Origin of the sequence: Streptomyces sp. NPDC056883, from assembly GCF_042788835.1 — a bacterium.
GTDB lineage: Bacteria > Actinomycetota > Actinomycetes > Streptomycetales > Streptomycetaceae > Streptomyces > Streptomyces stoeckheimensis.
The window spans coordinates 130986-171979 of record NZ_JBHUBS010000001.1 but is presented as its reverse complement, the minus strand read 5'-3'; the positions used below and the strand labels follow the sequence as shown (position 1 = coordinate 171979).

Genomic DNA, 40994 nt, shown 5'->3' with positions numbered 1-40994 from the left:
GATTGGCTGGAGCTCGAAGAGAACCCCCCCACCACCCCTCTCCTTCTCTTTACACCCTCCCTCCTCCCCCGGCCCCTCCCCCAGACCGTCCCCGCCCACGGGCGTGCGTCAGATGCGGTCAGATGCGGTCAGATACGGTCGGCCGCGATCAGGACGTACTGGAAGGAACCGTCCTTGTAGGACTCGATGAACGCCTCCTCGATGCCGGTGACCAGCGAGGACGTGGCCCGCAGCTCCCAGTAGGGCAGGGTCGCGGGAGTCAGGTCGATGACGGCCTGCGGTACGAGGCGGTTGTCCGCCATGGCCTTCAGGTACTCCCGGCGGGAGTGGATGTTGCACTCGAAGTGCGCGTTGATCTGGGAGACCCACTTCGAGGGCTGGCCGTACCGCGGGTTCCAGCAGCCGGTGATGGTCACGTACCGGCCGCCGACCTTCAGCACGCGGGAGTGCTCGGCGAAGAGGTCGTCCAGGTCGACGTACATGCTCGACTCGTTGTTCCAGGAGGCCGTGGCCTGCCCGGTCTCGAAGGGCGTGCCGAGCATGTTGCAGACGCGGGCCCGGACGTGGTCGTCGATGCCGAGCTCGCGGGCGCGCTGGTTGGCGAAGTCGGCCTGCTTCGCGGAGAGGGTGACGCCCTCGACCTTGGCTCCGAAGCGCTGGTGGGCCATCACCATCGAACCGCCGCGGCCGCAGCCGGCGTCCACGAGCGTGTCCTCGCGGGTGATGGGACCGAGGTGGTCCAGGAGGACTTCGGCCTGCGCCGACTCCAGCCGGTGGAGCTCGGCGACCAGCTTCTTCTCGTACTCGCTGTCGTCGGCGTCACCGAGGGCGGCGTGGTCGACGTCGCCGATGCCGTAGTGGTGGTGGTACAGGCCGTCCACGTCGCCGAGGCGCAGGTTCACGGGCCTGGCTTCGTTGTTCCAGTAGCGGGCGATGTCGCCCTGGTAGGGGGTCGCCGGACCGGGGATGATCACGGGGGCCTGGGTGGTGCCGTTGGAGCCGGTGGTCAGATCAATGCTGGTCACGAATAGGTCCGTCCTTTACCAGAAGTCGGGCAGGCTGTAGCGATAGGTATTGGTTTGGTGCCAGTAGTGGTTGCCGTCGACCCAGACGGCGACTCCCCGCAGGAAGCGCAGCACGCTCGGGACGGGGCAGGCCGCTGCCAGGGCGGCGGCCTCCGCTTCGAAGGCGTGCATGAGGTCGTTGTGGACCTCGACCGCCTTCAGGTAGCCCTCCTTGTCGGAGGTCCCCTCCCGGTCGGCGATCACCACGGGAAGGTTCATGTGCCGTACGGGGGCGGCGAGTTCCTTGGTGTAGGAGTAGAGGTCGTTGACGATCGTGGTGGCGTTCCCGGCGAGCGCGATGACCCGTTGCATGGCCGTCTGGGCGTGCAGATCGGCCGGGAGCTCGTACCCGCCGACGGTGTCGGTGATGGTCGGACAGGGGCGGAAGTTGTTGAACTGCCGCATGGCCAGGTACTCCCACACCTCGGGGACGTACTCCGTCTGGCTCCAGGCCGCCTCGGCGAGGTACCCCAGGTGCAGCCGGGCCATGTCGTGCCGGTAGCGGTCCGTCTGCGAGGGGCTGGCCTGCCGGACGAAGTACTCCATGGCGGAGGCGTAGGCGCGCCGGGGCGCGTCCGACTGGAGCGACGCCGCCCACTGCGGTTCGTACTCCTTCGTCGTGTGGAGGGGGTCGATGGCGGTGTGCGCCAGCAGGAGGCGTCCGCCGAGGCCGATGGGCGAGCCGCCGTGGTCCTCGCAGTAGCAGTCGTCGACCGCGTTCTCGGCGACCATCAGCCGGGTGGCGACCATCAGGTGCTCGATGGTGGGAGCGTCCGGGTGGCAGGCCACCATGTAGCGCCCGACGTGGAAGCCGTCGAACTGGTTCTCCCAGGCATCGGGGAACAGGTCGACCTCGTCCACCGCCCAGGCCTTGATCCGCCGGCTGACCTCCTCCACCCGCACCGGGTCGGGCTCCGGCACCGGGTGGTGGTAGAGGCCCGGGATCGGGTTTCCGGCCGCCGGAGCCCCGGGCTCGGCAGCCGCCACGGGTGCGGGGGGCGCCTCCCCCCGGCGTGCCGGGTGCAGACCCGCCGTGCCCAGGCCGCTGGGTCCGCCCAGGATCCGTTGCAGGGCGGGGCTGGGGGCGGGCGGGGCGGGCGCGGCAGCGGATGCCGACGGGGCTGACAGGGCTGACAGGGTTGGCGGGCCCGGCAGGCCGGCCGGGCCGGGTACTGCGGGTCCGCTCGGCACGGCGGGACCGCTCGGCACGGCGGGACCGCTCGGCACGGCGGGACGGCCGGGTACTGCGGGCCCGCTCGGCAGGCCGCCGGTCGCGTGGGTCTGGGCGCTGCCGAGGACGTGGGCCCCGAACTGGGCAGCGGCGCCGGGCAGGCTCGACTGCAGAGGGAAAGGCCCGGGCTCGGGCATCCGTGACTCCTTGGTGAGGTGGGTGGTCTGTCCCGGATCCCGGGCGCGCTCGGCCGGCCCGGGAGGGTCCGGGCTGTCGTCGTACGGGGGCCTCTGGCCGGGCCGGTCAGTCGCTCCGGCGGGCGATCTGGACGTTCTCCAGGACGCCGAGGGCGTCGGGCACCAGGATCGCGGCGGAGTAGTAGGTGGTGACCAGGTAGGAGATGATCGACTTCTCGTCGATGCCCATGAAGCGGACCGACAGGCCCGGCTCGTACTCCTCCGGCAGGCCGGTCTGGCGCAGTCCGATGACGCCCTGGTTGTCCTCGCCGGTGCGCATGGCGAGGATCGAGCTGGTGTTCTCCTTGGTGATGGGGATCTTGTTGCACGGCAGGATCGGGACCCCGCGCCAGGCCGGGACCTGCTGTCCGCCCACGTCCACGTGGTCCGGGTAGAGCCCGCGGGCGTTCATCTCGCGGCCGATCGCCGCGATCGTGCGGGGGTGGGCGAGGAAGAGCTTGGTGCCGCGGCGGCGGCAGAGCAGTTCGTCCATGTCGTCCGGGGTGGGCGGGCCGGAGTGGGTCTGGATCCGCTGCTTGAAGGCGGCGTTGTGGAGCAGGCCGAACTCCCGGTTGTTCACCAGCTCGTGTTCCTGGCGTTCGCGCAACGCCTCGATGGTGAGGCGGAGTTGCTCCTCGGTCTGGTTCATCGGGCCGTTGTAGAGGTCGGCGACCCTCGTGTGGACCCGCAGGACGGTCTGGGCGATGGAGAGTTCGTACTCGCGCGGCTTCGATTCGTAGTCCACGAAGGTGCCGGGCAGTTCGGCCTCGCCGGTGTGGCCGGCCGACATCGCGATCTCGGCCTCGCCGTGCTTGTTCTGCCGCTGCAGGGGCAGCGAGCTGAACCGCTGGATGTGCTCCTGGAGGTGCGGTGCCGAGTTCACGATGCCGGCGAAGTCGGCGCGGGAGAGCGTGAGGAGGGTGCCGGGGGTCTCGGCGGTGGCGGTGTAGTCCCACCGGGCGTCGGCGTCCAGCAGGGCGTTCTCGCCGAACCGGTCGCCGTCGGCGAGCACCGCGACGGAGATCTCGTCGCCGTACTTGCCCGCGGAGGTCTGGCTGATCCGGCCGTGGGCGATCAAGTGGATCTGCTCGGCGGGAGCACCCCGCTCGACCAGCACCTCACCGGCACGGAAATCGCGCTGGACGCAACGGCCGGCGATCGCCACCAGCACTTCTTCGTCGTCGAAGCCGCGCAGCAGGGCCAGTTCGCCGAGTTCCCGCGGGATCACCTGGACGCGGGCACCGTCCTGGACGAACTCGATGCTCCCGTCACCGACGGTGTAGCTCAGCCGGCGGTTCACCCGGTAGGCGCCGCCCTTGGTCTCCACCCACGGCAGCATCCTCAGCAGCCAGCGGGAGGTGATCTCCTGCATCTGCGGGGCGGACTTGGTCGTGGTGGCAAGGTTGCGGGCGGCCGACGTGCCCAGGCTGGATTGCTTGGGCGGATCCAGCTGTGCTTCCGGGCTGGTGTCAACAGTCATCGGTCGAGCTCTCCTTCATCAGCGTGGAAAGGAAGGCGAACGTCTGGGCGTCCGTCCAGATCCCGGGGAACCGTAACGGCGGAGATCCCCGGCCGACCGTGAAAAAACGTTGCCGTTGCTTCGTTCTGGTGATCCTGTCCCACACGGGGTTTGATCGACGGATCAACGATTTCCAGCCGGGACCGTACGGCCCCGGCGCGTTCGCCGCACCGTTGTGCCGGAGCCCTCGGCGGAGCCGACGTGCCGACCTGGCACTTACAAGGCGACCAGGGCATGCACGTGTGCAGGTGCTGGCCCGACTGGCCGATTTGCCTCTTGGATGATTCACTGGCTGCGGACATCCGCTCCCTGGGCTGCTTGCGGCTCTCGCTGCCACAGGGAGGGGTGAAGGAAGCCCCCTGCTCGGCGATCGCGGTGTTCGCCGGGCAGGGGGCTCCGTCGTAAAGGCGCCCATCGGGCCGACCGCGCCGGTCGAGTCGGTCGAGTCGGTCGAGTCGGTCGAGTCGGTCGAGTCGGTCAGGCGTACATGTCCTTCTCGTCGTACGAGGGCCCGTAGTAGCGCTCCAGCGCCTCCAGGGACTCGTGCGTGCGCTCCAGGGCCTTGGAGATCCTCGCCCGGGAAGGGGCGGCTTCGGGGTTCCAGGTCTCCGGCTTCCACAGCGCGGAGCGCACGAAGGACCTGGAGCAGTGGAAGTAGACCTGTTCGACCTCGACGAGGAGGGCGAGGGCGGGGCGGTGCCCCTTGACGGTCAGGGTGTCGAAGAAGGGCGCGTCGCGCAGCAGCCGGGCCCGGCCGTTGATGCGCAGGGAGTCCCCGCGGCCCGGGATCAAGAAGAGCAGACCGACGTGGGGGTTGGTGAGGATGTTCCGGAAGCCGTCCGCACGGCGGTTTCCGGGACGGTCCGGGATCACGAGGGTGGTGTCGTCCAGGACCTTCGCGAAGCCGGCCGGGTCGCCCTTGGGCGAGACGTCGCAGGTGCCGTCGGCGGCGGAGGTGGAGATCAGGCAGAGCGGGGAGTGTGCGAGCCACTGCACGTGGTGCTCGTGGAGGGTCCGGCGTTCCTTGCCCAGGGCCACCGCGCTCGGCTCGCCGAGGAGCTCGCGCAGTTCCCCCTCGGTGGTGATCTCCTCGAACGCCCCTGTGTCCACAGTCACTTGCCGCCCCCGCATGGTCGTCGGCGGCCGCCTGTCGCCGCCCTGCCTGCGACTATGCCACTGGTTGCGCGTACGAAGGAGCACCCCGCGCGAGCGGCCGCCTTCATGGAAACATCCCAAATGGTGCTTGACCGATCAACCTTCGGCACGTAACTTCGACCGCACCAACTCGAGAGCCACTGGAAGGGAGGCGAAGCCGGATGTCCACCATCTCCGTATCGCTTCGCCTCGCACACCAGACCGCCTGGGCTCCGGGTCGCGTAGCACACGGCTGCTGAACAGCCACCCCTCCGGCGTGCCCGATCGCGGCCCCGGAACTTTTCCCTCACCCTGTCACCACTTACGGCGCCTCCTTGCGTGCCGATTCGCCGCGCTCCGGGACACGGAGCTGCGGCCACTGAACGAGAAAGCTCCTGCCATGGCGACTAGGACAGTCCGATCGACCGCGCCCCGAAACGAGGACGCACCGTGGTAGCGGCGCGGATCACGGTCAACGGGAAAGAAACACCGATCGCCCCGGCCGCAGCCCACACCACGGTGCTGGACTTCCTGCGCGACCGCGGCCTCACCGGCACCAAGGAGGGCTGCGCCGAGGGCGAATGCGGCGCCTGTTCGGTGCTCGTGGCCCGGCCGGGCGTGCACAAGCCCACCGACTGGGTGGCGGTCAACGCCTGCCTGGTTCCGGCCCTGGCGCTCGACGGTCAGGAGGTCGTCACCTCCGAAGGCCTCGCCACCGTCGACGAAGCCGGCGCGGCCACCGCGCTGCACCCCGTGCAGGAGGAGATGGCCGTCCGCGGCGGCTCCCAATGCGGTTACTGCACACCGGGGTTCATCTGCAGCATGGCCTCCGAGTACTACCGGCCCGACCGCTGCGCACACGCCGAACCGGCCGTGGATTCCGTCGGCGGCACCGACTCCGAGCACGGTCCGAACGGTTTCGATCTGCACGCGCTGAGCGGAAACCTGTGCCGCTGCACCGGCTACCGCCCCATCCGCGATGCCGCGTTCGCCGTCGGTTCGCCCGCCGAGGACGACGTACTCGCGCAGCGTCGCGAGCAGTCGCCGCCCGAAGCCGTCGCCACCGAATACACCCGGGACGACAGCGCGTTCATCCGCCCCGGCACCCTCGCGGAGACGGTGCGACTGCTGGGCGAGCGGCCCGATGCGGTGGTCGTCGCCGGCAGCACCGACTGGGGCGTGGAGGTGAACATCCGCTCCCGTCGCGCGAGTTGCGTGGTCGCGGTCGACCGGCTGCCCGAACTGCGGGAGCTGCGCGTCGAGTCCGACCACATCGAGATCGGAGCGGCTCAGACGCTCACCGAGATCGAACGCCGTCTCGACGGCAGCGTCCCGCTCCTGGCCGAGCTGTTCCCCCAGTTCGCGTCCCGGCTCATCCGCAACAGTGCGACCCTCGGCGGGAACCTGGGTACCGGCTCCCCCATCGGTGACAGCCCGCCGGTGCTGCTCGCGCTGGAGGCCTCGCTGCTGCTGGCGGGCGCCGACGGCGAGCGCGAGGTCCCCCTGGCGGACTACTTCACCGGCTACCGGCAGAGCGTGCGCCGTCCCGGCGAGCTGATCCGGGCGGTGCGCATCCCGCTGCCGCTGTCGCCCGTCACGGCCTTCCACAAGATCGCCAAGCGGCGCTTCGACGACATCTCCAGCGTGGCGGTCGCCTTCGCGCTCGACATCGAGGACGGGATCGTCCGCAAGGCGCGCATCGGCCTGGGCGGCGTGGCCGCCACCCCGATCCGCGCCCTCTCCACCGAGGCGGCCCTGGAGGGCAGGGCCTGGACTGCGGAGACCGCCGAGGCCGCGGCCCGGGTCCTGCGGGCCGAGGGCACCCCGATGGACGACCACCGCGCCAGCGCCCTCTACCGCTCCGCGATGCTCGGCCAGAGCCTGAACAAGCTGTACGCGCAAACCACCGAGGCGGTGTCGTCATGAGCCAGTTGTCCGAGCGTCCCGAAAAGCCCGTCGTCGGTCTGTCGATGCCGCACGAGAGCGCGAACCTGCACGTCACCGGTGCGGCGCTCTACACCGACGACCTGGTCCACCGCACCAAGGACGTCCTGCACGCCTACCCCGTCCAGGTCATGAAGGCCCACGGCACGATCACGGCGCTGCGCACCGAGCCGGCGCTCGCCGTGCCCGGGGTGGTCCGCGTACTGACCGCGGCCGACGTGCCCGGCGTCAACGACGCGGGGATGAAGCACGACGAGCCGCTGTTCCCCGACACGGTCATGTTCCACGGCCACGCGGTGGCCTGGGTCCTGGGCGAGACCGTGGAGGCGGCCCGGCTCGGTGCGGCGGCCGTCGAGGTGGAGCTCGACGAGAAGCCCTCCGTGATCACCTTGCGGGAGGCGATCGAGACCGAGAGCTTCCACGGCGCCCGGCCCCTGATGGTGACCGGCGACGTGGACGCCGGCTTCGAGGACTCCGCGCACGTGTTCACCGGCGAGTTCCAGTTCTCCGACCAGGAACACTTCTATCTGGAAACGCACGCGGCGCTCGCTCTCCTCGACGAGAACGGGCAGATGTTCATCCAGAGCAGCACCCAGCACCCCTCGGAAACCCAGGAGATCGTCGCCCACGTACTCGGCCTGCACAGCCACGAGGTGACCGTGCAGTGCCTGCGGATGGGCGGCGGCTTCGGCGGCAAGGAGATGCAGCCGCACGGGTTCGCGGCCATCGCCGCGCTCGGCGCCAAGCTCACCGGCCGGCCGGTCCGGGTACGGCTGAACCGGACCCAGGACCTGACCATGTCCGGCAAGCGCCACGGGTTCCACGCCACGTGGAAGATCGGCTTCGACGCCGAGGGCCGCATCCAGGCCCTGGACGCCACCCTGACCGCCGACGGCGGCTGGAGCCTGGACCTTTCCGAGCCCGTGACCGCCCGCGCGCTGTGCCACATCGACAACACCTACTGGCTCCCCAACGCGCGGATCGCCGGGCGCATCGCCAAGACCAACAAGGTCTCCAACACGGCCTTCCGCGGCTTCGGCGGACCCCAGGGCATGCTGGTGATCGAGGACATCATGGGCCGGTGCGCGCCGCTGCTCGGCCTGGACCCGATGGAGCTGCGCGAGCGCAACTTCTACCGGCAGGGCCAGTCGACGCCGTACGGGCAGCCCGTCCCCCACCCCGAGCGGATCTCCGCCATCTGGCAGCAGGTCCGGGAGGACGCCGCCCTCGCCGAGCGGGGGCGCGAGATCGCGGCCTTCAACGCCGCGCACCCGCACACCAAGCGGGCGCTCGCGATGACCGGGATCAAGTTCGGCATCTCCTTCAACCTCACCGCCTTCAACCAGGCCGGTGCGCTGGTGCTGGTCTACAAGGACGGCTCCGTCCTGATCAACCACGGCGGCACCGAGATGGGGCAGGGCCTGCACACCAAGATGCTGCAGGTGGCCGCGACCACGCTGGGCATCCCGCTGCACAAGGTGCGCCTCGCCCCGACGCGCACCGACAAGGTGCCCAACACCTCGGCGACCGCCGCGAGTGCGGGGGCGGACCTCAACGGCGCGGCGGTGAAGAACGCCTGCGAGCAGATCCGCGAGCGGCTGCTCCAGGTGGCCGGCACGCAGCTGGGTACGAACGCCTCGGACGTGCGCATCGTCGAGGGCGTCGCACGCGCCCTGGGCGTCGACAAGGAGCTGGCTTGGGACGACCTGGTGCGCACCGCGTACTTCCAGCGGGTCCAGCTCTCGGCGGCCGGTTTCTACCGGACCGAGGGCCTGCACTGGGACGCGAAGGCGTTCCACGGCTCGCCGTTCAAGTACTTCTCCTACGGGGCCGCCGCGACCGAGGTGGAAGTGGACGGCTTCACCGGCGCGTACCGGATCCGGCGGGTGGACATCGTCCACGATGTCGGCGACAGCCTCTCCCCGATGATCGACATCGGTCAGGTCGAGGGCGGCTTCGTCCAGGGCGCGGGCTGGCTCACGCTGGAGGACATGCGCTGGGACTCCGGGGACGGCCCGAACCGCGGCCGCCTGCTGACCCAGGCCGCGAGCACCTACAAGCTGCCGAGCTTCTCGGAGATGCCCGAGGAGTTCAACGTCAGGCTGATGGAGAACGCCACCGAGGAGGGCGCCGTCTACGGGTCCAAGGCGGTCGGTGAGCCCCCGCTGATGCTGGCCTTCTCGGTGCGCGAGGCCTTGCGCCAGGCGGCCGCGGAGTTCGGGCCCGCCGGAATCAGCGTGGAGCTGGCCTCGCCGGCCACGCCCGAGGCGGTGTACTGGGCGATCGAGGGAGCCCGCCGGGGCGGTGCGACGCCGCTCGAGGGGCGGGCGTCCGACGACGGCGGGATCCTCGCCGGTGCCGATGCAAGCGCTTTGAGCAATGTCTGACATGAGCTGGGTCGCCGCGGTCGCGCGGTTGCGGGCACGCCGGGAAGCCGGCGTGCTCGTGACCGTGGCGACCGTGCGCGGCCACGCGCCGCGCCGGGCCGGTGCCAAGCTCGTCGTGGGACGGACCGAGACCTGGGGGTCGATCGGCGGGGGCAACATCGAGGCCGTCGCCATCGACCGGGCGCGCGAGCTGAGCGGCGCGGCCGATCCGGAGCCGGAGCTGATGGAGTTCGCGCTGAACGACAAGGTCACCAGCCGGCACGGCGTGCAGTGCTGCGGCGGAGCCGTCAGCGTGCTGCTCGAACCGCTGCCGGTGGTCCAGGCGGTGGCCGTCTTCGGCGTCGGGCACGTCGGGCTGGAACTGGCGCGCATCCTGGCCCGCCAGGACCTCGACCTGCACCTCGTCGACAGCCGCCCCGACATGCTGACGGAGGAGCGGCTCGGTGTGCTCTCGGACGCGGTGGCGCAGGTCCACGTGCACCACACCCCGCTGCTGCCGGAGACGGTGCTCGGGGAGCTGCCGCCCGGCACCCACGTCCTGATCATGACGCACGATCACGCCGAGGACGCCGCGCTGTGCGACGCCGCCCTGCGCACCCCCGGTCTCGGCTCGATCGGTCTGATCGGCTCGTCCGCGAAGTGGGCGCGGTTCCGGCAGCGCCTGGCCACCGAGGGCGGTCACGACGCCGGCACCATCGACCGGATCACGACTCCGATCGGACTGAGCGAGATCACGGGCAAGGAGCCCGCCACGATCGCGGTGAGCGTCGCGGCGGACCTGCTCCGCACCTTCGAACAGGACCGCCAGTGGGCGGTTCCGGTCCCGGTTTCGGATCCGGTTCCGGATCCAGTTCGGGTTCCGGTTCCGGACACCCTCGCCGAGGTGGCGTACCCCACGGCCGCCGGCAGCGCGTGAATCCTCGGCGGCCCGCGCGCCGCCGGGCGGCCGGGCGGTCCCGCGGACTCAGTTCGCGTCCGCCCGCGCCGGTCGCCTGAGCAGGTAGCCGGCCGCGCCCAGGACGAGCACCGCCATGCAGGCGATGAACACCAGTCCCGCGCCCTCCAGGCCGAGGGGGCCCTCCAGTACGCCCACTCCGATCACGGGCAGCGAGATGCCCGTGTACGCCACCAGGAACAGGGTGGAGATCACGGCTGCCCGCTGGTCCGCGGGAGACGCTCCGGCCACGGCGGACAGTGCCCCGCGGAAGGCGAGCCCCTGCCCGACTCCGCTGACCAGGGCGCTCAGCACCACCAGCGCCAGCAGGTCCCACCACAGTGCGCCGGCGAGCAGCGCCAGCCCGGCGAGGAGTACGGCGCACCCCAGCGGCAGCGAGCGCTCCACCCCGATGCGGCCGACGGCCAGCTGACCGGCGGTGGAGGCGAAGAAGGCCAGTGCGACCACCAGCCCGCTCACGGCCCGGTTGTGCACGTCCAGGGACTCCGCGAGGAAGGCCGGGCTGACGGAGGTGAACACCCCGAAGAGGGCGAAGCCCACGAACGCGGCGATCGCGGCCGGCCCGAACACCGCCCTCACCTGCGGGGGCAGGGCGGGCTTCTGCGGTCGTACGGTGCTCAGCGGCCGCCGCTCGCGCACCGTCTCCGGAAGCCGCAGCAGGACCACGGCCGCGGCCGCCACGAGCGCGAGGTGCACCACGAAGGGGAGGTACAGCGGCCAGGGGGCGTACTGCGCCAGGATTCCGGCGAGCAGCGGACCGCAGCCCAGTCCGCCCATGTTGGCGGCCGTCGCGACGAACGTGGCCCGCGAGGCGCCGCCGGGCGGTGCCAGCTCCATCACGTACGCCGTGGCGGCCCCGGTGAACAGGCCGGCGGACAGACCGGACAGCAGCCGTCCCGCGTACAGCCAGGGCATCCCGTCGGCGCACAGGAAGCAGACGGCGCTCGCCGCGGCGAAGCCCAGTCCCGCCAGCAGCACCGGCCGCCGGCCCACGGTGTCCGAGGCATTGCCCGCCAGCAGCAGTACGCCGATCACCCCGAAGGCGTACACGGCGTACACCACGGTCACCATCAGCGCGGAGAATCCGAACTTCTCCTGGTAGAGCCCGTAGAGAGGGGTGGGCAGCGTGGTGCCGGCCATGCAGACGACGAACACCGCGCCGCTCAGCAGGCACCGGCGCCACCCTTGTCGATCAAGGTCCATGGGGCCGACCGTATCCCGTGGGGAGCTGGGGGCTCGCGTCAGTACACCAGTTTGTAGGTCACGTCCTTGGGGACGGGGTCCGGTGCGGTGTCGGTGTAGAGGAGCCGGATCGTGGTGAAGCGGCGGAGGTCGGGGTGTTCGGGCCAGGCCTGCGGATGGCTCAGGGTGACCGTGACCGGGTAGGCGCGGAAGCGCCCGGCCGCGCAGTATGGGCGGCAGTCGTTCACCATGTCGGTGCCGGTGGCCGTGGCGCTGCCCGGCCCCCAGCTGTCCCAGCGGAGGTCGACGAGCCTGTTGTTCCCGTCGCCGCAGGCGAGGATGTACTCCGCGGGGCGCGTCTGCGCCTGCGAGAAGCAGTCGACGATCACGACGGGATCCTGTGGATCCGGTGTGCGGGCCGACGACGCGGCGGCGCCGGTGGTGTGTGCGGAGGAGGCCGAGGAGGCCGGGAGCACGGCGGCCGTCAGCGCCGCCACCGTGCACAGCAAGCTCGCCGTCCGCACCGTGCGCCGGGATGCGCGTGCGGGGCGGCCACCTGCGGAAACGTTCACGGCAGACCTTTCTTGCCACTCTGCGCACCGCCGGCACCACCGGCGTCTTCCCAGCTTCCCCCATGGAAGTGGGGCCCGCACCCGCGGGAACCGCGCGGGTGCGGGCGCCGGGTCACTTGCGCAGCAGGGCGCAGACGAAGTCCTCCTGGACCTCCCGGACCTGTTCGAGCAGGTCGGGGTTGCTGGTCAGGGAGGTCTGCGCGGTGATCGAGAAGGTCAGCGAGCGGCGGCCGTCCGCCGTGGCGGCCGCGAGCTGCGTGTAGCCGGCCGTGTTGCCGGTGTGGCCGTACACCGTTCCGCAGCGCGTGGTGTAGCGGAAGATCGCCAGGCCCGCTTCGGAGCGGCCGGGGCCGGGGGGCTGGGACAGGGCGCCGGGGATGAACTTGAACTGCTGGCGCCGGGTGCGCTCCGAGACGAGGGCGCCGCCCGCGTAGCCCCGGATGAAGGCGGTCAGGTCCTTCGGCGTCGAGACGATGCCTCCGGACGCCCAGGCCCCGGAGGCGCCCACGGCCTCGCTGACGTCGATGGGCCCCTCCTGCGGATCGATCTGGTAGCCGTGGAGGAAGGGGGTGGGCAGCCGGTATCCCTGGGGCAGGCTCGTGGCCCGCAGGCCCAGGGGTTCGTAGACGAGCTCGCGCAGCAGCGTCTCGTACCGGCGTCCGCTGGCGGCCTCGGCCATGAGGGCGACGGCGATGTTGTCGGAGTTGGAGTACGCGTAGCGGCTGCCCGGGGCGAAGGCGAGGTCCTCGTCGGCGACGAACTCCAGCAGGCGGCGGGAGTCGAAGCGGTGGCGGGGGTCCTCGGAGATGATGTCGATGAACCCCTGGGAGTTCGAGTAGTCGGGCAACCCACTGGTGTGATTGAGGAGTTGGCGGAGCGTCACCGCGTGCCACGCGGCCGGCTGCTCCGGCAGCACCTCACCGATCGTGTCGTCGAGATGCAGCCGGCCGCGGTCGACGAGCCCGAGGGCCACCGCTCCACTGAAGGCCTTGGCCACGCTGGCGATCCGCATGTGGTCCGTCGCCCGCGGCGGCCGGCCGCTCTCCACGTCGGCCACGCCGGCCCGGTAGACCTCCGTACGGTCGCCGTCGCGCAGGACGGCGATGACCCCGGGGGGACCGTCGGGCCGCTCCACCAGCTCCCGCAGTTCCTGGTGGAGGGCGGCCCCGGGGGGCGGGTTCCGGTCGGCTCCGGCCTGTGCGGGCTGCACGGAGACGGCGAGCAGGGCGCCGCACGCGGCGGTGGCGGCGGCCAGGCGCAGCGAGGGACGGAGCCGACCGGAGTGGCCGTGCGGGCGTCGGGACACGGAGGTACCTCCCGGGGAAGACGGACGCGGTGGCCCACGATGGCAGGGGCCGTCCCGGCTCCGGCGGCGACGCGGCCGCACGCCCGCGCTCCGTGGCCCGTCCGGCCCTGACGGGCCGGCGCGGCGCCGGGCGCGGCTACCAGACGGGGATGGGCGCGGGCGCCTCCGTGCCGAGGTCCGGTGCGTCGCGGAGTTCGACGGTGGCCCCGGGCCGGTGGAGCTCGAGGATCACCAGGGTGTTCCCGCCCGCACGCCAGAGGGGACCCGGTGCGTACAGGGTCTTCTGCGGTCCGCGCTCCCAGAACCTGCCCAGGGCGAAGCCGTTCAGCCAGACCATGCCCTTGGTCCACCCGGGGAGGGCGATGAACGCGTCGGCCGGGGCGTCCAGTTCGACGGTGACCCGGTGGAAGGAGGGGCCGTCCGGGAGCGCACCGGAGCCGAACTCGAGCCCTGACAGGTCGTCGAGGGGCAGCGGCCTGATCTCCCAGCCGAACTGGTACTGGTTGTCCAGCCTGACCCCGTCGCGGATGCCCTTGCGATCGGCCAGCAGGGGGCCGTAGTTGATGCGCCCCTGGTTCTCCACGAGGATGTCGAGCTCCGCTCCCCCGTCGGGTACGGCGACGGTCAGTGCTGCGAGCGGCTCGTCGCGTTCCAGCAGCCCGATCTCCCGTCCGTCCAGGAAGACCTGGGCGCGGTCGGCCAGCCCGTCGATGCGCAGCGCCGCCTCGGGCAGGGGTCCCCGTAGCCGGGTCCGGTAGTGGATCAGGCCCAGGGACTGGCCCGCTTCCTCCATGGTCAGCGGCTCGACGTGGTGCACGGGCTTGGAGAGTGCGTCCAGGGAGTCGGCCAGCGAGACGTGTTCGTCCACGGTGAGCAGCCTGGGAACCACCCGCGGGGGCAGGGCGGGGGGTTCGTGGGTGACGGGGGCGGTGTGACGGCCGATGACCTCGCGGAAGAGGTGGAACTTCCGGGTGAGTTCGCCGGCCTCGCCGACGGGGGCGTCGTAGTCGTAGCTCGTCACGTCGGGCTGGTAGGTGGCGCCGTCGTGGTTGGCGCCGTTCCACCAGCCGAAGTTGGTGCCGCCGTGCCCCATGTAGATGTTCACCGAGGCGCCCGCGGCGAGCAGGCTGTCCAGGGTGGCGGCGGCGTCCTGCGGGTCGCGCGTGTGGTGCGGCTCGCCCCAGTGGTCGAACCAGCCGTGCCAGTACTCCACACAGACCAGCGGGCCTTCCGGCTGGTACGTGCGCAGGGTCGCGAGCGAGCTCTCGGGGCGCGAGCCGAAGGTTCCGGTGGTCAGGACGCCGGGGATGCGGCCGCCGAGCTGGAACCCGTGGTCGGCCCCGTCGGTGGTGAACAGCAGGCAGTCCAGGCCCCGTCGGACCAGGCCGTCGCGGAGGTGTTCCAGGTAGCCGGTGTCGTTGCCGAAGCTGCCGTACTCGTTCTCGACGCCCACCGCCACCACCGGCCCGCCCCGGCTGCCGAGCAGGGGGACCAGTACGGGGGCCAGGATGTCGAACCACGCGTCGACCGCCGCCAGGTAGGCGGGGTCGCGGCGGCGGATCCGGATCGTGCGGTCGGCCAGCAGCCAGCCGGGCAGTCCGCCGAAGTCCCATTCGGCGCAGATGTAGGGGCCGGGCCGGACGATGACGTCGAGCCCCAGGTCGCCGGCGGTCCGGATGAAGGCCGCCACGTCGTTCGGCCCGTCGAAGGTGAACGTGCCGGGTCTGGGCTCGTGGACGTTCCAGGCCACGTAGGTCTCGATGGTGTTCACGCCCATCGCGCGCAGGCGCAGCAGGCGGTCGGCCCAGAGGTCGGGGTGCACCCGGAAGTAGTGGATGGCCGCGGAGACGATCCGGTGCGGGCGGCCGTTCCGCAGGAAGCCGGTCTCGTCCGTGGTCAGCGTCGTGATCGGCGTGGTGATCGGCGTCGCGACGGGCGGGTGGGGTGGCTGCACGTGTGCGCTCTCTTTCGGTGCTCCGGGTGCTGCTCGACTCGTCGACCGACAGGGCTCCGGCAGGAGGAGCCCCGTATAGAAAGCGCTTTCTACGGTCGCAGATCACGCTAGGCCGAACCAGCCCGGGGGGTCAAGGGAGATCGCACATGCGGGAGCGGCGGGGCTCACTCGTCGAGGAAGAAGGCGGTCTTGCGGACCACGAGGGAGCGGGTCATCGCGCGCAGGTCGTCGTCGGAAACCGTGGGGCCCCCTCCGGTGAGGACCACGATGGCGCCCTGGCGTCGTGCGATGTACCGGACGGAGTCGTACGTGGGCGAGCGCCAGGTGTCGGGGGCCACTTGTTCGCAGGGGCTCGTGTCGCGCTGCGTGCTCGCGGCCTTGACCTCGCACGCGTCCGGAGGCGCGAAGCCCGGCAGCTGCGGTCCGACGGTCACCCGGATGCCGCGCGCCTCGCGGTCGGCGGCGCCGGCGGAAACCGAGGACGGCAGGATCAGGTACCCGAAGGTGCCGCCGAACGTGTCGGCCTCCGCGAAGTGCACGCGGTAGCCGTCCAGGTCGGGAGCCAGCAACGGGACCTGGGAGGCGGCAAGTCGCTGCTCCTGGTACTGCGACATCTGCCGATCGCCGAGCACACCCGTCAACGGCCACAGCAGGACGAGGATCCCCGCAAGCACCCCCCAGCGCCTGAGGGAGCCGACACCGGGAAGGGCGACGGCGGCCGCAGCCGCGTACGCCGCGGCCAGCAGGAGCGGAGCGGTGAACAGGAACCACGGGCCCGAGGCGCCCGCCCGCGCGGACAGGACTGCTGCCAGCACGCCCAGCACCCCGCCCACTCCGGCAACCCGCCAGGCAGGACGGACGCCGGCCACCCGCAACACCACCCACCCGAGCAGGGTCGCGACGACGGGTGCGGCCGCCATCAGCACGAGGAAGTACCCCAGGCACCCCCAGCCCTCGCTCCGGCAGAAGTCATCGAAGTCCCAGGGCAGCAAGGCCACCAGGATGCACAGGCCGCCCAGCAGCGCGCCCACGCCGGCGGGCCGGACCAACGGCCGGAGCGCTTCGTGGCCGCCGGCACGCCCCACCCCGCCGCCGCCCCCGCCGCCCTGCTCCTCCACCGTCACGTCCATGCCCGCCGCCCCCTCGGTGAACGTCCAACCAGGCCACCCATCGTGGTGGCGCCGCCGTGCTCACACCATGAGTACGGATACTCATTCGCCGCCCACGGCCGGGCTCCGGGCGGTTCCTAGGCGGTGCGCAGGGCTTCGGTGGGCTGCATCCGGGCCGCGCGCCGTGCGGGGAGCAGCCCGGCGACCGCGCCGATCGCGACGGCCGCGCAGAGGCCGCCTCCCCAGGCAAGGACCGGGACGACGGTCGCCCAGCCCTTGACGTCGGCGTAGACGGCGGTGGCGAGGGCGCCCAGCGCCACTCCGGCCGTGCCGCCGAGTGCGGCGAGCAGGACCGCCTCGGACAGGAACTGCAGACGGATGTGGCCCTTGGTCGCGCCGAGGGCCCGCCGCAGGCCGATCTCGGAGCGGCGTTCGAGCACGGAGATGACCATGGTGTTCGCCACGCCGATGCCTCCGACGAGCAGGGCCACCGCCCCGAGCCCCAGGAAGAGATCCCCGGGACGAACGAGCACGCACCGCCCGCCCGGAGCAGACTTCCCTCGTCGGCCCGCTGACCGCGAACGGAGCTCGAAGGTGACCACCGAACGGAGCTCGGCGAACGCCGCGGCCGCGGCACCCCCCGGGCCGGTTACCGCGGCGCGGGCCCCGGCCCCCGGACCGGAACTCCTTGGGGCCGCCGGCGACCTTCTCCAGGATCGGCTGGCAGGTCTTGTCGGCCGCCTTGAAGACCGGGCCCTGCGGGTCGACACCGAGCGTGTCGCCGTTGAGGTCGAGCCCGCCCTCGGCATTGGGGTCGGGGAACTTGGGGACTCCGTTCTCCCGCATGCACGCGGAGTACGCCAGCGAAGCCTCCTGCACCCCGGCGGGCGGGGTGGCGTTGACCGCGGGCAGGAGCTCCTTGCACTTCTTGTCCGCGGCCTGGGCCTGCGGGGACTTCATGTCGACGGAACCGTCGATGTCGAGCAGGCCCCGGGCGTTGGGATCCGGGAAGGAGGCGACCCCGTTCTCGCGCATGCACTTCGCATACGCGAGCGTGCTCTTCTTGTCGCCGGCGGCCGGCTTCGAGGCGCCCGGAGCGGCGGAGCCGCCGTCATCACCGTCGGCTCCGCCGCACGCGCCGGCGAACAGCAAGACGGCCGCCACCCCGGCCGCGGAGGCCAGCGGCGCCCGGGGCCGCCTCGGCCGACGCGTGCTCGTGCTGTGCGGGCGACCGTGGCCAGGGGCACCGTGCATGTCAATCTCCGTCCCTCGTGGAGGTTCCTGTCGGCTCCGCCGGCGACGGGCGCAGACGAAGCCGGGACTCTTGATCCCACGCTAGGGATCAGCGGGTTTCAGGGAGGTATCGCCAACGCCGGGCCCGCAGCCCGGTCGGCGGAGCGAGGGCGTCCGCTCCCCCGCCGGGACGTGCCACCCATGGCAGTCGCAACGCCCCGCGCAACGACCGACCCCCGCCCCGCGGCCGATCTGCCGCCGGGCGCTTGGGGGTTGATGAACTGTCAGGGATGGGCGCACCTGCGGACTTTGGGTGGACGTCGGTGGAGCTCGGCCCGTACATGGTGGTTGATTCCGGGCCATGGACGGCTCTTGACGGTACTTGGGCGTTGTGCGAATCTCTCGACAGGTCTGGACCAATTGTCTTCATCGGGTGGGGGCCCGAGCTGTCAGACACCTCCGGCGATCCTCGGATTTCCGGCGGTCCCGACCACTCACGGCCATCGGCCGGTCCCCGGGGGAGGACCGGACGTCACACGGTGGCCGGAGCCGTCACCGAACCCGTTCGCCGCAGCCTGCCGTTGACCTCTGAAGCCCTGACGTGCGGTACTCCGCGCCCCGTGCCGCGTCCGCACGACGATGCGTGCTGCTCTTCCACCCTGCTCCGACGTCCTAAGTGAGCCGCCGATGTCCGAAGTACTCCCCCTGCCCGACACCAGACCGGCCTCGCCGGCCCAGCAGGGCGTCTGGCTGACCGACCGGCTGGGACTGGCCCGCGAGGCGTTCCACATGCCGGTGCGGATCTCCTTCGACCGGATCGACGCGGAGGCGCTGGCCCGCGCGGTGACCGCCGTGACCAGGCGCCACCCGGCCCTTGCCGCGCGGCTGGTGGAACGCGACGGCCGGGTCTGGCAGGAAGCCGCGGCGCAGCGGCCCGAACTGGTGCAGCTCGCAGCGCCCGCGGACGAGTCCGACGTGGAGAAGCGGCTGGAGGAGGAGGCCGCCCGCCCGTTCTCCCTGGAGACCGGCCCGCTCAGCCGCTTCACCCTGCACCGGCGCGCCGACGGCAGCGCCGAACTGCTGGTCACCGTCCACCACGCGGTCTTCGACGGCAACTCCAAGGACGTCCTGACCCGGGACCTCGCGGCCGCGTACGGCTCGGCGCTCCTGCCTGCGCCCACCGCACCGGCCACACCGGCCACACCGGGAGCCTCGACGGCGGATCCGGACACCGTACGGAGGGCTGCCGAGTGGTACGGGCCGCGTTGGGCCGCCGCCACCGACCCGGTACTGCCCGGAGCCCCGCGCACGCCGACCGGGACCGGGGCCGGTGAGGAGGTCCAGTGGCGCCTCGACGGCCCCGAGGCCCGGGAGTTGGCCACTGCGGCCGCCCTCGCCGGCACCACCGTCTTCGAGTTCCTGCTCGCGGCCCTGCACGGGCTGCTGCGCCGCTACGGCGGCGAAGCGGTGCCGGTGTCCGTCCCGCTCTCCACCCGGACGCCCGAACTCGCCGATGAAATAGGGTTGTTCGTCAACGAGCTGCCCGTCCACACGCCCGCGGCCGGCGCATCGGAGACCTTCGCCGCCTTCGCCTCCGCCGTGCGGGCCGAGCTGCGGGCCGGCTACCCGTACCGCCGCGTGCCCTTCGGCAGTGCCGTCGCCGGACTGGGCCCCCGCGTCGGCCTGACCGCGGTCTCGCTCGGCTACCGACGGCGCGGCCCGGACCCGGACTTCGCCGGCACCGGCGCCCGGATCGCCTGGGCGGTGCACAACCGCACCGCCCGCAACACCCTCCACCTCCAGGTCGTCGAAACCCCCGCCGGCCACGGCCCCCTGAGCGGCGGCATCGACTTCAGCCTCCAGTACGACCCGGCCGTGCTCTCCCCGGACACCGCCCGCCGGATCGCCGGCCACTACGGCACCCTGCTCGCCGGGGCGGTCGCCGCGCCCGAGGCCCGACTGCTGGACCTGCCGCTGCTGGACGCCGCCGAGCTCCGGGCCGTCACCACCGTGCCGAACGCCACCGACCGGCCCTATCCGGCCGACCGGACCGTGCTCGACCTGGTCCGCGCCCAGGCCGCCGCCACCCCCGAGGCGATCGCGGTCAGCACGGCCGGCCGCCATCTCGGCTACCGCGAACTCATTCTCCGTACCGACCAGTTGGCCGCAGCACTGCGCGCCGCCGGCGTCCGGCCCGGCGACCTGGTCGCCCTCCACCTGGACCGCACCGCGGACCTGCCCGCCGCGCTGCTCGCCGTCCTCGCCACCGGCGCGGCCTACCTGCCGCTGGACCCCGGCTATCCGGCCGAGCGCCTCGCCCTCGTGCTGCGCGACTCCGGAGCCGTTCTGGTGCTCGCGGACCGCGAGCCTTCGCCCGAGGTCGCCGCAGCCGCGCCCGCGGTCCTACGGATCCCCGCGCCGTCGGCGCAGGACCCGGCCGAGGCCACCACGGACGCCGGCGCCGACTCCGACCCCGGTCCGGACGACGTGGCGTACGTCCTCTACACCTCCGGCTCCACGGGCCGCCCCAAGGGGGTTTCCGTCGGCCACCGGGCGCTGGTCAACCTGCTCACCTCCTTCGCCGACCGGCTCGGCTCCGGCCCGCAGCACGCCTGGCTCGGCTTGACCTCGCTCTCGTTCGACATCTCCGCGCTGGAGCTCTACCTGCCGCTCATCACCGGCGGCCGCCTGGTCCTGGCCCCGGACGGCCTCGCCGTGGACGGCCCGGGCCTGCTCGCGCTGATCGCCGCCGAGGGCGTCACCCACGTCCAGGCCACCCCCTCCGGATGGCGGGTGATGCTCACGGCCGGGAACGGCGCCGACGCGCTCACCACCGTCACGGGCCTGGCCGGCGGCGAGGCACTGCCGCTGCCGCTCGCCCGCGAACTGCGGGCGCGCACCGCCCGGCTGTTCAACGTGTACGGGCCGACCGAGACCACCATCTGGTCCACCTGCGCCGAACTCCCCGCCGAGCCGGAGCAGGTCAGGATCGGCCGCCCGATCGCCAACACCCGGACCTACGTGGTCGACGAGCAGCTGAACCCCACCCCGCTCGGCATCCCCGGCGAGCTGCTGATCGGTGGGGACGGCGTAGCCCACGGCTACCTCGGCCGGCCCGAACTCACCGCCGAACGCTTCGTACAGAGCCCGTTCGGCCCGCCCGGCGCCCGGCTCTACCGCACCGGGGACCGCGCCGTGTGGACGCCCGACGGCGAACTCGATTTCCTCGGCCGGATCGACGACCAGGTCAAGATCCGCGGCCACCGGATCGAACTCGGCGAGATCGAGTCCGCCCTCCTGGAGCACCCCGCGCTCGCCCAGGCCGCCGTTGCCGTCCACACCGAGGAGGACGGGGAGCCCTTCCTCGCCGGCTATCTGGTCCCGGCCGCCGGCGCCCCGTCGCCCGCCCCGGCAGACCTGCGCGACCACCTGATGCGCACGCTGCCGGCCGCGATGGCACCGCAGCGCTGGCTCACCGTGGAGCGCCTGCCGCTCACCCCGAACGGCAAGTTGGACCGGCGGGCCCTGCCGGTACCGCCCCGCGAGACCCCGGTGCCACGGGCCGATGCCACCGACACCGCCGACGCAGGCGACGCGACGACCGGAGCGGTCCGCCGGATCTGGGCCGAGGTGCTGAACCTGCCCGACGTCGGCCCCGAGGACGACCTGTTCGACCTCGGCGGGCATTCGCTGACGGTGATCCAGATCGCCGCCCGGATCCGTGACGCGCTCGGCGTGGAGCTGGACTTCGACGTCTTCTTCGACGTCCCGACCCCGGTCGGCATCGCCGCCGCCGTGCGCGCACGCCAGTAGGGCGCCCGTTCCGCAGCGTGCCGGGCCCGCGCCCCCCGGCACGCCGGCGCGGCCCACCCGTTCGCGCCCGACCCCTACCCGGGACGCCCCGGCTCGGCCCCTGCCCGAGCAGAACCTGCCCTGCCCTGCCCTGCCCTGCCCTGCCGCCGCCCGTCCTTCCGACCGCGCCCCCGTACCCCCGCCCGTCCGCCCGACCGCGCCTCCGTACCCCCGCCGGCGGCCCCCGCACGCCCGAACAGGAACTCGATGACGGATACCCAGGACCTGCCCACCGACTGGTCCGCAGCCAAGCGCGCCCTTCTCAGCCAGCGGCTGCGCGGCGCCTCGGCCCCCGCCCGGGTGGTGAACCCCCGCCCGGCGGACACCGCACCGCCGCTGTCCAGCGGCCAGGAACGCCTCTGGTTCATGGACCAGCTCGCTCCCGGCTCCACGGCCTACACCCTGGCGCCGGCCCGCCGGCTCCGCGGCCCGTTCGACCGCGCCGCCCTCGACGCCGCGCTGACCGACCTCGTGGACCGGCACGAGAGCCTGCGGATGACCTTCCGCACCACCGAGGCCGGTACCGCAGAGGTCCTGGTCGCCGAGCCCGCGCCGTTCTCCGCCCAGCACCTGGACGCCAGTGCGGACCCCGACCCGCAGACGCGCGCCGCCGCGGAGCTCGGCGCGCTGATCGCCGTCCCCTTCGACCTCCAGGCCGGCCCGCTGCTGCGCGCCCTGGTGGTCCGGATCTCCGAGGACGACCACGTCCTCGCCCTCGTGATGCACCACATCATCTGCGACGGCTGGTCGATCGACCTCCTCAACCGCGAGCTCGACCTCCGCTACGCCCACCACGCCCACGGCACCCCGGGCGAACTGCCGCCCCTGCCCGTCCAATTCGGGGACTACGCGGCCTGGCAGCGGGACCGTCTGGAGAACGGGCCGCTCGCCGCCTCGCGCGAACACTGGCGCACCGAACTCGACGGCGTCCCGGCCCTGGAGCTGCCCTCCGACCGGCCCCGCCCGCCGGTGTTCACCTTCGAAGGAGCCGCGACCGAGTTCCACTGGAGCGCCGAACTCTCCCGCCGGGTCGGCGAGGTGGCGCAGGCCTACGGCGCCTCCACCTACATGGTGCTGATGGCCGCGTTCCAGGCCCTGCTGAGCCGGCACACCGGCCAGCGGGACTTCGCCGTCGGCTCCGCCGTCGCCGGCCGCCTGCACAGTGAACTCGAAGGCGTCGTCGGCGCGTTCGTCAACATGCTGCCGATCCGGGCCCGGCTCGACGGCGACCTCGACTTCGGCCGGCTGATCAGCCGGGTCCGCGAGACCACGCTCGACGCGTACGCGCACCAGGAGGTGCCGTTCGAGCAGATGGTCAACGATCTCGCGGTGGAACGCGACGTCAGCCGCGCCGCCGTCTTCCAGACCACCTTCGCCTTCCAGAACTACGGCGACCCCGCCGCCGCCCCCACCGCGGGCCCGGCCTCCGAGGGTTTCGGCTACGAAGCCACCACCACCCACGCCGACCTCGCCCTCTACATGCGCGAGGAGCCGGACGGCGGCCTCTACGGACTGCTCACCTACCGCACCGACCTCTTCGACGCCGGCACCGTCGAGCGGCTCGCCGAACGGTTCGAGCTGCTCACCGCGGCCGGGTGCGCCGACCCCGCGCTGCCGGTCGACCGGCTCCCGCTGCTCAGCGCGGTCGAGCGGACGGCCGTGCTGCGGACCTGGGCCGCCGGTCCCGCACTGCCGGACGGCGGTCCCGCCACGCTCACCCGGGCGCTGGCCGAGGCCGCGGCCCGGACGCCCGAGGCACCGGCCCTGGTCTTCGAGGACCGCACCCTGACCTACGGCGACCTCGACCGGCGCGCCCGTGCCATGGCCCGGCGCCTCCGGGCGCTGGGCGTGGGTGCCGACGACCGGGTGGCCGTCTGCCTGGAGCAGTCCGCCGAGCTCGCGGTCGCCCTGGTCGCCGTGCTCAAGGCGGGCGGCGGCTACCTGCCGCTCGACCCCGAGCAACCGCCCGCCCGGCTCGCCCACCTGGTCGCCGACGCCGGAGCCAAGGTGCTGATCACCGACTCGGTGCTGCGACCGCGGTTCGGCGACCACCCGGCGATCGACCTGCTGACCGGCGAAGGCGACGACGACGGCGGCGGCGGCCATGGCCACGACGACGCCGCACCCGAAGGGGACGGGGCGCTGCTGGAGGAGGTTTCCGGCGCCGACCACCTCGCGTACGTGATCTACACCTCGGGCTCCACCGGCACGCCCAAGGGCGTCGCGGTGCAGCACCGCCAGATCCTCAACTACCTTGCGGGCGCGGCCGAACGGCTGCGGATCGAGCCCGGGGCCTCCTTCGGGCTGCTCCAGTCGCTCTCCTTCGACTTCAGCATGACCATGCTCTACCTGGCGCTCACGACCGGCGGCCGGGTCCATCTGCTGCCGCGCCGGATCGCGGGCGTGGAACTGGCCGCGGAGATCGAGCGGGCCGGCATCGACTACCTGAAGATGACGCCGTCCCACCTGGCCGCGCTGACCGCCGACGCGCCGCTGGAGCGGCTGCTGCCGCGCCGTGCGCTGGTCCTCGGCGGCGAGGCCAGCAGCTGGTCCTGGGCGGCGGGCATCGCCGCACTGGGCCGGTGCGCGGTGTTCAACCACTACGGGCCGACCGAGGCGACGGTGGGGATCACCGTCCACGAGGTCACCACCGACGGCCTGAACGCACCGGGCAGCACCCCGATCGGCAGCCCGCTGGCCGGCGGACGCTGCTACGTGCTGGACGAGGCCCGCAACCCCGTTCCGCCGGGCGTCACCGGTGAGTTGTATCTGGGCGGGGACCGGCTGGCCCGGGGCTACCTCGGGCGCCCGGACCTGACCGCCGAGCGGTTCCTGCCCGATCCGTACGCCGCCCCGGCCGGCGTGGACCCGTACACCGCCCCGGCCGGCGTGGCCCCGTACGACGCCATGGGGACCGGCGGTCCGCGGATGTACCGCACCGGCGACCTGGCGCGCTGGCGCGCCGACGGGTCCCTCGAGTACCTCGGCCGTAGCGACGACCAGATCAAGGTCCGCGGCTACCGGGTCGAGCCCGGCGAGATCGAGGCCGCGCTGACCGCCCTGCCCGGCATCACCCAGGCGGTGGTCCTGGCCCGCGGCGAAGGCGTCAAGCAGAACCTCGTCGCCTACCTGGAACGCCCCGCCGGCGGCGAACCGCCGGCCGCTGCCGAGCTGCGCGCCGCCCTGGGCGAGGTCCTGCCGGACTACATGGTCCCGGCCCGCTACGTCGTGCTGGAACGGCTGCCCCTGCTCGCCCACGGCAAGGTCGACCGGAAGGCACTGCCCGCGCCCGCGGACGGCCCGGCCACCGGCGCCCACGTCGACCCCGAGCCCGGGACCGAGCAGGTGATAGCCGCCATGTGGGCGGACCTGCTGGACCTCCCCCGAGTCGGCGCACTGGACGACTTCTTCGAGCTCGGCGGCCACTCGCTGCTCGCCACCCAGGTGGTCGCCCGGATGCGCCGTGCCTTCCCCGACCTGGCCTCCCCGGTCAGTGTGATGGACCTCTTCAAGCACCCCACGGTCCGTCGTCTCGCCGAACTGGTGGCCACCCCCGAGGGCGACCGCGGCCCGCGCCGGCTGCTGCACCTGCTCACCCCCGAGCGCCGCAAGACGGCCGCCAGCGTGGTCTGCGCCCCCTACGGCGGCGGCAGCGCGCTGATCTACAAGCCGCTCGCCGACGCCATGCCTGCGGACTGGGCCCTGCACTCCATCGCCGTCCCCGGGCACGAGCTGGGCGAGGAGGCGATGGACGTCGACGAGGTCGCCCGGCTCTGCGCCGAGGAGATCGTCGCCAACGTCGCCGGGCCTCTGGTGCTCTACGGGCACTGCGGAGTCGGCGTCCGGCTGACGGTGGAGATCGCCCGCCGGGTGGAGGCGGCCGGCCGGGAGATCGACGCCGTGCACCTCGGAGGCATCTTCCCGTTCGCCCGCCCGAAGGGCCGCGGCGCCGCGCTGGCCGAGCGCTTCGCCGAGCTGGCCGCCCGGCTGCGCAGCGACCAGGGCATGATCAACGCCCTGGCCGCGGCGGGGCTGGACGTGGACGAGGTCGACGAGGAGCAGCTGCGGCTGATCGTGCACAACCGCCGAGTCGGCACCAAGGGCGCCGAGCGCTACTTCGGCGACCTGTACGAGAGCGAGGGCGGCACGATCACGGCGCCGGTCATCGCCGTCTGCGGGGACCGGGATCCCGCGACCGAGTTCTACCAGGAGCGGTTCCGGGAGTGGCACCGGATCGCCGGGACCACCGCCGTGGTGGTCCTGGACGAGGCCGGGCACTTCTACCTCAAGTACCGCGCCGAGGAGCTGGCCGGCATCCTGACCGGGGTGCACCGCTCGATCGCCGCCGGCGAGGAGGCGCGACACGAACGCACCGCCGACGCCACCTGGTGGCTGGCCGGCCTGTCCCGCGACGTCGCCGGGGCGGAGCCGGACTCCGAGCAGGGCCTCGTAGGGGAGCTCGTAGGGGAGCTCGTACGGGAACCCGTGCCTGAACCGGGGCCGGAATCCGGGCCGGAATCCGGGCCGCCGGGGCAGCCGGAGCGGTCCGGTGCACCGGGGAAGGCGCGGAAGGCCGCCCGCAAGGCCCGTACGCGCCGCCCCGTCCGCCCGACCATGGGCCGCTTCCTGGCCATCGCCACCGGCCAGCAGCTCTCGATGATCGGCTCGGCGCTCACCGAGTTCGCCCTGCCGATCTGGATCTACCTGCAGACCGGCTCGCTGTTCCAGCTCGGCCTGCTCGCCGCCTTCGGCCTGGTGCCCGGCATCGTCGTCGCCCCGCTGGCCGGCGCCATCGTCGACCGCGGCGACCGCCGCCGGGTGATGCTGGGCGGCGACATCGCGGCCGGCCTGACCCAGGCGGCCCTGCTCGCGCTCTACCTCGGCGACTCGCTGGAGATCTGGCACTGCTACGTGATGATCTCCCTGCTCTCCACCGCGCTCGCCTTCCAACGCGTCGCCTGGGGCTCGGCGGTGCCGCAGCTGGTGCCCAAGCGCTTCCTCGGCCGCGCCAACGGCGTGGTCCAGATGGCCCTCGGCCTCGCCCAGTTCCTCGTACCGCTGATCGCGGTCGGCATCCTGCACGTGATCGGCCTCGGCGGCATCCTGGTCTTCGACGTCGTCAGCTACCTGATCGCCACCGGCGTCACCCTGGCGGTGCGCTTCCCCGACGTGATGGCCGCCACCCGCCGCGAGAGCGTCGGCGTCGAGATCCGAGCGGGCTTCCAACGCGCCCTCGGCAGCCGCCACTTCAGGGCCATGCTGTTCTGGTTCGCGGTACTGAACATCTTCCTCTCCCCGCTCTTCCTGCTCATCACCCCGCTGGTGCTCTCCTTCTCCTCGACCGCCGCAGCCGGCTGGGTCTCCACCGCGGCCGGTCTGGGCGCCGTACTCGGCGGCCTCACCCTGCTGATCTGGGGAGGGCCGCGCCGCATGCGCCTGCGGGGCGTCCTGTTCGCCACCCTCGGCCTCGCCGCCGCCTGTGTCGTCACCGGCCTGCGGCCCTCGGTCACCGTGGTCGCCGTCGGCGCGTTCGGCATGACCTACGGGCTGGCGCTGCTCAACGGCATCTACGCGACGGTCATCCAGACCAAGGTGCCGATGCGTTTCCACGGCCGGGTGATCGCGGTGAACACCCTGGTCGCCTGGTCCACCCTGCCGATCGGCTTCGCCCTGGTCGCCCCGGCCGGTCCCGAACTGCTCCAGCCCCTGATGGACGAGGGCGGCGCGCTGGCCTCCAGCGTCGGCGCCCTGATCGGCACCGGCGACGGGCGCGGCATCGGCCTGCTCTACCTGGTGTTCGGCCTCGCCATGGCCGCACTGGTCCTCATCAGCCTCTGCATTCCCGTCCTGGCGCGCTTCGACCGGGACGTCCCGGATGCCGAGTCCGACGACCTGATCGGCCTCGAGACCCTGCAGGCCCGCGCGAAAGGCGAGTTGAACAGATGACCTTCCCGACCCCGATCTCCCGCCATCCGCTGACCGACGAGCAGCGCCGCCTCTGGTTCCTCCAGCAACTGAACCCTCAGGACGCCGGGTTCAACATGTACCTGAACCGGCGCTGGAGCGGCCCCATCGACCCGCGGGCGCTGGGTGCGGCCCTCACCCGGCTCACCGCGCGGCACCAGGTCCTGCGCACCCGGTTCGCCCTGGACGGTGAACAGCCCGTCCAGCTCGTGGAACCCGTACGGGACGTCGTACCCACCCTGATCCCGATCCCGGAGGCGGCGGAGGAGGCCTTCACCGCGGCCTGCGCCCCCTTCGTCAACGCCCCCTTCGACCTGGGCGAACGGCCGCCGCTGCGGGCCGTCCTGGTCAGTGCCGACGAGCACGAACACGCCCTGAGCGTGGTGGTCCACCACATCGTCTCCGACGGCTGGTCGTTCACCGTGCTGTGGCGCGAGCTGCTCGCGCTGTACCGCGAGGAGATCGGCGAGGGTCCGGCCGATCTTCCCGAACTCAAGCTCCAGTACGGCGACTTCGCGCTCGCCGAACGGACCAGGCTGGACGGCGGCGCGGCCGAGGAGGCGGTCCGGCACTGGAGCGGGCGCCTGGCCGGCATCGGCGCCCTGCGGATGCCGCTGGACCGCCCCAGGCCCGCCGAGCCCACCCACCGGGCCGGCTTCGCCGACCTCGCCCTCGGTCCCGACCTCGTCGCCGGACTCGACGCCCTGGCCCGCGAGCAGCGCTGCACCCCGTTCATGATGCTGCTCGCCGCCTACCAGTGCGTGCTGGCCCGCTGGAGCGGCACCTACGATTTCGCCGTCGGCACCCCGCTGGCCGGCCGCAACGAGACCGCGCACGAGGCCCTGCTCGGCTACTTCTCCCGCACCGGGGTGATCCGCGCGGACCTCACCGGCGAGCCCGATTTCCGCACGGTGCTGCGCCGGGTGCGCTCCGCCACGATGGCGGCGCTGAGCCATCAGGACATCCCGGTCGAGCGGGTCGCCGCCGAACTGGGGCTGCCCGTGCTGCCCGGCGTAGGACCGCTCTACCAGGCGGTGTTCGTCCACCAGAGCCAGTACGAGCTGGCGGGCGCCGACGAGCGGACCTCGCTGCCCGCGGGCGTCCGGACGGAGAGCATGGACTCCGGTTTCGACCGGGCCAAGACCGATCTGCTGCTGGACAGTTGGCGCACCCCGGGCGGCGGGATGACGCTCTCGTTCTGCTTCGACCGGGAGCTCTTCGAGCGCACCACGGTCGAGGCCCTGGCGCGCCGGGTCCGCGACCTGCTCGCCCGGGCCGTCGAGGACGTCGAGGTCCCGCTGCACGGCGACTGGCTGCTGACCGGCGAGGAGCGTGCCGCGCTCCTCGCGCTCGGGGCCGGACCTGCCGTCACCGAGGACGCCCGCCCGATCCTGCGCGGCTTCGCCGAGCAGGTCGCCACCCGCCCCGGCGCACCCGCCCTCGAGTGCGCGGGCAGCACCCTCAGCTACGCCGAACTCGACCGTGCGTCCGATGAGTTGGCGGGCCGCCTGGGCCCGGTGGCCGGCCGCGCCGTGGGCGTCCTGATCGAGCCCTCCTTCGCACTGGTCATCGCCCTGATGGCGATCTGGAAGGCCGGCGCCGGCTACCTCCCGCTCGACCCCGCGCACCCGGCCGAGCGCCGGCGGCTGATGCTCGGCGAGGCCGACGCCGCCCTGCTGCTCACCGGGGGCGAGCGCCCGGACCTGGGGGTTCCGGTGCTGGGGGTCGCGGTAGCGGGGGCTGTGATACCCGGGGCTCGGATACCCGGGACTCCGGTGCCGGGGATTCCCGTACAGCCCGTCGGCGGTCCGGACAGCGGAGCCGCGCTGCCCGGGACCGCCCCGGGCGGCCTCGCGTACGTCCTGTACACCTCGGGCTCCACCGGGGTTCCCAAGGGCGTCGCCGTCGAGCACGCCGCTCTGGCCGAGCGCGTCCGGTGGATGGCCGGACCGGAGGGTTACCGGCTCCGGCCGGGCGACCGGATCGTCCAGTTCGCCTCCATCGGCTTCGACACCCACGCCGAGGAGATCTGGCCCGCCCTCACCGCGGGCGCCTGTGTCGTCCTGCTGCCCGGCGGCGGCCGGATGCTGCCCGACCTGCTGCGCAGCGAGGCCGGACGGTCCGTCACCGTACTCGACCTGCCCACCGCGTACTGGGAGGAACTGGTCTCGCTCGGAGACCAGGCCCCGTGGCCGCCGGCGCTGCGCCTTGTCGTCCTCGGCGGCTCCGAGGCGCGCGCCGCGACCCTCGCCCTGTGGCGGGAGCGGCACGGTGACACCGTCCGGCTGGTCAACACCTACGGCCCGACCGAGGCCACCGTCATCGTCACCGCGGGCGACCTCGGCGGCGGATCCGTCGGCCACCCCGGTGGCGGGTCCGCCGGCGAGCAGCGCCCGCCGCTCGGCCGTCCACTGCCGGGGGTGCGGCTCTACGTCCTGGACCAGCACGGCAGCCTGATGCCGGCCGGCGCCGAGGGCGAGCTCCACATCGGCGGCAAGGGCCTCGCGCGCGGCTACCCGGCCCGGCCCGAGCTGACGGCGGAGGCCTTCCTCCCGGATCCGTTCGCCGGGGACACGGTCGGCCGGATGTACCGCACCGGCGACCGCGCCCGGTGGCGCTCCGACGGGCAGCTGGAGTTCCTCGGCCGCGCCGACGGCCAGGTGAAGATCCGCGGATACCGGATCGAGCCCGCCGAGATCGAGGCCGCCCTCACCGCCCACCCGGCCGTCGCCCGAGCGGCCGTACTGGTCCGCGACGGCCGCCGGCTGATCGCCTACACCGTCCTGCAACCGGCCGCAGCGCAACCGGCCGCAGCCCCACCGTCGTCCGTAGCCGCACGACCGTGCGCGGCCGCGCCCCAGGCGGCCGATCTGCGCGAGCACCTGGCGCTGCGCCTGCCGGCCTTCATGGTGCCGGACGCCGTGGTGCTGCTCGACACGCTCCCGCTCAACGCCAGCGGAAAGCTCGACACCGCTGCCCTGCCCGATCCGGACCCGGCGGGCGCCGCCGCCGGGTACCTGGCGCCCCGTACCGATGCCGAGGCGTTGGTGGTCAGCCTCTGGCAGGAGGTGCTCGGCATACCGAGGGTCGGCGTACTGGACGAGTTCCTCGCCCTCGGCGGGGACTCGCTCCTGGTCACCCGGGTCGCCGCCCGCATCCGGGCCGGCGTCGGCCTCGACGTGTCGATCCGCGACGTCTTCGAGAGCCCGACCCCGGCAGCCCTGGCAGCGCGCATCGAGGCGCTCCTGATCGCCGAGATCGATGCCCTCAGCGAGGAGGAGGCCGCCGACCGGCTGGACTGACCCCGCCCCGCGCACCCGCGCACCCGCCCACCTGCCCACCACCCCCATCCACCACCGAATCCCACCGGAGACCACCATCGCCACCACCGCGCAGCCCGCCGCCACGACCGTCCCGGAGCTCCTCGACGCTCGCGCCACCGAACACCCGGACCACGTCGCGCTGCAGGTCGTCGGCGGCGGGGAGATCAGCTACCGCCGCTGGCGCGAGGAGGCGCTGCGCGCTGCCGTCGGGCTGGCCGCCGCCGGGGTCGAACCGCACGACCGGGTGCTGTTGCGGTTCTCCAACGCGCGCTGGGAGCGGTACGCCGTCGGCTTCCTCGCCGTCCAGTACGCGGGCGGTGTGCCCGTCCCGGTCCGCGAGGACCTCTCCGAGGCCGATGCCTCCGCCCTGGCCGCGCTGGCCGGGGCCGGCACGGTCCTCCGGGACGGGGGCGATGGGGACGGCCTGAAGGAGGGAGAGAACGGGGAGGAGGAACCGCCCGCCCTCCCCGGACGGGTGGAGCTCCGTCTGGACGCCCTGCTGGCCGCCCACCCCGAGCCGCCGGCGGGCCCGCCGTACCGGGTCGGCCCGGCCGACCCGGCGCAGGTGATCGGCACGTCCGGCACCACCGGCGCGCCCAAGGGCGTGCTCGCCGCGCACGGAAACCTGACGGCCGGCCTGGTCACCCACCCCCGCCGCCGCGCCTACGCGCACTCGCGGCACGCCCTGCACGCCTTCCCGATCGGGACCAACGCGGGCCAGGTGATGCTGCTGGGCGCACTCACCGCCGCGCCCACCACGCTCAGCCTGCCGCGCTTCGACGCGGACCGGTTCGGCATCGCGGTCGAGGAGTTCGGGATCGGCACCGCCTTCCTGGTGCCCTCGATGGCGATCGAACTGGTCAACGCGGGCACCGCCGGGCGGTACGACCTGAGCAGTCTGCGCCTGGTCAACTCCTCCGCCGCCGCACTGCCCGTACCGGTGGCGGCCGCGCTGGCCGCGGCGCTGCCGGGGGCGACGCTGGTCAACACCTACACCTCCGCCGAGGCCTCGCCCGCGCAGATCTCCACCGTGGTCGACACCCGCCGCCCCGGCTCGCTGGGCCGCCCGGCCGACCCCGGTGACCTGCGGATCCTCGACGCGGAGGGGCTGCCGCTGCCCGCCGGGCAGGTCGGCGAGGTGTGGCTGCGCCAGCCCGGACCGCCCCGCGGCTACCTGGGCGCCGCCGGTGAGAGCGACCGGGTGTTCCGGGACGGCTGGGTGCGGATGGGCGATGTCGGACGCCTCGACCCGGACGGTTACCTGTACTTGGTCGACCGGGAGAGCGACGTCATCAAGAGCGGTGCGCTGAAGGTCTCCACGCTGCGGATCGAGGAGGCGCTGTACGAGCACCCCGCGGTCGCGGGCGCCGCCGCGCTCGGCCTGCCGCACCCCGTGATGGGCGCCGTCCCGGTGGCGGTCGTCGTCGCCGGGGCGGGCGGCCTGGACCTGGACGATCTCCGGCTGTTCCTGAGCAGCCGGTTGAGCCGCCCCGAGCTGCCGGTCCGGATCCTGCTCGCCGGCGAGCTTCCCAGGAACCCGAGCGGCAAGGTGGTCAAGCACCTGCTCCGCCCCCTGTTCGACGCGCCCGCGGAGTCCGCCGGTCCCGCGGTCGCTCCGGCCTCCCCGACGGAGCTGCGCTTGGCCGGACTCTGGCGGCGCCTGCTCGGCCGACCGGTCACCGACGTGGCCGCCGAGTTCTTCGCGCTCGGCGGCGACTCGTTCCGGGCGGTCCAGCTCGCCACCGGCATCAGCAGCGAGTTCGGGGTCCGGGCGGGCACCGCCCTGGTCTTCGAACGGCCCTCGCTGCGGTCCCAGGCCGCCTGGGTGGACCACCCCGACCGTCGGCAGAGCGCTGCCGACGCGGCTTCTGCCGGGACGGACACGGTGACGCCCTACCTGGCCGCGCTCCGTGCGCAGCCGCACGCCATCGCGCTCACCTCGCAGCAGGAGAACTTCTTCCGCTGGATGGCCGAGGCACCGGGGCGGGACGCCGGAGCGGTGACGGCGCTGTTCCGGGTGGCCGACCGGCTGGAACCGGAGACCCTCGGCCTGGCGCTGACTGAGGTGGTCCGGCGCCATCCGGCGCTGCGGACCCGGTTCGAGGCGGCGGGCGAGGGAGCGGGTGAGGGGGCGGGCGCAGGGGTCGTACGGGCGGTGCTGGACGAGGAGCCCCGGGTGCGGATCACGCTGACCCGTGCCCCGGGGGCCACGGACGCCGAGGTGGACGCCCTGCTGCTGGCCGAGCGGGACCGTCTCACCGACCTGGGCCGCGATCCGATGGCGCGCCTCCTGGTGGTCAGCCGGTCGGAGACCGATCACGTGGTGCTGGTCGCGGTGCACCACATGGTCTCCGACGGCTGGTCGGTCGGCGTGCTGCTGGCCGACCTCGGGGTGTTCTACTCGGCTCTGCGGCGCGGCCGTTCGGCCCCGCCGGCCCGATCGGGCCCGGGGTACCGGGAGTTGGTGGACTGGGCGAACGCGCACTGGCCGGCCTCCCGGGCCCACTTCCAGGCCGCGCTGGCCGGGGCGCCGGAGGCCGTCGAGCAGTTCGCCGGCCGCCGGGCGGTGGAAGAAGTACTCACCCAGGCGCACGAGTTCGAGGTGTCGGCGGCGTTGGCCGATGCACTGCGGGCCCGGGCGGCCGAACTGGGTGCCACGCCCTTCCTGGCCGTCACGGCGGCCTGGACCGGACTGCTGGCGAGTCGCAGCGGCCGCCCCGACCTGGTGGTGATGACCCCGGTGCCCGGTCGCCCGCGTCCGGACGCCGAGCGGACGGTGGGCTGCTTCGTCCAGTCGCTGCTGCTGCGGGTGGACGCGAGCGGCGGGCCCGGTTTCGCCGAGCTGGTGGACCGTTTGCGGACCGTCTACAGCGAGGCACTGGACCACCAGCTGTACCCGTTCGCGGAGTTCAGCCCGTCCGTGCCGTTCGCGGCCTGGCTCCGCTACGAGGCGTGGGCCGCGCCCGCACAGCTGCCCGGCCTGGCCTGCGAGCCCTGGGAACTGCCGCGCGGGAGCACCGTGCCCTGGCCCCTGCCGGGCGGCGACCGGGGCGTCCCCGAGCTGACCGTACTGGAACAGCCGGACGGCAGCCTGCGCTGCTGGCTGCAGTACAACGCGCGGGCCTTCGACCTCCCCGTGATCACCGAACTGGCACGGGAGTTCACGGCGGCACTGACCACAGCCTGCGGGTGACGCGGCGGGGCTCCCTGGGCCGGGCGCCTGGCGCCTGGCCCCGGGAGCCGGGAGCCGGGAGCCCCCGTCAGTGATCCGTAGGGACTCGTCCGGTCTCCGGCTCGGCGTGGTCCTGGCCCTCTCCGAGGGCGGAGGAAGCGGCCGGTGGGGCGAAGAGTGCCTGGACGGTTTCGAAAGCCGTTTCGCGCAGCCAGGTGTGGGCGCGGTCATCGTCGTAGCGCCGGTGCCACAGCAGGTACAGGGGAACGTCGGGCAGCTGGAGCGGCAGCGGCAGCGTGACCAGGCCGAGTTGGTCCCGGGCTGCGCGGGTGACCGCGTCGGGGAGGGTCACGACCAGGTCGGTGCCGAGCGCGAGGTGCAGGGCGAAGGAGGTGGTGGGCCCGGCGGCGACGACGCGTCGTTCGAGGCCGCGTGCGGTAAGGGCGTCATCGATCGGGTCGCGCAGGCTTCCGCGCCGCGAGACGGTGAGGTGTTCGGCGGCCGTGTAGCGGTCGAGGCTCGGCGGGCCTTCGGTGAGCGGGTGGCCCGGCCGCACGGCGACGACCAGCCGGTCCCTGCCGACGAGGCGGTGCCGGATGTCGGGGAGCGTCGGCCGGCCGGCGCTCGATTCGAGGTCGACCTCGCCACGGCGCAGCTCGGGGGTGTCCGTGCCGGGTTCGGCGGGCAGTCGCAGCTGGACACCGGGGGCCTGGCGGTGGACGGCGGCGATCAGGGCGGTGCCGCACGCGGCGGCCAGGGCGTCGTGCCAGCGCACGGTGAAGACCCGTTCCAGAGCTGCCAGGTCGAGTTCCTGTTGTGCGGAGAGGAGGCGGTGGGCCTGCTGGACGAGGGTGTGGACCTCGGCGCGGATGGCCAGCGCGCGGGTGGTGGGGACCATGCTGCGGCCGGTGCGGACCAGGATCTGGTCGCCGGTGGCCTTGCGGATGCGGCCCAGGGAGCGGCTCATGGCCGGTGCGGTGACGTGGAGCCGGGCTGCGGCACCGGCGACGCTGCCCTCTTCCAGCAGGGCGTCCAGGGCGGTGAGCAGGTTCAGATCCAGTTGCATGAGAGTAACTCTACGAGTGAAAAGCATGCACTTGTCGTTAATTCACAGGGCCTCTAACTTCGAAGTGCGGGCAGGGGAACGCGCCGCCCGCATCGACCGAACCCAGGGAGCCCGCCATGAGCACAGCCATGCCTTTCGCCGCCGACACGACGCTCCTGCCCGAGGTGACCGCCGCGGTGAAGGCCGCCGGCCGCACGCTGCGCGACCGCCACAGCTCGCACGCCCGAGGAGTGAGCCTCGACGAGATCGTCGAGGAGATCCACGCCAACGACGAGGCGGTCCTGGACGTGCTGCGGGAGCCGCTGCTGCGGGCCCGGCCGGGATCGCAGTGGGCCGAGGACGAGCTGGCCGGCGGCGCGCTTCCGCCCGGGGAGTGGTGGGTCGTCGACCCCGCCGAGGGCAACATCAACCACGTCCACGGCATGGACGACTGGTCCGTCACCGCCACCCTGGTCCGCGACAACCAGCCGGTACTCACCGTCGTCCACCTGCCGCTGACCGGCGACACCTACACCGCCGTCGCCGGCGGCGGCGCCCGCCTCAACGGCCGGCCGCTTCAGGTGTCCGCCAAGACCGACCTGGGCGCCGCACTCATCGGCACCGGCCAGGCCAGGCCCGGCGAGGACGAACACACCTTCCGGCGGATCGGCGACTCCGTCACCGCCATGCTCGTCAACGGCCTGGTCGTACGCGTGTCCGTGCCCGCCACGATGCAGCTCATCCACGTCGCCTCCGGACGCATGGACGCGTTCTGGCAGTTCTCCGACGTCCGCTCCGGCCTGGTCGCCGGCGCACTGCTGGTCTCCGAGGCCGGAGGCACCGTCACCGACCTGGCGGGCGAACCCTGGAGCACCGCCAGCCGCGACTTCCTGGCCTCCGCCCCCGGCCTCCACACCGCCGCCCTGAAGATCCTCTCGCCGATCGCCTGACCGGACGACCTCCACTCTTCCCGCCCCACACCGCAAGGAGCATCACTTCATGACCAGCATCGGCATCCTGGGCGCCGGCCGCGTCGGCGCCAACCTCGCCGGCAAGCTCTCCGAGGCCGGACACCCCGTCATCCTCGGCCGCCGGAGCCCGGCGGAGCAGCCCACGGCGGTCGCCGAAGGCGCAGGCCCCCGCGTCTCCTTCGCCGACCAGCGCACCACCGCCCGCACCGCGGACATCGTGATCAACGCGACGCCGGGCGACAGCGCCCTCGACCTCCTGGCCGGCCTGCGCACCGAACTCGCCGGCAAGATCCTCATCGACGTCTCCAACGCCACCCGGGACGCCGGCGACGGCCTGCCGGGAGACCTCTGCTATCCCGGCAGCAGCCTCGCCGAGCACCTCCAGGCCGCCCTTCCCGACACCCGTGTGGTCAAGACCCTCAACACCATGCTGTTCATGGTCATGACCGCTCCCGAAACCCTGGCGACCCCACCGATCGCCTATGTCTCGGGCAACGACGAGAACGCGAAGAAGACCGTCACCTGCCTGCTCGGCGACCTGGGCTGGCAGCCCGAATGGATCGAGGACCTCGGCGACATCACCACGGCCCGCGCCACCGAAGCCATGATCCTGGTCGTGCCCCACATCCTGCGCCGGCACGGCTTCAGGCCCTTCGCCGTCTCCCTCGCCCGCTGACCCCCATCGCTGCGGTATGAGTACGGTCAGCTCATGCAGAAAGTGGAGTGGGGGCAGCGGGGGCATGTCCTTCTCATAGCGGGGGGTGGCGCCGTGCGCCGTCGCGCCGTTCAGGTGGCTCCGAGTGCCAACCTGGCTGCGCTCGGGGTCGTTCCGGTTTCGCTGCTCCTGAACAGCGGTGTCTCCTGCGATACGACGTACCTGGACGGGGCTCGGGATCCGAACCTGGTGGTGACGCGGTTGCGGACGGCTGCGGCCACGCCGGGTCCGCTGCTGGTCTATCTGTCGGGCCGCCTCACCGTCGACCGCCGTGGCCGTCAACTGCACGTGGCTCTGGCCGGTACGACGGCCGGGTCGGTTCGGTACACGGCGCTGCCCTGGGAGTGGCTGGGCAGGGAACTGCGGGGCCGTCCGCCCGGGCTGACGACGGTGTTGCTGGATCTGGTCGCGGACAAGGCGGCGTGGCCGCTGCTGCAGGAGTACGGCAGCCTGCCCCAGTCGCCTTCCGCCGAGGTGTACGGGGTCGTCTCGCCGCCGGACTTCGCCGGCAGCGGGACTGCGGTGAGCAGGTACACCAGGTGCTGGATCGCTCAGCTCGCCGCGGGTCCGGGCCGTCCGGCGAATCTTCAGGTGCATGCTCTGGCCGTCGGTGCGGCGGCGCTGCCGCCGGGCACGCTCGTCGTGCCGACCGCGCGCGAGCTCGCCGCCCCCGCTTCCGGGAGGCCGGGTTCGGTGAAGGCCACGGATCCGGGTCCGGCGGTTCAGGCCGTGGGCGGGGCACCCGTCATGGGCCGGCAGGGGGCGGCCGCTCGGCAGCCGGCCGCCGCGGACGAGCCGGTACGTGATCCGCGGCCGCAGATCCACGCCCTGGCCCTTGCGGGCCGGCACGCGGAGGCCGCGGGTTTCGCCGAGGCCTGGGAGCAGTACGTGCGGCAGCGGTCGGGGTACGGGTCACCCGGAGCGATCAGCTGGCTGGAGATCCGCGCCGATCTCGCGCGGATGGAGGGTTCCTTCGAGCTCGCGACACGGCTGTGGACCAAGGCGGGCCGGATCCGGCTGGGCAGTCAGTCTCCCGATGCGCCGGAGGTCCTCGCGGCCGCGGCCGGCGCGCTGTACTGCTGGACCCGGCTCAGAGAACCGGTGGCGGCCCTCGACACGGCCACGGAGCTCATCCGTCTCCTGCGCGACCTGCCGTCCCTCGACCCCCGGAACGTCAAGCTGGCCGAGCAGCGTGTGGAGTTCTTGCACGGTTCTTCGAGCAGACCCGGATAGCCCGCTCGGGCGTCTTTCCGGTACCCGGGTCCCGGGTACCGGAGACACCCCCCGCTACGCAAGCGATACGAAACGGACCGTTGCGTGATCAGTGTGTGGCCGGAACCGGCAGCTGTCAACACGAGACGTAGCGTTGCGCTCGGATAGAGTCGGTCCGTGAGTCCCGCAACCCGCAGCGAAGAGTCCCGGCAGGCCATCATCGAGGCCGCTTTCGGCCTCTGTGTGGAGAGGGGATTCGCCTCGACCACGATCGAGGGCATCGCTGCCCGGGCGGGGGTCGGCAAGACGACCATCTACCGGTGGTGGCCCTCCAAGGCCGCCATCCTCATCGAGGGCGTCGAGAACGCCCGGGACGCCGCCGCCGGCTTTCCCGACACCGGTGACATCCGTGCGGACCTGGCCGCTCAGACCTCCAGCGTCATGAGCCTGTTCACCACGGAGTTCGGCGAGATCTGGCGAGGCCTGATCGGCGCCGCCCAATCCGACGAGGCTGCCGCGGACGGGGTCACCCGCATCCTGCGGGTCTCCATCGACGCGTGCGTCGAGCGTCTCGCCACAGCGCGCGACGCCGGGCAGATCCGCACCGACCTCGACCTCGAGATGGCCGTCGAGCTGCTCTACGGGCCGATCTACCACACCTGGCTCCTGCGCACCCGCCCCCTGCCGGAGGGGTACATGGAATCGGTTCTCGCCACGCTGCTGCCCGCACTGGTACCCGCGCCCGACCAGCACTGACCTGCGCGTTTCAGCTGGCCGATACCGGACGTTTCTTCGTGTCGGAGGCTGGGGAGGGCTCGGGCGTCGTGCCGTGCTCGCCACCCGGGGGATCAACAGGGGTGGGTGGGGGCGGCCGGCGTCGTATCCGTCCGAGAAGACAGGGGAGATCTTCTTGATGCCCATGGTGGTTTCCGCGATGTTATCCGTGATGGTGGCGCCCTCCGCGCTCTCCGCGCCCTCCGGCGCCGCCGTCTCGATGTACGAACTGCCGCTCCTGGCAGGCCATTCCAGTAGTTCGGCCCAGGCGATGAACGACGCCGGCGACGTCGTGGGGCTCTCGCTGGACGAGAACGAGGACGGTTACCTCGTACGGTGGGGCGCCGACGGCTCCCTCACCCGCCTGCAGGCCGTCTCCGGAGGTTCGGGCGGGCAGGCGGTCAGGATCGTCGAGGACGGCACCGTGGCCGGCTTCACCGCCACGCCGGACGGCGTGCGCCATGCCTCCCGATGGGACGCCTCGGGTGCCCTCACCCGCCTCGAGGAGCCGGCCGGCTACGTCGAAGGCGAAGCCCAGGACATCAACGACTCCCACGTCGCCGTGGGACGCCTGTCGACGGCCGCTCGCACGCGCCCGGTGCGCTGGGGCCCGGACGGCCGGGTGACCGTACTGCGCCTGCCCCCGAAGGCGGAGGGGGGTGTCGCCACCGGGATCAACAAGCGGGGGGAGATCGCCGGTTACGCGTTCGTGCCGGGCGAGAAGACCCGCGCCGTGCGCTGGGACACCGCGGGCCGTGTCCACGATCTCGGCTCGCTCGGGGGCTCGTACAGCGAACCGGCCGCGATCAACGACCGCGGCACGGTGATCGGCCGGGCGACCGACGGAGCCGGAGAGTGGAAGGCCGTCCGAGCCGCGCGCGGGAAGAAGTTCGAGGCCCTGCCGTCGCAGGGGATCGGCGCGCGGTCCGTGAGCGTCAACAACGCGGACGTCGTCGTCGGGAACGTCAAGGACCACGCGGTGCGGTGGGACGGGAACGTCACCACGGAGCTCGCGGTACTGCCCGGCACGGGCCGGGTCTTCGTGAACGGGATCAACGACGCGGGGACGGGCGTCGGCACCTCCGACGAGCGTGCCGTGACCTGGGACCCGCTGGGGCGGGTCACCGCCCTGCCACTGGCCGCCGGCATCGACACGACCCGGCCGCTCGCGATCAACGCGAACGGGAGCGTCGCGGGTGACGTGGGCAGTTCACGGAGTTGGCCGGTCCGCTGGCGCGCCGTCGTCTGGCGGTAGCCCGTTCTTGACGATCACGTGAACGTATCCGATCTTCCTCACGCATGCGGGACCGGTCGGGTTCTCCTTGCCCGAGGCAACGTGGACATCCGTCCGTCGCCGGTACACCATCACGGTTTCCCGGAAAGGGAGTTGACACATGAGGCAGCAGCACTTGCGGGTCCTGGTCGCGGTCGGGGTCCTCTCGCTGGGATCGGCCGGCACGGGGAGCGCGCACGCGAGCCCGGCCTCACCCAAGGGCTGCCCGGCGGTGGCGGAGATCTTCGCCACCGACAACACGGCGATCATCACGGACCCGGCGGACCCCCGGCTGCGGACCCGCCTGACCCGCTTCGACCACGAGGTGCGCGGCATCATCCGAGCCCACGGCGCGAAGCCCGGCTCCTCGACCCTGCTGGACGGAGTCTTCTGGTCCGACGAGCTGAAGCAGACCACCTACGAGCGCTCGCGCGAGTTCGAGGTCAACCGGGTCGACCCGGCGGGGCTGCGCCACATCGCCGACGTCATCCGCAAGCAGTACCACCAGGAGTCGGTGCTGACGTTCCGCTGCCTGCCGCGGAACGCACCGGACACCGACGCCGTGGAGATCCAGGCCCCGGGAGTGAGCCCGACCCGCCTCCACGACGCCCTCCTCGCCGACCCCGAGGCCCGCGAACGCCTCGGCGGGGGCTCCGTCACCGTCGACGGCAGGCTGATCCTCATCGCCCCGCTCGCCGACCTCCCCCTCGCCAAGAAGCTCACGGCGGAACTGGGCGTCGACTGGAACACCGCGGAAGTCCGCTACGGGGACGAAGAGTTCGTGGGCTGAGGTGCTCCGCCGCCGACGGAACGCACCGCGGCGGGGGGGGGGGGCCCCCCCCCCGGGGAGGGGAGGGGAGACGCCCAGACACGCCGCACGGGAGGGAGCGCGCCCCCGTTGCGGAGCACAGGAGGGAGACCTCTCTC

The 40994-nt window shown here is 72.8% G+C and carries 23 protein-coding genes and 1 pseudogene; 13 read left to right on the top strand and 11 right to left on the bottom strand.

Translation table 11 applies throughout. The annotated features are described in order from the left end of the window. Window positions 1-128 precede the first annotated feature (128 nt). The 4 genes from ACFRU2_RS00770 to ACFRU2_RS00755 form a co-directional block, all read right to left on the bottom strand. Window positions 129-1025, bottom strand: a complete 897-nt coding sequence (locus ACFRU2_RS00770) for a geranyl diphosphate 2-C-methyltransferase (RefSeq protein ID WP_382966415.1) — start codon at window positions 1023-1025, stop codon at window positions 129-131. A gap of 15 nt (window positions 1026-1040) precedes the next feature. Then, window positions 1041-2432 (bottom strand): family 2 encapsulin nanocompartment cargo protein terpene cyclase, encoded by a 1392-nt coding sequence (locus tag ACFRU2_RS00765; protein ID WP_382966414.1) that lies wholly within the window; start codon window positions 2430-2432, stop codon window positions 1041-1043. 106 nt (window positions 2433-2538) lie between these two features. Beyond that, window positions 2539-3951 carry a family 2B encapsulin nanocompartment shell protein gene (locus ACFRU2_RS00760; RefSeq protein ID WP_274550927.1) on the bottom strand — a complete coding sequence of 471 codons (1413 nt, stop codon included), beginning with the start codon at window positions 3949-3951 and terminating at the stop codon, window positions 2539-2541. A gap of 516 nt (window positions 3952-4467) precedes the next feature. Beyond that, window positions 4468-5106 carry a pyridoxamine 5'-phosphate oxidase family protein gene (locus ACFRU2_RS00755; protein WP_382966413.1) on the bottom strand — a complete coding sequence of 213 codons (639 nt, stop codon included), beginning with the start codon at window positions 5104-5106 and terminating at the stop codon, window positions 4468-4470. 468 nt (window positions 5107-5574) lie between these two features. Here ACFRU2_RS00755 and ACFRU2_RS00750 point away from each other — a divergent pair, with 468 nt between their 5' ends. Genes ACFRU2_RS00750 through xdhC form a run of 3 tightly spaced genes read left to right on the top strand, consistent with a single transcriptional unit; the run spans window position 5575 to window position 10371 of the window. Continuing rightward, window positions 5575-7050 (top strand): xanthine dehydrogenase small subunit, encoded by a 1476-nt coding sequence (locus ACFRU2_RS00750; protein WP_382966412.1) that lies wholly within the window; start codon window positions 5575-5577, stop codon window positions 7048-7050. Then, window positions 7047-9455: a xanthine dehydrogenase molybdopterin binding subunit gene (xdhB, locus tag ACFRU2_RS00745; RefSeq protein ID WP_382966411.1), complete on the top strand. Its 2409-nt coding sequence runs from the start codon at window positions 7047-7049 to the stop codon at window positions 9453-9455. Before ACFRU2_RS00750 ends, xdhB begins: the two co-directional genes overlap by 4 nt. A 1-nt stretch (window position 9456) precedes the next feature. Further along, on the top strand, window positions 9457-10371 hold the full coding sequence (xdhC, locus tag ACFRU2_RS00740; protein ID WP_382967788.1) for a xanthine dehydrogenase accessory protein XdhC: 915 nt from the start codon (window positions 9457-9459) through the stop codon (window positions 10369-10371). A gap of 48 nt (window positions 10372-10419) precedes the next feature. On the opposite strand, the gene ACFRU2_RS00735 is transcribed toward xdhC, so the two are convergent. The 6 genes and pseudogenes from ACFRU2_RS00735 to ACFRU2_RS00710 form a co-directional block, all read right to left on the bottom strand. After that, window positions 10420-11613, bottom strand: coding sequence for an MFS transporter (locus ACFRU2_RS00735; protein WP_382966410.1), 1194 nt, complete (start codon window positions 11611-11613; stop codon window positions 10420-10422). Window positions 11614-11651: 38 nt separating this feature from the next. Next, window positions 11652-12164, bottom strand: a complete 513-nt coding sequence (locus ACFRU2_RS00730) for a hypothetical protein (RefSeq protein WP_382966409.1) — start codon at window positions 12162-12164, stop codon at window positions 11652-11654. A gap of 112 nt (window positions 12165-12276) precedes the next feature. After that, entirely contained in the window at window positions 12277-13470 is a 1194-nt protein-coding gene (locus tag ACFRU2_RS00725; RefSeq protein ID WP_382966408.1) for a serine hydrolase domain-containing protein, read from the bottom strand. 136 nt (window positions 13471-13606) lie between these two features. Further along, window positions 13607-15424, bottom strand: coding sequence for a beta-galactosidase family protein (locus tag ACFRU2_RS00720; RefSeq protein ID WP_382966407.1), 1818 nt, complete (start codon window positions 15422-15424; stop codon window positions 13607-13609). 164 nt (window positions 15425-15588) lie between these two features. Then, window positions 15589-16554 (bottom strand): hypothetical protein, encoded by a 966-nt coding sequence (locus ACFRU2_RS00715; RefSeq protein WP_382966406.1) that lies wholly within the window; start codon window positions 16552-16554, stop codon window positions 15589-15591. 116 nt (window positions 16555-16670) lie between these two features. After that, window positions 16671-17045 (bottom strand): annotated as a pseudogene (locus ACFRU2_RS00710) (ABC transporter permease); the annotation flags it as partial. A 1408-nt stretch (window positions 17046-18453) separates the two neighbouring features. Between ACFRU2_RS00710 and ACFRU2_RS00705 the strand changes: the two are divergent. From ACFRU2_RS00705 to ACFRU2_RS00690, 4 genes are all read left to right on the top strand, one after another. After that, the gene (locus tag ACFRU2_RS00705) at window positions 18454-21579 is read left to right on the top strand and encodes an amino acid adenylation domain-containing protein (protein WP_382966405.1); all 3126 of its coding nucleotides are present in this window, start codon (window positions 18454-18456) and stop codon (window positions 21577-21579) included. Window positions 21580-21825: 246 nt separating this feature from the next. After that, entirely contained in the window at window positions 21826-27564 is a 5739-nt protein-coding gene (locus ACFRU2_RS00700; protein ID WP_382966404.1) for an amino acid adenylation domain-containing protein, read from the top strand. Next, a complete protein-coding gene (locus ACFRU2_RS00695) occupies window positions 27561-30884 on the top strand; it encodes an amino acid adenylation domain-containing protein (RefSeq protein ID WP_382966403.1) in 3324 nt (1107 codons plus the stop codon). The genes ACFRU2_RS00700 and ACFRU2_RS00695 overlap by 4 nt, the downstream gene beginning before the upstream one ends. Next, window positions 30844-34098, top strand: a complete 3255-nt coding sequence (locus tag ACFRU2_RS00690; protein ID WP_382966402.1) for an AMP-binding protein — start codon at window positions 30844-30846, stop codon at window positions 34096-34098. Before ACFRU2_RS00695 ends, ACFRU2_RS00690 begins: the two co-directional genes overlap by 41 nt. Before the next feature lie 67 nt (window positions 34099-34165). Here the strand turns inward: ACFRU2_RS00690 and ACFRU2_RS00685 are convergent, their stop codons facing one another. After that, on the bottom strand, window positions 34166-35143 hold the full coding sequence (locus ACFRU2_RS00685; RefSeq protein ID WP_382966401.1) for a LysR family transcriptional regulator: 978 nt from the start codon (window positions 35141-35143) through the stop codon (window positions 34166-34168). Between the two features lie 116 nt (window positions 35144-35259). Between ACFRU2_RS00685 and ACFRU2_RS00680 the strand changes: the two genes are divergently transcribed. From ACFRU2_RS00680 to ACFRU2_RS00655, 6 genes are all read left to right on the top strand, one after another. Further along, complete coding sequence (locus ACFRU2_RS00680; RefSeq protein WP_382966400.1) at window positions 35260-36072, top strand: inositol monophosphatase family protein; 813 nt, start codon at window positions 35260-35262, stop codon at window positions 36070-36072. 49 nt (window positions 36073-36121) lie between these two features. After that, window positions 36122-36769, top strand: coding sequence for an NADPH-dependent F420 reductase (locus ACFRU2_RS00675; protein ID WP_382966399.1), 648 nt, complete (start codon window positions 36122-36124; stop codon window positions 36767-36769). Between the two features lie 93 nt (window positions 36770-36862). Continuing rightward, window positions 36863-38041, top strand: coding sequence for a hypothetical protein (locus tag ACFRU2_RS00670; protein WP_382966398.1), 1179 nt, complete (start codon window positions 36863-36865; stop codon window positions 38039-38041). Between the two features lie 156 nt (window positions 38042-38197). Continuing rightward, entirely contained in the window at window positions 38198-38776 is a 579-nt protein-coding gene (locus ACFRU2_RS00665; protein ID WP_382966397.1) for a TetR/AcrR family transcriptional regulator, read from the top strand. A gap of 178 nt (window positions 38777-38954) precedes the next feature. After that, entirely contained in the window at window positions 38955-40049 is a 1095-nt protein-coding gene (locus tag ACFRU2_RS00660) for a hypothetical protein (RefSeq protein WP_382966396.1), read from the top strand. Between the two features lie 139 nt (window positions 40050-40188). After that, a complete protein-coding gene (locus ACFRU2_RS00655) occupies window positions 40189-40857 on the top strand; it encodes a hypothetical protein (RefSeq protein ID WP_382966395.1) in 669 nt (222 codons plus the stop codon). The last annotated feature ends 137 nt before the right edge of the window (window positions 40858-40994 follow it).

Bases quoted from the DNA above. Each gene is read 5' to 3' on its own strand.
- xdhB (WP_382966411.1), top strand. From the start codon at position 7,047: ATGAGCCAGTTGTCCGAGCGTCCCGAAAAGCCCGTCGTCGGTCTGTCG.
- ACFRU2_RS00690 (WP_382966402.1), top strand. From the start codon at position 30,844: ATGCCCTCAGCGAGGAGGAGGCCGCCGACCGGCTGGACTGACCCCGCC.
- ACFRU2_RS00700 (WP_382966404.1), top strand. From the start codon at position 21,826: ATGACGGATACCCAGGACCTGCCCACCGACTGGTCCGCAGCCAAGCGC.
- ACFRU2_RS00705 (WP_382966405.1), top strand. From the start codon at position 18,454: ATGTCCGAAGTACTCCCCCTGCCCGACACCAGACCGGCCTCGCCGGCC.
- ACFRU2_RS00685 (WP_382966401.1), bottom strand. From the start codon at position 35,143: ATGCAACTGGATCTGAACCTGCTCACCGCCCTGGACGCCCTGCTGGAA.
- ACFRU2_RS00695 (WP_382966403.1), top strand. From the start codon at position 27,561: ATGACCTTCCCGACCCCGATCTCCCGCCATCCGCTGACCGACGAGCAG.
- ACFRU2_RS00760 (WP_274550927.1), bottom strand. From the start codon at position 3,951: ATGACTGTTGACACCAGCCCGGAAGCACAGCTGGATCCGCCCAAGCAA.
- ACFRU2_RS00715 (WP_382966406.1), bottom strand. From the start codon at position 16,554: ATGGACGTGACGGTGGAGGAGCAGGGCGGCGGGGGCGGCGGCGGGGTG.
- ACFRU2_RS00655 (WP_382966395.1), top strand. From the start codon at position 40,189: ATGAGGCAGCAGCACTTGCGGGTCCTGGTCGCGGTCGGGGTCCTCTCG.
- ACFRU2_RS00660 (WP_382966396.1), top strand. From the start codon at position 38,955: ATGTTATCCGTGATGGTGGCGCCCTCCGCGCTCTCCGCGCCCTCCGGC.
- ACFRU2_RS00675 (WP_382966399.1), top strand. From the start codon at position 36,122: ATGACCAGCATCGGCATCCTGGGCGCCGGCCGCGTCGGCGCCAACCTC.
- ACFRU2_RS00680 (WP_382966400.1), top strand. From the start codon at position 35,260: ATGAGCACAGCCATGCCTTTCGCCGCCGACACGACGCTCCTGCCCGAG.
- ACFRU2_RS00735 (WP_382966410.1), bottom strand. From the start codon at position 11,613: ATGGACCTTGATCGACAAGGGTGGCGCCGGTGCCTGCTGAGCGGCGCG.
- ACFRU2_RS00765 (WP_382966414.1), bottom strand. From the start codon at position 2,432: ATGCCCGAGCCCGGGCCTTTCCCTCTGCAGTCGAGCCTGCCCGGCGCC.
- xdhC (WP_382967788.1), top strand. From the start codon at position 9,457: ATGAGCTGGGTCGCCGCGGTCGCGCGGTTGCGGGCACGCCGGGAAGCC.